At 40.8% G+C, this 57,671-nt stretch carries 49 protein-coding genes and 1 pseudogene (2 of these 50 cut by a window edge); 34 read left to right on the top strand and 16 right to left on the bottom strand.

What is annotated here, in order from left to right; translation table 11 throughout:
* On the top strand, positions 1–279 hold the final stretch of the coding sequence (locus FZC76_RS13170) for an anhydro-N-acetylmuramic acid kinase (protein ID WP_148988644.1). Its footprint begins 903 nt before the window's first position; only the last 279 of its 1,182 coding nucleotides appear in the window; its start codon lies off the left edge, out of view; the stop codon is at positions 277–279.
* A 570-nt stretch (positions 280–849) separates the two neighbouring features.
* Here FZC76_RS13170 and FZC76_RS13165 read toward each other — a convergent pair.
* From FZC76_RS13165 to FZC76_RS13150, 4 genes are all read right to left on the bottom strand, one after another.
* Positions 850–2,190 (bottom strand): (Fe-S)-binding protein, encoded by a 1,341-nt coding sequence (locus tag FZC76_RS13165; protein WP_148988643.1) that lies wholly within the window; start codon positions 2,188–2,190, stop codon positions 850–852.
* Positions 2,187–3,599 (bottom strand): glycolate oxidase subunit GlcD, encoded by a 1,413-nt coding sequence (gene glcD, locus FZC76_RS13160; RefSeq protein WP_148988642.1) that lies wholly within the window; start codon positions 3,597–3,599, stop codon positions 2,187–2,189. The genes FZC76_RS13165 and glcD overlap by 4 nt, the downstream gene beginning before the upstream one ends.
* 96 nt (positions 3,600–3,695) lie before the next feature.
* Positions 3,696–4,814, bottom strand: coding sequence for a CdaR family transcriptional regulator (locus FZC76_RS13155; RefSeq protein ID WP_148988641.1), 1,119 nt, complete (start codon positions 4,812–4,814; stop codon positions 3,696–3,698).
* Between the two features lie 91 nt (positions 4,815–4,905).
* Positions 4,906–5,325 carry a pyridoxamine 5'-phosphate oxidase family protein gene (locus tag FZC76_RS13150; protein WP_148988640.1) on the bottom strand — a complete coding sequence of 140 codons (420 nt, stop codon included), beginning with the start codon at positions 5,323–5,325 and terminating at the stop codon, positions 4,906–4,908.
* 505 nt (positions 5,326–5,830) lie between these two features.
* Between FZC76_RS13150 and FZC76_RS13145 the strand changes: the two genes are divergently transcribed.
* Positions 5,831–6,439 (top strand): YczE/YyaS/YitT family protein, encoded by a 609-nt coding sequence (locus FZC76_RS13145; RefSeq protein ID WP_148988639.1) that lies wholly within the window; start codon positions 5,831–5,833, stop codon positions 6,437–6,439.
* A 187-nt stretch (positions 6,440–6,626) separates the two neighbouring features.
* Here the strand turns inward: FZC76_RS13145 and FZC76_RS13140 are convergent, their stop codons facing one another.
* Positions 6,627–6,932: a TIGR04104 family putative zinc finger protein gene (locus tag FZC76_RS13140; protein WP_148988638.1), complete on the bottom strand. Its 306-nt coding sequence runs from the start codon at positions 6,930–6,932 to the stop codon at positions 6,627–6,629.
* Between the two features lie 135 nt (positions 6,933–7,067).
* Between FZC76_RS13140 and FZC76_RS13135 the strand changes: the two genes are divergently transcribed.
* On the top strand, positions 7,068–7,877 hold the full coding sequence (locus FZC76_RS13135) for a YfkD famly protein (RefSeq protein ID WP_148988637.1): 810 nt from the start codon (positions 7,068–7,070) through the stop codon (positions 7,875–7,877).
* Positions 7,878–8,090: 213 nt separating this feature from the next.
* Positions 8,091–8,414, top strand: coding sequence for a hypothetical protein (locus FZC76_RS13130; protein WP_148988636.1), 324 nt, complete (start codon positions 8,091–8,093; stop codon positions 8,412–8,414).
* A gap of 46 nt (positions 8,415–8,460) precedes the next feature.
* On the opposite strand, the gene yfkAB is transcribed toward FZC76_RS13130, so the two are convergent.
* A complete protein-coding gene (gene yfkAB / locus FZC76_RS13125) occupies positions 8,461–9,585 on the bottom strand; it encodes a radical SAM/CxCxxxxC motif protein YfkAB (RefSeq protein ID WP_148988635.1) in 1,125 nt (374 codons plus the stop codon).
* 148 nt (positions 9,586–9,733) lie between these two features.
* On the opposite strand from yfkAB, the gene FZC76_RS13120 reads away from it, so the two are divergent.
* Positions 9,734–9,916 carry an SE1561 family protein gene (locus FZC76_RS13120; protein WP_148988634.1) on the top strand — a complete coding sequence of 61 codons (183 nt, stop codon included), beginning with the start codon at positions 9,734–9,736 and terminating at the stop codon, positions 9,914–9,916.
* 602 nt (positions 9,917–10,518) lie between these two features.
* Here FZC76_RS13120 and FZC76_RS13115 read toward each other — a convergent pair.
* Entirely contained in the window at positions 10,519–11,424 is a 906-nt protein-coding gene (locus FZC76_RS13115) for a GNAT family N-acetyltransferase (RefSeq protein ID WP_148988633.1), read from the bottom strand.
* A 182-nt stretch (positions 11,425–11,606) separates the two neighbouring features.
* On the opposite strand from FZC76_RS13115, the gene FZC76_RS13110 reads away from it, so the two are divergent.
* From FZC76_RS13110 to FZC76_RS13005, 22 genes are all read left to right on the top strand, one after another.
* On the top strand, positions 11,607–13,148 hold the full coding sequence (locus FZC76_RS13110; RefSeq protein WP_148988632.1) for a fumarate hydratase: 1,542 nt from the start codon (positions 11,607–11,609) through the stop codon (positions 13,146–13,148).
* Positions 13,149–13,676: 528 nt separating this feature from the next.
* Positions 13,677–14,492: a delta-lactam-biosynthetic de-N-acetylase gene (gene pdaA / locus FZC76_RS13105; RefSeq protein WP_148988631.1), complete on the top strand. Its 816-nt coding sequence runs from the start codon at positions 13,677–13,679 to the stop codon at positions 14,490–14,492.
* 117 nt (positions 14,493–14,609) lie between these two features.
* Entirely contained in the window at positions 14,610–15,491 is an 882-nt protein-coding gene (locus FZC76_RS13100; RefSeq protein ID WP_148988630.1) for a DNA-3-methyladenine glycosylase family protein, read from the top strand.
* Positions 15,488–16,891 carry a 23S rRNA (uracil(1939)-C(5))-methyltransferase RlmD gene (gene rlmD, locus FZC76_RS13095; protein WP_148988629.1) on the top strand — a complete coding sequence of 468 codons (1,404 nt, stop codon included), beginning with the start codon at positions 15,488–15,490 and terminating at the stop codon, positions 16,889–16,891. The genes FZC76_RS13100 and rlmD overlap by 4 nt, the downstream gene beginning before the upstream one ends.
* A gap of 217 nt (positions 16,892–17,108) precedes the next feature.
* Positions 17,109–18,692 (top strand): diguanylate cyclase, encoded by a 1,584-nt coding sequence (locus FZC76_RS13090; protein ID WP_187442066.1) that lies wholly within the window; start codon positions 17,109–17,111, stop codon positions 18,690–18,692.
* Between the two features lie 2 nt (positions 18,693–18,694).
* Entirely contained in the window at positions 18,695–19,750 is a 1,056-nt protein-coding gene (locus tag FZC76_RS13085; protein WP_148988627.1) for a HEAT repeat domain-containing protein, read from the top strand.
* 49 nt (positions 19,751–19,799) lie between these two features.
* Positions 19,800–21,149: a glycosyltransferase family 2 protein gene (locus tag FZC76_RS13080; protein WP_148989031.1), complete on the top strand. Its 1,350-nt coding sequence runs from the start codon at positions 19,800–19,802 to the stop codon at positions 21,147–21,149.
* 33 nt (positions 21,150–21,182) lie between these two features.
* On the top strand, positions 21,183–21,560 hold the full coding sequence (locus tag FZC76_RS13075; protein ID WP_148988626.1) for a response regulator transcription factor: 378 nt from the start codon (positions 21,183–21,185) through the stop codon (positions 21,558–21,560).
* Entirely contained in the window at positions 21,544–23,985 is a 2,442-nt protein-coding gene (locus tag FZC76_RS13070) for a HAMP domain-containing sensor histidine kinase (RefSeq protein WP_148988625.1), read from the top strand. Before FZC76_RS13075 ends, FZC76_RS13070 begins: the two co-directional genes overlap by 17 nt.
* A gap of 66 nt (positions 23,986–24,051) precedes the next feature.
* Positions 24,052–24,573 carry a YehS family protein gene (locus FZC76_RS13065; RefSeq protein ID WP_148988624.1) on the top strand — a complete coding sequence of 174 codons (522 nt, stop codon included), beginning with the start codon at positions 24,052–24,054 and terminating at the stop codon, positions 24,571–24,573.
* A gap of 98 nt (positions 24,574–24,671) precedes the next feature.
* A complete protein-coding gene (locus tag FZC76_RS13060; RefSeq protein ID WP_187442065.1) occupies positions 24,672–25,748 on the top strand; it encodes a Gfo/Idh/MocA family protein in 1,077 nt (358 codons plus the stop codon).
* A gap of 1,202 nt (positions 25,749–26,950) precedes the next feature.
* Positions 26,951–28,060 (top strand): sugar ABC transporter substrate-binding protein, encoded by a 1,110-nt coding sequence (locus FZC76_RS13055; RefSeq protein ID WP_148988622.1) that lies wholly within the window; start codon positions 26,951–26,953, stop codon positions 28,058–28,060.
* Between the two features lie 249 nt (positions 28,061–28,309).
* On the top strand, positions 28,310–29,830 hold the full coding sequence (locus FZC76_RS13050) for a sugar ABC transporter ATP-binding protein (protein ID WP_148988621.1): 1,521 nt from the start codon (positions 28,310–28,312) through the stop codon (positions 29,828–29,830).
* Between the two features lie 11 nt (positions 29,831–29,841).
* Positions 29,842–31,014, top strand: a complete 1,173-nt coding sequence (locus FZC76_RS13045; RefSeq protein WP_148988620.1) for a sugar ABC transporter permease — start codon at positions 29,842–29,844, stop codon at positions 31,012–31,014.
* A gap of 119 nt (positions 31,015–31,133) precedes the next feature.
* Complete coding sequence (locus FZC76_RS13040; RefSeq protein WP_148988619.1) at positions 31,134–32,111, top strand: sugar ABC transporter substrate-binding protein; 978 nt, start codon at positions 31,134–31,136, stop codon at positions 32,109–32,111.
* Positions 32,108–33,562 (top strand): sensor histidine kinase, encoded by a 1,455-nt coding sequence (locus FZC76_RS13035; protein WP_148988618.1) that lies wholly within the window; start codon positions 32,108–32,110, stop codon positions 33,560–33,562. Before FZC76_RS13040 ends, FZC76_RS13035 begins: the two co-directional genes overlap by 4 nt.
* Complete coding sequence (locus FZC76_RS13030) at positions 33,559–35,100, top strand: response regulator (protein WP_148988617.1); 1,542 nt, start codon at positions 33,559–33,561, stop codon at positions 35,098–35,100. Before FZC76_RS13035 ends, FZC76_RS13030 begins: the two co-directional genes overlap by 4 nt.
* Positions 35,101–35,121: 21 nt before the next feature.
* Entirely contained in the window at positions 35,122–36,222 is a 1,101-nt protein-coding gene (locus FZC76_RS13025; protein WP_148988616.1) for a sugar ABC transporter substrate-binding protein, read from the top strand.
* Positions 36,223–36,438: 216 nt separating this feature from the next.
* Complete coding sequence (locus FZC76_RS13020) at positions 36,439–37,389, top strand: DMT family transporter (RefSeq protein ID WP_148988615.1); 951 nt, start codon at positions 36,439–36,441, stop codon at positions 37,387–37,389.
* Between the two features lie 231 nt (positions 37,390–37,620).
* Positions 37,621–38,658, top strand: a complete 1,038-nt coding sequence (locus tag FZC76_RS13015) for a fatty acid desaturase (RefSeq protein ID WP_148988614.1) — start codon at positions 37,621–37,623, stop codon at positions 38,656–38,658.
* Between the two features lie 283 nt (positions 38,659–38,941).
* Positions 38,942–39,496 carry a hypothetical protein gene (locus tag FZC76_RS13010; protein ID WP_148988613.1) on the top strand — a complete coding sequence of 185 codons (555 nt, stop codon included), beginning with the start codon at positions 38,942–38,944 and terminating at the stop codon, positions 39,494–39,496.
* A 65-nt stretch (positions 39,497–39,561) separates the two neighbouring features.
* Entirely contained in the window at positions 39,562–40,488 is a 927-nt protein-coding gene (locus FZC76_RS13005; RefSeq protein WP_148988612.1) for an HD domain-containing phosphohydrolase, read from the top strand.
* Between the two features lie 21 nt (positions 40,489–40,509).
* Here the strand turns inward: FZC76_RS13005 and FZC76_RS13000 are convergent, their stop codons facing one another.
* The 3 genes from FZC76_RS13000 to FZC76_RS12990 are packed head-to-tail and all read right to left on the bottom strand — an operon-like array spanning position 40,510 to position 44,833.
* Positions 40,510–40,896: a carboxymuconolactone decarboxylase family protein gene (locus tag FZC76_RS13000; protein WP_262372589.1), complete on the bottom strand. Its 387-nt coding sequence runs from the start codon at positions 40,894–40,896 to the stop codon at positions 40,510–40,512.
* Positions 40,897–40,898: 2 nt separating this feature from the next.
* Positions 40,899–42,566 carry a thiamine pyrophosphate-binding protein gene (locus FZC76_RS12995; RefSeq protein WP_262372588.1) on the bottom strand — a complete coding sequence of 556 codons (1,668 nt, stop codon included), beginning with the start codon at positions 42,564–42,566 and terminating at the stop codon, positions 40,899–40,901.
* A 17-nt stretch (positions 42,567–42,583) separates the two neighbouring features.
* A complete protein-coding gene (locus FZC76_RS12990) occupies positions 42,584–44,833 on the bottom strand; it encodes an EAL domain-containing protein (RefSeq protein ID WP_148988611.1) in 2,250 nt (749 codons plus the stop codon).
* 316 nt (positions 44,834–45,149) lie between these two features.
* On the opposite strand from FZC76_RS12990, the gene FZC76_RS12985 reads away from it, so the two are divergent.
* From FZC76_RS12985 to FZC76_RS23480, 3 genes and pseudogenes are all read left to right on the top strand, one after another.
* Positions 45,150–45,815, top strand: a complete 666-nt coding sequence (locus FZC76_RS12985; RefSeq protein WP_148988610.1) for a type 1 glutamine amidotransferase domain-containing protein — start codon at positions 45,150–45,152, stop codon at positions 45,813–45,815.
* Between the two features lie 47 nt (positions 45,816–45,862).
* On the top strand, positions 45,863–46,150 hold the full coding sequence (locus FZC76_RS12980; RefSeq protein WP_148988609.1) for a putative quinol monooxygenase: 288 nt from the start codon (positions 45,863–45,865) through the stop codon (positions 46,148–46,150).
* 76 nt (positions 46,151–46,226) lie between these two features.
* Positions 46,227–46,463, top strand: a pseudogene (locus FZC76_RS23480) (LysR family transcriptional regulator); the annotation flags it as partial.
* Between the two features lie 435 nt (positions 46,464–46,898).
* Here the strand turns inward: FZC76_RS23480 and FZC76_RS12970 are convergent.
* Entirely contained in the window at positions 46,899–48,599 is a 1,701-nt protein-coding gene (locus tag FZC76_RS12970; RefSeq protein WP_148988607.1) for a transglutaminase-like domain-containing protein, read from the bottom strand.
* 205 nt (positions 48,600–48,804) lie between these two features.
* On the opposite strand from FZC76_RS12970, the gene FZC76_RS12965 reads away from it, so the two are divergent.
* The 3 genes from FZC76_RS12965 (at position 48,805) to FZC76_RS12955 (ending at position 52,083) form a co-directional block, all read left to right on the top strand.
* Positions 48,805–49,806 carry a DUF1835 domain-containing protein gene (locus tag FZC76_RS12965; protein WP_148988606.1) on the top strand — a complete coding sequence of 334 codons (1,002 nt, stop codon included), beginning with the start codon at positions 48,805–48,807 and terminating at the stop codon, positions 49,804–49,806.
* A complete protein-coding gene (locus tag FZC76_RS12960) occupies positions 49,803–50,756 on the top strand; it encodes a DUF4097 family beta strand repeat-containing protein (protein ID WP_148988605.1) in 954 nt (317 codons plus the stop codon). The genes FZC76_RS12965 and FZC76_RS12960 overlap by 4 nt, the downstream gene beginning before the upstream one ends.
* A gap of 133 nt (positions 50,757–50,889) precedes the next feature.
* The gene (locus FZC76_RS12955) at positions 50,890–52,083 is read left to right on the top strand and encodes an aminotransferase-like domain-containing protein (RefSeq protein WP_148988604.1); all 1,194 of its coding nucleotides are present in this window, start codon (positions 50,890–50,892) and stop codon (positions 52,081–52,083) included.
* A gap of 262 nt (positions 52,084–52,345) precedes the next feature.
* On the opposite strand, the gene FZC76_RS12950 is transcribed toward FZC76_RS12955, so the two are convergent.
* From FZC76_RS12950 to FZC76_RS23475, 3 genes are all read right to left on the bottom strand, one after another.
* Positions 52,346–52,876, bottom strand: coding sequence for a DinB family protein (locus FZC76_RS12950; protein ID WP_148988603.1), 531 nt, complete (start codon positions 52,874–52,876; stop codon positions 52,346–52,348).
* A gap of 1 nt (position 52,877) precedes the next feature.
* A complete protein-coding gene (locus FZC76_RS12945) occupies positions 52,878–53,687 on the bottom strand; it encodes an endonuclease/exonuclease/phosphatase family protein (RefSeq protein ID WP_148988602.1) in 810 nt (269 codons plus the stop codon).
* Between the two features lie 140 nt (positions 53,688–53,827).
* The gene (locus FZC76_RS23475; protein ID WP_148988601.1) at positions 53,828–54,037 is read right to left on the bottom strand and encodes a hypothetical protein; all 210 of its coding nucleotides are present in this window, start codon (positions 54,035–54,037) and stop codon (positions 53,828–53,830) included.
* A 160-nt stretch (positions 54,038–54,197) separates the two neighbouring features.
* On the opposite strand from FZC76_RS23475, the gene FZC76_RS12935 reads away from it, so the two are divergent.
* On the top strand, positions 54,198–55,982 hold the full coding sequence (locus FZC76_RS12935; RefSeq protein WP_148988600.1) for a sulfatase-like hydrolase/transferase: 1,785 nt from the start codon (positions 54,198–54,200) through the stop codon (positions 55,980–55,982).
* Between the two features lie 55 nt (positions 55,983–56,037).
* Here FZC76_RS12935 and FZC76_RS12930 read toward each other — a convergent pair whose 3' ends face one another.
* Together FZC76_RS12930 and FZC76_RS12925 are read right to left on the bottom strand one after the other, a co-directional pair.
* Positions 56,038–56,673, bottom strand: a complete 636-nt coding sequence (locus FZC76_RS12930) for a LysE family translocator (protein WP_148988599.1) — start codon at positions 56,671–56,673, stop codon at positions 56,038–56,040.
* Positions 56,674–56,805: 132 nt separating this feature from the next.
* Positions 56,806–57,671 carry the 3' portion of a helix-turn-helix domain-containing protein gene (locus tag FZC76_RS12925; RefSeq protein ID WP_148988598.1) on the bottom strand. Its footprint extends 355 nt past the window's final position, so the window shows 866 of its 1,221 coding nt (coding positions 356–1,221); its start codon lies off the right edge, out of view — the gene reads right to left on this strand; its stop codon occupies positions 56,806–56,808.

The raw sequence follows: 57,671 nt of genomic DNA, 5'->3' as shown, positions 1-57,671 counted from the left end.
TTAACCATTGCAGATCAGACAAAACGATTCTTGCCAGGTAAAATTGATACACTTGTGGTAAGTGGGGGAGGGGCTTATAATTTCACCCTACTTGGTTTCTTGAAGGAGTTAGGTGGCTTTGCCGTGAAAACGCAGGAGGATCTTGGGTTTTCCAGCGAGTCTAAAGAAGCGGTGGCTTTTGCTTTATTGGCAAATGAGACGTTGTTTGGTGTGTCTAATAATGTACCAAGTGCTACTGGTGCGACCAAGCAGGTGGTGCTTGGTAAGTTGACAATTTGAAAAGCTGAGGTGGTGTCTCTATTTTTCTAAAGACTTCTCTCACAAGAAAATTGAAAGGAAGAGATCTTTAATCGGGCTATGAAGACCTCTCTAGCAAGAAAAGGAAGAGGTCTTCATCGGGGTTATGAAGACCTCTCTCGCAAGAAAACTGAAAGGAAGAGGTCTTCATCGGTGTTATGAAGACCTCTCTCGCAAGAAAACCGGAAGGAAGAGGTCTTCATCAGGGCTATGAAGACCTCTCTAGCAAGAAAACCGAAAGGAAGAAGTCTTCATCGGTGTTATGAAGACCTCTCTAGCAAGAAAACCGGAAGGAAGAGGTCTTCATCAGGGCTATGAAGACCTCTCTAGCAAGAAAACCGAAAGGAAGAAGTCTTCATCGGTGTTATGAAGACCTCTCTAGCAAGAAAACCGAAAGGAAGAGGTCTTCATCCGAGTCATGAAGACCAGTCTGTCAGTCCTTTTTACCTTCTTTAAAAAATTTTTTAGGTAAAACCATCCTTGTTGCACGGTGTATCCAGCCGCAATGATGGTACCACCTTCTTGGAGGAGGAAGATTCCCGATTCCCTAAACTATTTGTTGTCCTGTGGATTACCCTCCAACCCCTCAAGTAAAAAGTCCGCTATATGGACTGCTCGAAGAACCCCGGTCAATCCTTCTCGCTCTATCCCAAGCTTCATTTGCAACAGACATCCCGGATTTGCGGTCACAATGGTTGTCGCCATACTTTCTGCTACTTTCACCATTTTATGGTTCAGTATCTGCATGGACATTTCCGACTCTACGATGTTGTAGATTCCCGCCGAGCCGCAGCAACGGTCAGCATCTTTCATTTCATAAAAGTCTGCCCCCACCACTGCCTGCAATAGCATCCTTGGCTGAAGAAAGGTTCCCTGTACATTGCGAAGGTGGCAGGAGTCCTGATAGGTGACTCGTTGCGGTTGCACCGACAAATTTTTCTCATGAAACTTCAATTCTACTAAAATTGCGGACATGTCTTTGATTTTCTTTTTAAAAGCAACTGCCCTCATAAACCACTCAGGATCATCTTTCAACAGATGGTCATAGTCGACAAGGAAGGCCCCGCAGCCACCTGCATTGGTGATGATATAGTCAACATCAAGATCTTCAAATGCAGCAATATTCTGCTTTGCGAGCTCTTTGCCTCTATTTTTTTCCCCGCTATGGCCGTGTAGCGCACCACAACAATTTTGCGAGGTTGGTATGACAATCTCACAACCTGCATGCTGGAGCAGTTTCATGGTGGCATCATTTGTTTTAAGAAACATCGTATCCATTAGGCAACCGGAAAAGAAAGCCACCCGTTTTTTCTGTGTGTCAAGAGCTGGCAGATGAGATGGGCGATTTTTCATTTCTTTCATGGTGGGAGCTTTTGGGAGAACACGCTCCATACTGGCCATGCTTGCAGGTAACATTCTTAGCAATCCTGTATGATGAACTGCGCTTTGAAGTCCAGAACGCTGATAGATTCCGAGAAAGTTTGTCAAAACACGCATGCGACTTTGATGAGGGAATAGCCCGTCAAATGCAGTCTTCCTCAGTACCCTTACCGGAAGTGAGTGCTTTTTATTCTGATTGATGATGTCACGTGCTTCCTCAAGCAGGTGGCCATACTTTACGCCGGAGGGACAAACAGGCTCACAAGCTCTGCAGCCCAGGCACAGATCAAGAGTGCGTTCCACATCTTCATCAGGTTCTATCACACCATCTACGACCGCTTTCATTAAAGCAATTCGTCCACGCGGGGAGTGGGATTCTTTGAAACCTGACTCCACATAGGTAGGACAGGAAGGAAGGCAGAATCCGCAACGCATACAATTTAGCAATTCATCTTCGTCCATACGATTTTTAAATTCCGCTTGAATGACTTGTTTTTCTTTTACGGTAGTCATCTGGACACCACCACCCGTTTTCTGGATTCCTTGGCAAAAACCTTGCCTGGATTCATGATGTTGTTCGGGTCGAATGCCAGTTTAATAGCCTTCATGGCTGCTATACCTGCCTCGCCTAGCTTCCATTCTAGATATGGTGCTTTCATCATTCCAACTCCGTGCTCACCTGTGATGGTTCCGCCAAGTTCTATTGCCTTTGCGAAAATGTCTTCAAATGCTGCTTCGACCCGCTCCATTTCCTCGTGATCCCGAGCGTCTGTTGCTACTGTAGGGTGGAGGTTACCGTCTCCTGCATGCCCGAATGTACAGATCTTTACCTGATGCTTTACGGCAATCTCGTTAATTGCTTTTACCATCTTCGCAATTTCTGAGCGAGGTACTGTTGCGTCCTCGAGTATCGTCGTAGGCTTGAGTCTAGCTAGTGCAGAAAGAGCGGAGCGACGCGCGGTTCGTAATGCTTCTGCTTCCAACTCCGTTTGAGCAACCTGCACCGAAAGAGCTTTCTCCGCCAAACAAATCTCCTGTATTTTTTGCATATCCCTTGTCACCACTTCAAGCGGGCCGTCCTGTTCGATGAGAAGAACAGCCTGCACGTCTGTAGGGAGGCCAATTTTAGCGAATTCCTCCACCACTTCAAGGGTTGGCTGATCCAAAAATTCAAGTGTGGCAGGAATGATCTTCTTGGAAATGATGGTGGAAACCGTTTTGGCTGCCGCCTCGATATCTTGATAGAGGGCAAGCATCGTTTGTTTCGTTTCCGGCATGGGCACAAGTTTCAACGTTGCTTCTGTTATAATGCAAAGCGTTCCCTCTGAACCGACAAATAGTCTAGTAAGGTCATAGCCTGCAACATCCTTCGCAAGTTTGCCACCTGTCCTGATGACATCTCCATTAGGCATGACAGCCTCTAGTGCAAGAACATAGTCTCGCGTTACCCCGTATTTCAATCCGCGTAATCCACCTGAATTCTCATTAATGTTGCCACCTATCGTGGATATTTTCATGGAGCTTGGATCTGGCGGATAAAATAATCCTTTCGCTTCAACAGCTTGAATCAAATCAAGGGTTACAAGACCAGGCTGAACGGTGACAGTTAAATTTTCTTCATCCAACTCGAGAAGCTTGTTCATGTGCGTAAATAGGAGGACGATACCGCCTTCGGTAGGACAGGTCCCTGCACAGAGGTTGGTGCCAGAACCTCTTGGGACAAGCGGAATGCGATGTTCGTTACACAGTTTCACAATTTTAGTGACATCTTCTGTGTTACGGGGAACGATGATAGCATCCGGCATAGCTTGATAGTTTGGTGTGGCATCATAGGAATAAACAAGTTTTTCTGAAGGACTGTCCTGATAGTTATCGGGACCCACAATATTTATAAATCGTTTTTTTAGTTGTTCACTGATCATAAAAAAACCTCCCAGTCTATAAAACATCTTTTCTATATTTTATAAAAAGGAAGGGAGGGACACTATATATGTTTATCTAAAATAAAAGCTAGATATCTAGTGTTTATTTGTAGAAACATCCAACAAGATGCAAGCTAGGTATAAAGTTGTCAGATCATGAGGCTTTTTGAGTTCCAACCCAGTTAAACTCTCCACCTTACGCAATCGATAATGAAGCGTGTTGATATGAATGTGCATAGATTGGGCTGTGTCTTTCAACGATAAATGGTGGCTAAAATATACCTGGATGGTCTCAAACAAGTCCTTTTCGGATAGGACGGGTGAAAGAAGACGTTGTGCATACTCTTTCTTCACTTCATTAGGGATTGCTTGCAAAATCATCTCAAGACGAAGGTCTTCCTCAAATGTAATGGGTACGTCAATAGAACAGGATTTTAACGCTCTTTCGGCTTCTGTGTAAGAGTCTTTTAGCGAGGAAGGTCTGCATGCTTTTCCTATCCCCATATAAACAGGTGCACCAATATAGCTTTGGAGTTGATATTGAACTTTTTTCAGAAGTGTAAGGAGTGACTCTCTGCTTGGGACGGTATTGCTTGCCAACAGTAAAATCATTCTATTTTGTCCCCATTGCACAAGAATATCTTCCTTCTTCCATTCCACATCCAAATCGGATTGATGCCATCTTTTAATTTTCAATAGGTTTTCATTTGTTTGACATTCTATCAAAACTACTTGCCGGTTCACGTCCATATCTACACCTAGTACTTCTGCACGTTTTGTGATGAATGTAGAAGCCCCGTCCTTCAATAGCCAATCAAACACAAATGTCTCAAGCGATCTTGCTTCCCATTCGAACTGATCTTGGTAGTGGTTTTCTTGAATTAGTAGTTCTGTCATTTTCTTGATCAATTCTCCATATGGAAGCACTTTTTCTGGCGTTCCTGTAATGCCGATTACGCCAACAACTTTTTGTTGATGAAATAGGGGGAGGGTGATGCCAGCCTTAACACCTGAAAGTGTGGCTTCATCCTGTTTAGAGATGATACGCATCTGTTTTGCAGAGGCTGCCAGATATGCTCCTTCATGGAAACTTCCTAGTCTATCCTTAGCTGTACTGGCAATGATGATACCCGATGTGTCGACCATAATTAAATCTTCTTCTATAAAATTTTTTACTTCTCGAATGATCTTTTTTGCAAGGGATGTTCGCAGCAAGGTGGGACCTCCTATGGAAAAAGCGGCCTATGAAGAAGGGCCGCTTTCTAGTCGTTATCTTTAAGTTACCATAAGAGCAGGAAGGCTTCTACTACTGTTCTAACACTTCTGCTTCACTACCAGCCTTGTCATAATAACGAATAACAGAAGGCGTTAGTTTTAATAGCAAATATTCTGGGTCATCTGGGCTCTTAATCCATTCTGATAACTTCTCATCCCAGAATTTCTTTTTCAATTCCGCGCTGTCTTCAAAGCTTGCCTGTGCCTCTATTTCCGCGTATGGTTCCTTCCAACTAGTACCTTCCATCCCTAGAAGGATATGTACATGTGGATTGGCTTTAATATCCTCAATTTTGTGAGTGTGCTCGTTCGTTGCACAATACAATACCAAATCTTCATTGAAAAATAACATAAATCGGGAATATGGACGGTCGCCTCTAATGGTGGCCAGTGTGCCGATCTTATGATTGCTGAACATGGAAGTGATCTTGTTCTTTAAATCATTATTCATGGTTAGCCTCTACACCTTTCATTTAAAAAGTACTCACCGTTAATGTGGCATGTTTAGGGAGATTTTAAACACAGATGTTAATTGGGTTATAAGAAGAAGTGGAGGATAAGATAAAAGTAAGGGGAATGGAGGTGCATAAAATGGAGGAATTTCATTTTGGCACGGACTATTTAAATCACGCAAAAAACTCTGTGCGGTAGGCTGCACAGAGTCCCATAGCATGTAGGGCTATCTGATCATTTCTAAGTACCAAGGGGTTTAAAGCTTTGAACTAAGGAATAAAAAGCTTTATATGTGCACTGTGTAGGTGTAAATCACTCCTTCACTCTAAGGTGACTTCGCTTTATTTCCCTCCTTTGTTTTAAGGTATTGTTAGTATATAAGTTGAATGTTGTAAATATTCTGATTTATTTAATCTTTTTTTCTTTTTTTTCATATTTTGATGATTCACGCTTACAATGATAAAGTAGGACAAGTGACAGTAAAATGTAGAGGAGTTATCAGATTGGTTATACGAACATTGTTTTATTTAATTGGACTCTTTGTCTTATCCTTCGGGATCAGTTTGACGATAAAATCGGATTTAGGGGCTGGTGCTTGGGACGCTTTGAACGTAGGGCTTTCTACCACATTTGGGCTGACGGTTGGAAGTTGGGTATTTATTGTTGGGATTATCCTTATAGCAATCAATGCGTGGCTCCATAAAAGTAAACCTGACTATTTGGCGGTCATTACGATATTCCTTGTCGGCGTTTTTATTGATTTTTGGTTGATACAGGTCTTCGGTGCATGGATTCCGGTGGGAATGGTTTACCGTTTCATCGTACTTTTAGCGGGGATGGTCATCATGGCAGTAGGGATCTCTGCATATCTGCAAGCAAAGTTTCCTGTCATTCCAATTGACAACTTGATGCTTGGGATTCAGAATCGTTTTAAGGTGAAGATGATGACTGCAAAAACGATTGGGGAAGTGTTTGCGCTAATTTTTGCTCTAATTTTCAAAGGGCCGATCGGGGTTGGGACATTTATCATCACGTTTGGAATCGGACCATTAATTCAAGTTTTCTATCCGCGTTTGGAAAATCTATATAAAAAGTTAAGACACGAGAGCTGAGGTTAGCTTTCGTGTTTTTTCTTTTTTGAAGAAGTGGTGCTGTCCCATAGCCACCAAATAAAGGCGTAGAAGAATGATAAAACTAACATATCTAGTAACGTTCTATTTTGGAAAAAGGGGTAGGTTAGTAAATTCGCGACAAAAAAGATAATAAAATGAATGACATATTTATTTCTGAAATATTCCTTTACCATAACGATTCCTCCTCGTTGCTCAATTCATAGAGGGCCGGCATACCGATTGCAATTCCGACAAGACATACCACATACATCATTGCCAGATAAAAACCGCTCACACCAAAGGGAAGAAAAGGCACATTCATAAAGGGAATAACTATTGGGAGAAGAGTCAGTTTTTGACGAGCACTCTTCGTTATATACTGTTTCTCTCCACAAAATGGGCATGTTATCGCTTGTTTAAATGTGAAGATCTTTTTCCAGGTCATTTTCCAACTCCACTGGTTATGGCAGTTTGCACAAGTAGGTGTTTTCATCTTAATCAGCCTCCTCTATGTCTTTTTACGTATAAATCAGGCAAAAAGTTTCACCTTTCATGGATAATCTTAAATCCCTTCGAAAAAGATAACAGTACATAGATTTCAAGACGATTGAAAGGAGTAATACACATCATGCGCATTCTTCAAATTGTTATGGCAACCTTTATTGCATTTGGATTCTCACTAAGTAGTGTCCAAGCCGAAGAAACAAAGGTGAAAGCTGAAAATAAAAAACTGGAGGTACCGAATTCTGTTTTAGACATCTCCAAGGACAATACGTATCCAAATCCGTCACAAGATGTGCCATACCTCCAACCTAGTGAGCTATCTCAAGAATTGATTGATTCTTCCAATGTGAAAATTGATAACCCAAAACTTATTAAGATTTTAAATGAGTCGAACATTTCGCCGTCCCCAGTGGCTATCGGTTATCGGGCGACGATCTACCTTGGTCAATGGCCGCTTTCCTACGAATCCACGGAAACGAGCGTTAACTGGGAATACCAAAAAATCAACACCAATTACACAGATAACCGCGGTGGTAAAGCGCCGCAACAACTTCACTATCGTCAGGAAGCACAAAAAAGTGTCAAAGGCGGTCTGACTTCCAAAGTGGAGGCCGCTGATGATGTAAAAGAAATGATGATGTTAAAAGCGATGGATAAAACGAAGCTGCCCTTATCCTTCAAAACCATTGTTGGCGCTGGAACGAAAAAGGATCAGGTATATAACATTCCTGTGAAAAAACTAGGCTATTTGTATGCGTACACCCCAGCTGTCAGTGAGAAAGGAAAAATTACGTACGGAGAGGTTTACCTTGTCTTAAAAGGGAAAGAGATGAAAATCGTTGTGAAGAATGTCACTTCACAAGGAATTGGTGCGTGGATTCCGGTTCAGGACCATGTGAGCTTCATTTTTGCAGCTTCCGACCGCCCGAGATAGTACATTTTCATTACACCAGCCTAATTCGAAAGGCTGGTGTTTTCATGTGGAAAGTTGAGCTTATTTTACCAGTTTTGATTCTTTCATAAGCTGGGTAATAAAAGGTTACAGAACTTTCACTACCTTGTCGAACGAAAAGCCAACCACGGACCGAAACTTTTTCCGCCTACAAGCGTCTTAAAAAGTGAGAATAAAAAGGAGGTCATCAACAAGATGATGCACCTAGTATTATTGGTCTTAGGTTTAACTGTTTTGTTAGTTATTGTTCGGACAATGGTCACAGTTGAATTGAGGCAAAAGCCATCTTATATAGAAAACGAAGATAAACATCATGCCATTTTACTGCTTTGGGGTATAGGGATTATTTTTCTGCTTTTATTCATCCCATATCAAGCATGGCAATTGGCAGGAAGCTCGCGCGGATGGGACGGAGCGTTAATCTTGGGTTCAAGCTTGATGGGAAGCGTGCTGATCAGTTTAGGGTTTTATTGCTCCTTAAAGGGTAGAAGACTTAAAGCGAGAGTGCCGACAACTTAAATGTTTTGCACAAAAAAAGCCTGGGAAAACGTTTCCCAGGCTTTGCTTATTTGGTCAATTTTGTTTCGCGTACGGTGAAATCCATGTTTGGATAGTACGCATTTTTTACTAATATGTTTGGTCCAAGACAAGCAACTGCCGGACAATGGCAGTCTAATTCTTTTGCAATAGAGGTCTCTTTCCATTTTTCATATGCAGTTGGTAAGTCTGTTGTTTGAATGTTGCCAAGGGGAGGCGTATCGCCAAAATCTGTGACGATGATATCTCCGTTAAAAATATTTACATTCAAACGCGAGCGACCGTCGGGGTCATTACGAACCGTCACATTTTTCGCCTCATACACGCGTTTCAGTAATTCACGATCTTCCGGATTATCACTGCAAGGATAAAACGGCAGCGTACCAAACAACATCCACGTGTTTTCATCCCGCATATCCAGCAAACGATGAATGGCATCACGCATTTCATCAAGCGTGAGGACTTCCATGCCGCTAGCAAAATCGCTAGGGTACATAGGGTGCACTTCATGTCTTTGACAGTTCATTTCCTCTACGATTTGCTTATGAATATGCTCAATATGCGGAAGCGTACGTTTATTCAACATCGTTTCAGCAGACACAATCACACCGGCGGCAGTCAAGGCCTTCGAATTTTCAATCATACGCTCAAAATACTTCGCTCGCTGCTCATACGTCGGTTTGCGGTCCATCATCGCAAATCCGCCTTCCACAAAGTCATCCATCGTACCCCAGTTATGAGAAATATGTAGCACATCCAGGTAAGGAATGATTTTTTCGTATCTGGCTAAATCTAATGTTAAGTTCGAATTAATCTGCGTTCGCACACCACGTTCATGCGCATATTTTAGTAGCGGGACGACGTATTCATTCACTGACTTCATGCTCATCATTGGCTCTCCGCCAGTAATACTGATGGAGCGAAGTCGTGGAATTTCTTCCAAACGTTGAATTAACAACTCTATTGGTAGAGCTTGCGGATCCTTTGGTTGTAACGTGTATCCGACGGCACAGTGCTCACAGCGCATGTTACAAAGCGTGGTGGTGGTGAATTCTACGTTTGTCAGTTCCATCTGGCCGTATTCTTTTACATCTAAATAAGCTTCCCATGGATCATAGGAAGGGGTAATTGGTGGTAGTATAGTTGTTTTCATCGTAAACTCCTTTATAAAAAACCTTACCCTTCATTGTATCATGATTCATGGTATTACAGACCGGAAAATTCTTCGAAGGTTGCTTGATGTGCTTTAGTGCGGTAGTATAAAGAAAAACTTACAGGAATGGCAGAAAGGTGCGATCATTATGGGCAAAGCAACAGACAACAAAGACTCCCAAGTCGATTACTTGAAAAATAGATTGAATATGTTTTTGGAGGTCGTGGATTCATTAGATCCGGAATCAACAGATGTGGAGGACATTGATCGTTTGATTCAGATGCTTGATGATTTGGAAGGGAAATATAATCAGTTTAAGAAGGATTGGTAAGAAGAGGATCATCCATGAAGAGATGAAGACCTCATTAAGGTGTGAAAGCTATGACAGAGCTCTTCATAGAGGTTATGAAGACCTCTTTAAGGTGTGAAAGCAGTGACAGAGGTCTTCATAGAGGTTATGAAGACCTCATTAAGGTGTGAAAGCTATGACAGAGGTCTTCATAGAGGTTAAGACCTCTTTAAGGTGTAAAAGCAGTGACAGAGGTCTTGATAGAGGTTATGAAGACCTCTTTAAGGTGTAAAAGCTATGACAGAGGTCTTCATAGAGGTTATGAAGACCTCTTTAAGGTGTAAAAGCAGTGAAAGAGGTCTTCATAGAGGTTATGAAGACCTCTTTAAGGTGTGAAAGCAGTGACAGAGGTCTTCATAGAGGTTATGAAGACCTCATTAAGGTGTGAAAGCTATGACAGAGGTCTTCATAGAGGTTATGAAGACCTCATTAAGGTGTGAAAGCAGTGACAGAGGTCTTCATAGAGGTTATGAAGACTTCTTTAAGGTTTAAAAGCTATGACAGAGGTCTTCATAGAGGTTAGAAAACAACAAAAAGAATGTGAATGTCTCTTCATACAAACGCATAGTTACACAATTGAAGCTTTACACTTTCTTCTTAATCTCCATTCTATAAACCTCCAACAACTCTTCCACCGACACCCCATCAATCTTCATTCCGGAAATGTCGCAAGCGTTAATCTCGACATCAACCATCTTACAATTGGTAAACCTCGTTCCCATCAACTCACAGCGTTCAAAACTTACTGGAGCATCTTCAATAGTTGTATCCTTAAACTCGACACCACTCATGTCAACGTGTTTCACTCTACTACCCGAAAGGTTCAAGTCAGCAAGCAGGGTAGAACGGAAATTTATGTTCTGGAACTTTGCTCCTCTTAAATTGATATTGCTAAAATGTGCCCCAGCTAACGTGCTATTGCTGAAAGCACTGTTTGCTAAATTCGCCTGATAAAAGGTCGCATCTTCTAAATTGCAGGATTCAAATGCATTTTCTGAAACTGCCATTCCATTGCGAATGCGTTTGATGTAACAAACCTCATCTTCCGTTTCAAATGTGCGCTCAAAGCCCATCTTTTCATAAAAGTGAAGGTTGCCTTTTTGTCTTGGAGAGGTTTCCAAGTCCCAAGTTGTCACAGAAGGATATGCCTTTTCTACTAAACGGATCACTTCAGAGCCTACGCCTTGCCCTTGATAAGCAGGATCTATAAATATTCGATCAATCCTGCCAAACCTTTTACCCGTTATGGTAAGAATAACCCCGCCTACTAGTTGCTCCTCCAACATTATCTTGTAATAGGTAAGCTCTTCTATCATATAGCGGGTAGTATATACGGAATCATAGCCCGGTGGTTGAATGTTATAGTCCACGATATGAGAATCTACCGTACCAAGCCAGTGGAGAGCTTCTTCATCAAAAGTCTTTTTCATCATACTAGTCAATTGCTCTGCATCATCTAGTCTAGCTTGTAAAAGTGTAATCTGTGCCATGTTTGTCCCTCCCGCTTCTTATGTATCTAAATCCCACTTTACCACAAAAATCCAACATGTATTAGGCTTTTGATGGAATCGTTTACAAAGTGCTTTATCCTTCTAATTAGAACAAGTATAATGAAGGATGTATAAAAAAACGTAGATAACTTTTCAACTGGGGATAGGAGAGGGAGTTAAAGATGAATAAATTATATGAGAGCATGTATGACTTGATCGTAGAAACCTCTACAAAGCTGCCTAAAGATGTACGTCGTGCGATTGCTAAAGCAAAGCTTAGCGAGAGTGCAGGAACACGTGCAGCAATGTCACTTGCTACAATTACAAATAATATTTCAATGGCGGATGAAAATGTGTCTCCGATCTGTCAGGACACAGGTCTGCCTACATTTAAAATAAAAACACCTGTTGGAGTAAACCAGCTGGAAATTAAAAAGGTAATTAAAGAAGCAATTGTACAGGCTACAAAGGATGGAAAGTTGCGTCCAAATTCAGTGGACTCCTTAACAGGTGCAAACAGCGGGGACAACCTTGGTGATGGAGTTCCTGTCATTAAATTCGAACAGTGGGAAAAGGATTATATTGACGCGCGTCTTATTTTAAAAGGTGGAGGCTGTGAGAACAAAAATATCCAGTACAGCTTGCCATGCGAACTTGAAGGTCTTGGCCGCGCAGGTCGTGACCTCGATGGTATCCGCAAATGTGTGATGCATTCTGTTTACCAGGCACAAGGACAGGGCTGTAGCGCCGGTGTTATCGGTGTTGGGATTGGTGGCGATCGCACTTCCGGTTATGAGCTTGCAAAAGAACAGCTTTTCCGTAGCCTGGATGATGAGAACACGGTACCTGAGTTAAAAGAACTTGAAGAGTATGTAATGGAAAATGCCAATAAGCTTGGTATCGGAACAATGGGCTTTGGTGGAGAAACAACATTGCTTGGCTGTAAGGTTGGTGTTGCACACCGTATTCCAGCTAGCTTTTTCGTATCAGTTGCTTACAACTGCTGGGCGTATCGCCGTTTAGGTGTGAAAATCAGTCCGGAAACTGGAGAGATTAACGAGTGGTTGTATCAGGAAGGCGAAATGATTGATTTTTCAAAAGAGTTGGCAGAGCAAGAGGAAGTAGCAGCAACTTCTGAAGCGAGTGAAATTGTTCTAGAGGCGCCGATTACGGAAGAGAAAATTCGTTCGTTAAAAGTGGGCGATGTGGTTCGCATTAATGGCAGAATGTACACTGGCCGCGACGCGATCCATAAGCACTTGAGTGACAATGATGCCCCAGTTGATTTAGACGGACAAATCATTTATCACTGTGGCCCGGTTATGTTGAAAGATGAAGAAGGAAACTGGCATGTAAAAGCAGCAGGACCAACGACAAGTATTCGCGAGGAACCTTACCAAGGGGATATTATGAAAAAGTTTGGTATACGTGCGGTAATGGGGAAAGGTGGAATGGGTGCAAAAACATTGAAAGCCTTGGAAGAGCACGGAGGCGTTTACTTAAATGCCATCGGCGGAGCGGCACAATATTATGCCGACTGTATTAAAGGTGTCGATGGAGTAGATTTGATGGAGTTTGGTATTCCGGAAGCAATGTGGCACTTGAATGTAGAAGGCTTTACAGCGGTAGTGACAATGGATTCGCATGGCAACAGCTTGCATGCGGATGTAGAGAAGTCTTCTTTAGAAAAACTTGCCCAGTTTAAGGATAGAGTGTTTAACTGATAAATATAGTTAGCGGTTCGGTGACCTAGGTGGTTGCCGAATTTTTTTTATTATTGGATCTGTTAAACACCGCAGATGTTTTCCGCACTAGGCTTCGCTTTCCTTGGGGCATTTGGGGAGCCTCCTCGGAAAAGCGCCTGCGGGGTCTTCCCTAAACGCTTATCTCCCTCAGGAGTCTGCGCCTAATGCTCCAATCAACAGCTAGGTTGCTGCAAAAATCAACAGTATGCTTTAACAGAGCCTTATTATTAGAGGGACGGTAATCTATTAAAGGTAGTCGTGTCATTATTTCCCGGAAAAAGTCGATTGGCTTGCATTGCGTTTGTTTCGGACTGTGTTTGGCTTACTTTGGCTTGTATTTTACGAATTTACGCTTGTATTTGCCTGCATTTGGACAGTATTTCCTAATTTTCCGACAGTAAGTAAAGTGAAGTCACCAATTGGAAAACAATACACCGTATCAATCCTTAATTCCAAACGAAACATAATAGTAGCTAGAGATCATGGAAGGGAGGAAACATCATCATCATGCGAAAATTACTTAATATCCTAATCATAAGTGTTGTTGCACTATTCTTCATTCCGCATTTAAGCCAAGCGGACACCTATTCCACTACCACCCTACATTGGGGATTTAAAAAGAGTCAAAACCATGAGCCACCAGATGCAGGTCAAAAATACAATGAACTTTTAAAGAAACATGACGCTTTTTACCTTGGTGATACAACCAAAAAAGAAATATACCTCACCTTTGATAATGGCTATGAGAATGGATACACCGAAAAAGTATTGGACGTACTTAAAAAGAAAAAAGTACCTGCAGCTTTTTTCGTAACAGGGTATTACCTCAAAGACCAGCCTGATCTTGTAAAAAGAATGGTTAATGAAGGTCATATCGTTGGTAATCATAGCTGGCATCATCCTGATATGACACAAGTAAACGATGTTCGCTTTAAAAAAGAACTCGACATGATTAAAGAAGAGTACAAAAATATAACAGGTCTTGATAATATGACCTATTTGAGGCCGCCCCGCGGAACGTTCAGTGACCGAACACTGGCACTTGCCAACCAAATGGGTTATCAACACGTCTTCTGGTCCCTGGCTTATGTTGATTGGCATACCGACCAGCAAAAAGGCTGGAAATATTCTTATGATAATATCATGGCTCAAATACATCCTGGTGCGATACTTTTGCTTCACACTGTTTCCAAAGACAATGCTGAAGCGATGGAAAAGGTCATAGACGATCTTCGTAAACAAGGATATGAATTCAAAAGCCTGGATGAAATCGCTGCACAACATACTATTCCCAATCCAATTTTGCTTATACAGGAAAACTGACTCCTTCGCCGACCAGCAAAGGAGTTTTTCTGATTGTACCTCTTTCCACCCCCCTTGTTTGGCAACTCACCAGAAAGCCGTTATAATTGGGAAAGTATATAAAGGACGGTGGGGAAATTGGTTAGGATAAAGATAAATGGACCATATGATTTTGACAGAGTATTGCAGCGGCTTTCCATTGATCCGTTAATGGTCGTCGATCAAAAGGCGCGTTCTGTAAAAGTACCGATGTATCAGGGAGAAACTCCAATAGTGATAGAAGTGCAGGCGACAGGGACGAAACAAAGCCCGAGTTTTCAATTATTTAGTTCAGCAACGCTGACAGATATGGAAATACAGCACATAAAGTCTATTTTCCAATGGGACAGGCCGCTTCAAGACATCGCCAATCATTTTACCAAAACAGATCTCGCAGCTATTTTCCAAGAGCACGAAGGGACGCCGCTCGTACTTGATTTTGACCTCTACCACTGTCTAATGAAATGCATTATCCATCAACAGGTCAATATGAAATTCGCACATACGTTGACGCAACGTTTTGTCCATACATTCGGTTTTGAAAAAGAAGGAGTTTGGTTTTATCCAAAGCCGGAAGAAGTTGCTAAGTTTGATTACGAGCAAATTACTGAACTGAAAATGAGCCGCAGAAAAGCGGAATATTTAATAGATACTTCCAAACTGATTGCAACTGGCGACTTGCCACTTTACAATTTGGACCAAAAAACGGATGAAGAAATCCTGAAGGACCTTGTAAAAGTAAGAGGAATCGGCCCATGGACTGTCCAAAACCTGCTTCTATTTGGACTCGGGAGGCCAAATCTATTCCCAATCGCAGATATTGGCATCCAGAATGCCTTGAAAAAATTAAAAGGACTCGACCAAAAGCCTACTGTTCTGCAAATGCAGGAGTGGGCCAAGGACTGGGAACCATATTTAAGCTATGCGTCCCTTTACCTTTGGAGAAGCATCGAACCGCAAGCTGAGGAGTTAGTAAAATGAAAACGAAGAAACCATATAACAAGCAGCAACAATCAAATGTCGATATGAAAGTGGGTCAAACTTTTCCGCTAACGATTAAGCGCTTGGGGATCAACGGAGAAGGTGTGGGTTATTTTAAAAAGCAAGTGGTGTTTGTTCCTGGTGCACTGCCTGAAGAAGTAGTCGTGGCGGAAGTGACAGACGTTAAGAACAAGTTTGCCGAAGCGAAAATTAAAAAGATTCGTAGCAAATCCCCACATCGAACTACACCGCCTTGCCCCATTTATGAGCAGTGCGGAGGCTGTCAGCTCCAGCATTTAAAATACGACCAACAGTTAACTTTGAAACGCGATATCGTCATTCAGTCACTAGAACGCCATACAAAGCTAAATGTCAATAATCTCGATATTAAACCGACCATCGGTATGGAAGACCCGTGGTATTACCGCAATAAGAGTCAGTTCCAGGTTGGCAAGCAGAAGGAAAAAGTAATTGCTGGCCTTTACGGTGCCAATTCGCACAAGCTAATTGATATTGTTAATTGTATCGTCCAGCACAGTGCCACAACGGAAGTAACCAACACAGTTAAAAAGATTCTGCAAGACTTCAACATACCTGTTCAAAATGAGAAAAAGGGACAACCATCCGTTCGCACCATCATGACAAGGGTCGGTTTTTCCACTGGGGAAATTCAAGTAGTTCTGATTACGACCGATGAAAAATTGCCGCGCAAACAGTTAGTAGTTGAAGAAATTCAAAAGCGTTTGCCAAAAGTGAAGAGTATTATGCAAAACGTAAACGGCAAAAAAACATCCCTTATTTTCGGGGAAGAAACCATTCATTTAAGCGGAGAAAAAGTGATTCAGGAAACACTTGGAGACGTATCGTTTGAATTGAGCGCACGGGCATTCTTCCAGCTTAACCCGGTCCAGACGGTCAAGCTTTATGATTTGGTAAAAGAAGCAGCACAATTGACGGGCAAAGAAAAAGTCGTTGATGCTTACTGTGGTGTAGGAACCATCGGCCTTTGGCTGGCAGAAGGTGCAGGTGAGGTTCGGGGTATGGACACCATTGCAGAATCTATTGATGATGCAAAGGAAAACGCTAAACGTCATGGCTATACGAACATGAAATATGTAGCAGGGAAAGCAGAGAAATGGTTGCCAAGATGGGTAAAAGAAGGCTGGAGACCAGATACGATCGTTGTGGATCCTCCTCGTACAGGCCTGGACGAAACTTTCATGAAGACCGTCCTTGACGTAGAACCAAAGAATTTCGTTTATGTTTCCTGTAATCCATCCACACTTGCAAAAGATATTCAGTTCTTAAGTAGGAAGTATAAAGTGGATTGGATCCAACCTGTGGATATGTTTCCTCAAACGGCTCATGTGGAAAGTGTTGTCAGGTTCATACGTAAATAAAGATATTGAAATCACACTTAAAAGGCGCCACTCTTCTGATGGAGTGGTGTTTTCTTTTCCTTCAATTGGTACAAAGAGGGCTAAATGTATATTTATGGTGTTGATCATGAAAATATATCCATGACATCACAATCAATCCTCTTTATAATTGTAATATAATATGGAATTTAGAGGCTATTCATCTCGGTTGTCTCATCGGAAGGTAGGTTGTGCTGTATTGGATAAATATAAAACGAAATTAATTGCTACTATTTTAAATCAAATAGATCAGTGGAAAGATAGCGCTAGCGATGTTCCCCATGAAGAAGTATATCGGTTTGTTCACTCTATAAAAGGAACTGCTAGGACAGTAGGGCTGGATGAGCTTGGAGATATAACAGAAGCACTATATGAAAAGATAAGCGTTGCTGAAAAGAGAGCGTGGCAGTTGGAGGAATGCCAATCCTTTTTGCAAGAAGTAATCGTTTTTTGTAAAAAGATAGGAACGATTCCTGAACAAACAAAAGATCATCCAAGGATCCTCATCGCAGATCGTGATCCGGCTTTACTTGTTGAGTGGAAAGAGTATCTGGAGAGCAAGTCTTTCCATGTATTAGTCAGTACAGACATGGAAAAGACCATTGATACTTTCTATGATGTGAAACCAGATTGTCTGATAATAGACGAAGGGTTGAAAGATGAAAAAGGGCTTTCATTGTTAGAGAGACTTCAAGCAAGCGGTCAGCAAATGTTGACACCAATTATGGTGATTGGTGACAATTCAAACAGGGAAATTCGATTAAACGCTTACCGTAAGGGAGCAGATGATTTTATTTCCAAACCTTTGGATCTAGAGGAGTTTGAAGTAAGGGTCTCGAGACAAGTGAGCAGAAAAAAGCAATATGACGATTTGTTGTTGATGGATGAGCTCACAAAGGCGTATAACAGGAAGTACTTTCAGTCGTTTTTTGCGAAACAGCAGTCAATTCTTACAAGAGTTAAAGAGCCGTTTAGTGTAGGAGTCATTGATCTCGATTATTTTAAACAAGTAAATGATACTTACGGGCATGTGGTTGGTGACGAGGTGTTGAAGCAGCTAGCATCATACATGAAGCAAAATATGCGCTCAGGTGATGTATTTGCCAGATATGGTGGCGAAGAGTTTGCTATGTTGCTGCCGAATACCGTTATAGAACAAGCAAAAAAGCTGGTTGAACGACTTCTGAATGGTTTTATGAAATTGAATTTCCAAGCAGATCAAGTATCTTTCACTTGTTCCTTTTCTGGAGGAGTTGTACAGGTAACAGAGGGTGGCTTGGCATTGGAAAGAGTAATGGAGCGTGCAGACAAGGCTCTCTATGAAGCGAAAAAGAATGGAAAGGCAAGAGTGGAGGTATATGAAGGAGGCCAGGAGGTTGTTACACAGAAAGTTAAGGTAGCTATTGTCGATGATGATGAGATTGTAAGAATGATGCTTTCTGAAGTGATAGGAAAGCTGTCTCTTCCTGCGAATAGAATCATTGATATAGAAACATTCCCTGACGGAAAAAGCTTTTTGCAATCGGAGTGGCTACATAGTCAGGATCGCTATGTGGTCATTCTTGATGGAATGATGCCGAAAATGGACGGACTGGAAGTGTTACAAAGACTTCGTTCGGAAAGACGCCATGACCAGTTTAGAGTTATGATGTTAACTTCTAGGAAAAGCGAAAGGGACATACAAAAAGCGTTACAGCTTGGAGCGGATGACTATGTAACAAAGCCTTTTAAGCTCCTTGAGGTGGAAGCAAGACTTCAGCACCTGATAAAGCGGGGGATGTGACATTGATTAGTAGTGTTGTTTCAATCGTACTCGTTATCATTCTTTCTTTTTTTATATTGCTATCGATTTTGTTTATCTATATGCTTGTCACTAAATTGATGCAGAACAGCCTACGTCAAAAAATTGACCAACATAAAGAAGAATTAAGGGCTAAAGTTTTTGAATACTTATACAGGCAAAACCAGGACATTCTTGAACAGGAATGGAGCGGGAATCAGTGGAAAGCAATGGAAGAACTGTTTAGCGATTTTGCAGATGTCGTCCAAGGGGATGAAGTGCAGGAGCGGATCACACATTTTGCAAACACTCATTTTATGGAGAAATATAAGCGGAACCTTCTTCATCGTCGTTGGAGCATTAGGATGAATAGTTTGTATGCAATTGAGGATTTTCAATTGAAAAGCATGGTGCCTTACCTTCTTAATACTTATGAAAAGAGAACTCTGTCTCAGGAAGAAAGAAGACAATTATTAAAAATCCTAGTGCGGTTTCAAACAAATCACTGGGAGGAATTAGTGATAGAACCAAATTGGCGTCTTTCAGAATTTATGTATAGATCCTTATTGGGTGTGATGACAGAAAGACAGTTTCAGGCGATGGTTACAAATTTTGATGCCTTCCCTGAATACATTCAGCTTCCAGTGCTGGATATGATAGGGATTGAGGGGAAAAGGGAGTTTTTGCCCTTTCTTGAGGACCTTCTGAGGATTTCTTCAGGAGAAAAGAAAATAAGAATTCTAAAAGCACTGAATGAATTAGGGTATTCAAAGGTCCTGGAATGGATGGGGCATGTAGATCTCAAAGAGAGCTCATGGGAAGAGCGATTAATGCTTAGTAAATTACTTGGAAGAACCAACCGTAAGGAGAGCCTTCTTATTTTGACAGAGTTTCTAAGTGACACAAATTATGATGTCAGAAATAACGCTGCGAAATCCATCTTATCCATTGAAGGAGGGGCATACCATCTCCATCAGGTCCTTGAAACTTCATCAGACCGCTTTGCAAGAGATATGGCGGAAGAATGGTTGCAGAAAGGAGGGCAAATCCGTGGAAGGTAATTTTGTTTATTTGCTATTACAGGGAATTGGTTGGTTTGTTATCGCTTATATGGGATTTGTCATTCTTTTTTACCTGTTTATGTTGCTTGTTTCCTTGTTCCAAGTTAGGAAGAATTATCAGCTGGACAATACAGAGCCATATGAGGACTTATTGGATGTAAGTTATTCTAAACCGTTATCTATATTGGTGCCGGCCTACAATGAATCACTTGGGATTATTCCATCTGTTCGTTCTCTACTTAGCATAGAATATCCGCAGTATGAAATCATTGTAATTAATGATGGTTCAAAAGATGATACGATGGAAAAGCTCATCGAAGAATTTCAATTGAAAAAAATAAAGAAAATAGTAAAACAAAAGTTGAAGACAAAAGAAGTAAAAGGTATCTACCAGTCTTCTATTTATGATTATTTATTTGTGATAGATAAAGAGAATGGTGGGAAGTCGGATGCACTAAACGTTGGAATCAACGTATGCACCTATCCCTATTTCTGTTCAGTGGACGGCGATTCTATTCTGGAGAGGGACGCTTTCTTAAAAGTAATGAAGCCTATCATAGATTCTGATGGAGACGTTATTGCCACAGGTGGAAGTGTAAGAATCGCAAACGGTTCTGCTATCGAAAACGGATCCATCATGAAGGTGGGCCTTTCCTCCAATCCACTAGTCATCATGCAGGTTATTGAATATTTACGCGCATTTTTAGTGGGGAGAATCGGGTTAAGCAGGCACAATCTTTTATTGATTGTATCAGGTGCCTTTGGGGTTTTCTCTAAAAAGTGGGTAATGGATGCAGGGGGCTATTCTCATACCGTTGGAGAGGATATGGAATTGGTCGTAAGGCTGCACCGGTTTATAAAGGAAAAGAAGTCCAACAAGAAAATTGTCTATGTTGCAGATCCTGTGTGCTGGACAGAAGCTCCGGAAGAAATGACCTTTTTAAAAAGACAGCGGAATCGATGGCACAGGGGGCTATTTGAAAGTTTGTGGATGCACCGCTCAATGGCGTTCAATCCTAAATATGGATCCATTGGTATGGTATCCATGCCATATTTTATCTTTATAGAGTTTTTGGGGCCAGTGGTGGAATTAACAGGTTATTTATATATAATCCTCTCTTTTTTTCTTGGTGGTATGAATGAAGAAATAGCGTTACTCCTATTCTTGCTTTTTGTCATCTATGGTTCTATCTATTCCATGTTGGCTGTTTTGATGGAAGAGTGGAGTCTCAAACGATACCCTAAAGCAAGGCATATTGTTGTTTTATTCTTCTATTCTCTTACAGAAACCTTCTGGTACAGACCTTTAACCATAATCTGGAGATGTCAAGGGATCTTGGATGTATTAAGGAAGAAGAGAGGTTGGGGAGAAATGCAACGAAAAGGAGTATCCCAATAATCTGGAAACAATTGATAAATGGAGGAGTCAAAAATGGCAAATATATTACTTGCTGAGGACGAGAGTGTTCTTCGCATGCTCATAACAGATACACTAGAAGATGAAGGACACCAGATAGTGGAGGCAAGTAGCGGAAAAGAAGCGGTGGATATTTTGGAAGCGGGAAATACTTTTGATCTGGTCATCCTCGATTATATGATGCCTGTATACACAGGATTAGAGGTGCTAACAAAAATGAAAACGATGGGGTTGAATCATGTTCCTCCAGTCCTTATCCTTACAGCTAAAAGTCAGCAATCAGTTCGTGACGAGGTCCTTGCTTCGGGAGCTTCAGGATTTATGTCCAAGCCGTTCAGTCCGATGGAGCTTGCAGAAAAAGTAGAGGCAATGCTAAATGAAGTGGAAAAATAGTATATCTAAGAAATTTTTAACAATAAATGGAATATTTTTTGTTGTTTTAGTCACTGGGATTATAACACTGTTGGTGTATGAGTTCTCACTATCTGAAGAGTTCAAGGAAAGGAATGGAGCGCTCGAAGATAAGGAAAAGCTAATACAAACCATTGATGATGACATAAATAGTTCGTTCCTGAAGTATCGTGGATATGTCGCATTTTCCAACCAAGAGATGTTAAAAGAAGCAAAAGGATTTGAACGTGACATCAGAAATAATATTGAAGGTCTTACGGAAATGGCGGAAACCGAGAACGACAAACAGTTTGTGGATAAAGTAACAGATTTTCATACCTTCTATTTTTCTATCTACCTTCCCAAAGTGGAGGATCTATATGAACGAGGAAATATGAATGAGCTTGAGGACTATTTGTTCAACCAGGGTACATCCGATGATATCTTTGATTTTATGGATTATATGAAAGAATACCGGTATGAAGTAGATCGGGAGATAGAAAACAATGTAGATTTGATGTCAGATAAAACCCAAGCCAGTCAGCTTTTATTTTCCTTGTATTTTCTGCTTGTGATCTCCCTACTGTTCATCATAACTTGGGTGCTTATTAAACAGGTGGGAAGACCGTTGCGTGAATTATCAGAGGCTGCAGATAATATTACGAATGGAAAAATAACAGTATTGCCCTCTTATCAGAACAGCTCAGATGAGATAGGTGTATTAACCAACGCACTCCATACAATGGTTAATACCTTACAATACAAAGAAGAAGAGTTGATAGCGCAAAATGAAGAACTACTTGCACAGCAGGACGAACTTCATGCACAACAAGACGAACTTCAAGCACAACAAGTGCAATTAGAAGATAATATCTCAATAATTGAAGAGAGTAATGAACAACTTGAGGTAAGGAACAAGTTTATTCATGATATGGCAGAGACGTTAAGCAGAGAACGACTGTTAGAAAATGTTGTCCGAAATATGGGGAAAGTATTAGGGGCTAATGTTGGCATCATGATGATGCTTAATGATAAAAAAACAGCTGCTTCTATTGGTCTGCCAAAGAGGGCGGTAGAGCAATTAAAGTCAGAAGAGAATAATGTATTCCTCCAACAATTATTGGATGTCCAAAAAGCATTTAAAGTGGATAGAAAATGCAGTCGGATGGAGGCAACCTACCATTCGGAAGATATGGCAGCCTTTGATTTATTCATACCCGTCCTTACATCTAATGATATAATAGCAGCTTACATGCAGTTCACAAGATATGATGCGCCTTTTACTGAAAGAGAAATTGAAACAGGGGAAGCACTGGCCATGCAGGTCAGTATGGCTTTGGAAAAAGTTGATTTGTACGAGGATTCGGAAGAGAATCGACTCTTTTACCAGGACATTCTAAACACCATACAGGAGGGTGTCCTATTAGTGGATGAAAGAGGTAGTGTACTTCAGGCCAACACCAAAATGAGTTCCTTAATGAACTTTCCAACCCCTAATCGGCTCTTGCAATTATCGTTTGAAGAATGGACAACGGTCCTGGTTGAAATGGCAGTCGATAAAGAAAAGCTGCGCACAGATCTACTCTCTACTTTTAGTGAGAAAGAGTTTGCTGATGATGCCTTAATATTTGAGTTGTATCAAAGGCATGATAGGTGTGTCTTTAAAATGTATAAGGAAAAAGTATCACGACAAGACCTTTCTTACGGCTATATCTTGGTATTCCGTGATATGACAAAAGAGTATGAAGTGGATAGGATGAAATCGGAATTTGTTAGTACCGTAAGCCACGAACTACGTACGCCATTAGCTAGTGTTCTAGGGTTTACAGAAAGAATGATCTACAAAGAGTTAACCGAAGAACGTAAAAAAACCTACTTGAAAACAATCTACCAGGAAGCAAAGCGTCTGACAGCATTAATTAATGACTTTTTGGATGTCCAGAAAATGGAAGCGGGAAAACAAGTTTATCGCAAAAAACCGGAAAATATAGTGGAGATTATTCAGGAAGCAAGTGATATTTTCCAACACAACGCCAATACGCATCCAATACTTCTTGAAGTAATGACGGAACAGACGAAAGTGGAAGCGGACAGGGAGAAACTTTCACAGGTAATGGCTAATTTGCTGAGCAATGCGATTAAATATTCTCCTGATGGTGGAAAAATTCATATAGCAGTCATTTCTAAGGCTGAGATGTTACAGGTTACAATTAGGGACCATGGTATTGGAATTCCGAAAGAAGCGATTCCACATCTCTTTACTAAGTTTTATCGGGTTGATAATTCCGACCTGAGAAAAATTGGGGGAACAGGACTCGGCTTATCCATTGTGAAAGAAATTATCCATGCACACGATGGAGATATAAGAATAACATCACAGATGGAGGAAGGAACGGTTGTCACAATAGAAATTCCCTTGGCAAAATAAATGCTAAATTTTTCAGTAAATGGTAATAAATATAGGAAATGAGCAATACAAAAAAGGAGTTTATACATGACGAACAACGATATACTAATTAGACTAAGATACGCACTAGACATTAAGGACAACGATATGGTCGAGATCTTTAAACTTGGTGATATTGATGTAACGAGAGAAGAAGTACAAATGATGCTTACTAAAGAGGTAGATAGCTATGACTATGATACCGAGGAAGAATACGAGCAGGCACTTGAGGAGGAAGAAATCCTTCCTATCAACAATAACAAGCTGGAGTCGTTCCTAAACGGCTTGATTATTTTCAAAAGAGGCAGACAGGAACCAAGACCGGGCCAACCAGCAAAACCGCCATATTCAAATGAACCGGCAAACAATATTCTTTTGAAAAAAGTAAAGATTGCCCTTGCGTTAACAACAGAAGATATTATCGACATTATTGGAGAAGCTGGTGTAACCATATCAAAGGGTGAATTGGGAGCTTTTTTACGAAAGAAAGGGCACAAGAACTATAAAACATGCATGGATAAATACGCGAGGAATTTCTTAAAAGGTTTGGCTCTTAAATACCGTCATTAATAAACAATGTAAAACAGCACTTTCCTAAATAAAAGAGGAGAGTGCTGTTTTTTGTCGAAATGAAGAGAAAGACCATTTACATAAAAGGGGATTTTAAGATGAAGAAAATAAGAGTAGGAATTATTGGAACAGGATTTGGCGCAAAAGTTCATGCACCTGTAATGCAAAGTCATCAAGGGTTTGAGATAGTATCTATTGCGAGTGTATCCCGCGGAAGGCTGGTCGAAATTAAAGAGGAAACAGGCATTGAGAAAGTTTATGGAAACTGGGAGGAAATGCTGGAGTCAGAAGAGATAGATTTGGTTTCTGTCGCCTCTGCACCATTGTTACATCATGACATGGTGGTAAAGGCATTTTCTAGCGGCAAACATGTTCTATGTGAGAAACCTATGGCTTTTGATGCAGATGAGGCAGAGAAGATGATTCAGGCAAGAGATGCGGCTGGTAAAATGGGTTGGATTAATTTTGAGTATCGCTTTTTGCCAGCGAGGCAAAAGATTAAAGAGATTATTTCGAGTGGGAAAATTGGCAAGGTGTTGCATGTGAATTTCTCTTTGAACATTGCAGGGTACGAGAGATACGCCACAAGTAAACGCGGTTGGCTGAGTCAAAAAGATCAAGCAGGCGGGATGCTTGGAGCAGTGGGTTCTCATTTGATTGATTCTCTATTGTGGTGGACAGATGCGAAGGTAGAATTTGTTTCGGGCCAGCTGACCACTCATGTACCGGAGTTCACTGATGAAAACGGTGAGAAGGAAGTCCGAACAGCAGATGATGCTTTCCAAGCGATGGGTAATTTCTTAGGCGGGGGAACCTTTAACATCGGTTCCAACATTGCCGTTCGTCATGCAGAAGGATGGGAGCTAGAGGTATACGGAACAGAAGGTACGATCAAAATGTCACAGGACAACATAGTGCTTGTAGGAATTGGAAATGATCCTTTGGAAGAAGTGGAGCTAGAGGAAGCTTTGTCGATACCAGACGGGATGAATCCGGTTGCTGCTGGTTATTTCAATGCTTTTTATCGCTCGTTGGATGAGGTGTATAAAGCACTGTCCGGAGAGGGAGTTAATCCTCATTTACCTGTATTGGAGGATGGCCATGGGGTGCAGGTCGTGATGGATGCAATTCGTCGATCGCATGAGGAGAAAAGAATGGTGATAGTGGAATATTAATAGTTAATATTGTGTGGGTGCAGTTGCTAAGGAGCGGCTGCACTTTTTAATTTTTCAGGATTAATAAGACGGTGAAGGCTGTTTTGGAGGAGGTTCGGTCGAATAGAAGTGTTCTATTAGACAAAAGAGGTTGCTCGGTAGGAGGTTCGGTCGAATAGAAGCGTTCTATAGGACAAAAGAGGTTGCTCGGTAGGAGGTTCGGTCSAATAGAAGTGTTCTATTAGACAAAAGAGGCTGCTCGGTAGGAGGTTCGGTCGAATAGAAGCGTTCTATAGGACAAAAGAGGTTGCTCGGTAGGAGGTTCGGTCGAATAGAAGTGTTCTATTAGACAAAAGAGGTTGCTCGGTAGGAGGTTCGGTCGAATAGAAGCGTTCTATTAGACAAAAGAGGTTGCTCGGTAGGAGGTTCGGTCGAATAGAAGTGTTCTATAGGACAAAAGAGGYTGCTCGGTAGGAGGTTCGGTCGAATAGAAGCGTTCTATAGGACAAAAGAGGTTGCTCGGTAGGAGGTTCGGTCGAATAGAAGCGTTCTATAGGACAAAAGAGGTTGCTCGGTAGGAGGTTCGGTCGAATAGAAGCGTTCTATAGGACAAAAGAGGTTGCTCGNTCTATAGGACAAAAGAGGTTGCTCGGTAGGAGGTTCGGTCGAATAGAAGCGTTCTATAGGACAAAAGAGGTTGCTCGGTAGGAGGTTCGGTCGAATAGAAGTGTTCTATTAGACAAAAGAGGTTGTTCGGTAGGAGGTTCGGTCGAATAGAAGCGTTCTATTAGACAAAAGAGGCTGCTCGGTAGGAGGTTCGGTCGAATAGAAGTGTTCTATAGGACAAAAGAGGTTGCTCGGTAGGAGGTTCGGTCGAATAGAAGCGTTCTATAGGACAAAAGAGGTTGCTCGGTAGGAGGTTCGGTCGAATAGAAGTGTTCTATTAGACAAAAGAGGTTGCTCGGGAGGAGGTTCGGTCTAATAGAAGCGTTCTATTAGACAAAAGAGGCTACTGAGGAGGAGGTTCGGTCGAATAGAAGTGTTCTATTAGACAAAAGAAGCTGTTAAAGACATATTTCTAGGAAGTATTCCCAATTATTAAAAAAGTACAGACAATACCAAAAGAGTGCTAGTGATAGCGCTTACAACCCTTTTACCCCCTGCCATATAATTAAGGTGTAATCAAATTAACGAAACAAGCCAAAACAAAGGGGGAGCAACAAATGAAGAAGACTTGGAAAGCTACGTCATTATTACTGGTTTTAATGCTTTTTACAGCTATGCTTGCGGCATGTAACAGCAGTACAGGGGGAAGCGGCAGTGTAAGTGTGGGAATTGTTTTGCCAACAAAGGATGAGCCAAGATGGGTGCAGGACGAGCAACGATTCAAGGATGCATTGAAAGATTCTGACTATACAACAGAAATCCTCTTTAGCCAAGGTTCTTCCGCTAAGGAAAAAGAGAACGTTGAAACATTGATCAACAAAGGAATTGAAGTGCTGATTATCACTCCTCAAGATGGAGATGCAGCAGCTGCAGCAGTAGAAGCGGCAAAAAAAGAAGGTATCACGGTTATCTCTTATGACCGTTTAATTACAAACACAGATGCAGTGGATTACTATGTGACATTTGACAGTGTGGCAGTTGGTGCTGCTCAAGGTCAATACCTAATTGATAATGTTCAAGGATCTGGCGTTCCGCTTTACTTATATGCGGGTGCAGCTTCTGACAACAACGCTTTCCTTTTCTTTGAGGGAGCTTGGAAAACATTACAACCAAAAATTGCAGACGGAACGTTCAAGATTGCAAACTCCAGTGAAGCGGAAGCATTAAAAGACACAGCTGAACTAACACGTGACCAAATGAGTAAAATTCTAGGACAAGTAACAACTAACTGGGATCCAAACGAAGCGAAGAACAAAGCTCAAACACACTTAACTGCAGTGGGTGCAGATATGAAGGGTGACGTGGCGGTTCTTGCTCCAAACGACGGTACAGCGCGTTCTATCGCAGACGTGTTCGCAACGGATGGGGAAGTATCTAGCTACTTAGTAACAGGTCAGGATGCAGAAAAAGCTTCCATCCAATATATCATTGATGGCAAGCAATCCATGACAGTTTTCAAAGACGTACGTACATTAGTGACGGATGCTATGGGTATTGCGGTAGAAATTCTAGACGGCAAAACTCCAGAAACAACTGGTTCTTACGATAACGGAGAAGTAGAAGTTAAAGCAAAACAAACAGATGTCATCGTAGTGGACGAAGAAAACGTACAACAAGAACTAATTGACTCTGAATACTACGAAGCAAGCGAATTTACAGGATTATAAGTAAAGTTAAGCTTTGTGCACAAAATAAATTTCCCTGTAGATTGGAGTGCAAGGTGTGAGACTCCAGCGGGAGGTAGCGATAGGTTGAGACCCCTGAAGCGTTGTGAGGGAGGCTCAAGCATCGCCCCGCGGAAAGCGAACACCTGGAACGGAAATCTACAGGAGTTAAATTAGAAACCTAGCGAAATAGTGATGGCAACTTTATCACTATTTCGCCATTGTCATTGCTTTTGTTAAGGGGGGAAAAGGATGGGCAACTATATACTGGAGATGAACGATATCTCTAAAGAATTTACAGGAGTCAAAGCGCTGAGTAACGTGAATTTCAAAGTGGAAAAAGGCGAAATTCACTGCTTGATCGGGGAGAATGGAGCAGGAAAATCCACACTGATGAAGGTGCTGAGCGGAGTATATCCTTTTGGAACATACGATGGAGACATCGTATTTGAAGGGAATGTTCAGCAATTTAACAAAATCAGTGACAGTGTAAATACCGGCATCGCCATCATCTACCAAGAACTCGCATTGTTTCCAGATTTATCGGTATATGAAAACATTTTTGCAGGAAACGAAATGAAGTTTGGTGGAGTGATTGATTGGAACAGAACGATTGTCGAAGCAAAAAGGTTATTACGGAAAGTTAAGCTCGATGTTAACCCTGATACACTTGTAAAAGATTTAAGTGTCGGAAAACGCCAACTTGTAGAAATAGCTAAAGCTTTAAGTAAAGAAGTTAAGCTTCTCATTTTGGATGAACCGACGGCAGCACTTAACGAAGACGATAGTGAAAACTTGCTTGAACTATTAAAAGAACTAAAAAATCAAGGGATAACATGCATTATGATTTCCCATAAGCTGAAAGAAGTAATTAGCATCGCAGACAAAGCAACCGTCATTCGTGATGGCAAGACAATCTGTACGCTTGATGCAAAGGAAGAGGATATTACCGAAAGTGTCATTATCAAGAACATGGTAGGTAGAGAAATTGAAGATATTTACCCCAAAAGGACGAAGGAAGTAGCAGGAGAGAACATACTGGAACTTCATAACTGGTCGGCTTATGATCCGCAACTTGGAAGGCAGGTAATCAAAAACGTTAATCTTCACGTGAAGAAAGGAGAAATCGTAGGTATCGCTGGTCTTATGGGATCAGGTAGAACAGAGCTTGCCCTCAGTATTTTCGGAAATGCCAAATCCTACAAAATTCAAGGCGATATGATGTGGAATAACACTCCTACTACACTTAAGCATACTAGTGATGCAATCAAGGCAGGAATTGCTTATGTCACAGAGGATAGAAAAGATGATGGACTTTTCCTTTTACAGGATATAAAAAGCAATATCTCTGCGGCGAACTTAAAAGGAATAGCCTCTCAAGGTGTGATAAATGACAATGAGGAAATTAAGGTTGCAGAACAGTACAAACAATCTCTTCATATTAAAGCCTCCTCTTTAGAACAGCTTGTTGGAAACCTTAGTGGTGGCAACCAACAAAAGGTGTCTATTGGGAAGTGGCTATTTGTCGGACCCAAACTACTTATATTAGATGAACCAACACGCGGAATCGATGTTGGGGCGAAATTTGAAATTTATACCGTGATGAACAAGCTTATTGAGGAAGGCCTAAGTATCGTGATGATCTCATCCGAGCTTGGTGAGGTACTTGGCATGAGCGATAGAGTCTACGTCATGGCCCAAGGGGAAATAAAAGGGGAATTGGAAATAGAAGAAGCAGACCAAGAAAAAATTATGGAGCTTGCTACGCAATAGGGGGTATTACAATGAATGTTATACAAGAAGCCAGAACGCTTATACATGAAAACATCCGAGATTATGGGATGTATATCGCATTATTTGTTATTATATTAACTTTTACTTTTATGACAGAAGGATTGTTCATGTCATCCCGTAACATTAGTAATCTACTGGACTCCGCAGGTTATATTGCTGTGTTGGCAGTAGGGATGACGCTCGTTATCGTTATTCGCCATATCGATCTTTCTGTAGGATATGCGGCAGGATTCCTTGGGGCAATTGCAGCTATCTTGCTTACACAAGCAGGAGTATCTGTATGGGTAACGATTCCGGTTATTTTGCTATTGGGAGTTGCTGTTGGTCTATTTAACGGGGTACTTATTGCTCAGATTGGCATTCCATCTTTCGTTGCCACTCTTGCAGGAATGCTTATTTTCCGAGGTGCTTTGCTGCAAGTGACAGAGAAGACTGGTACCATCATCATTCAAGACGATACCTTTAACGCGATTGGTAATGGCTATATCCCTTCTCTAGTGGAATGGAATGGTTTGCACCTACTATCCCTTTTAGTTGGTTTGGTTGGTATTTTACTTTACATCTACAGTGAGATTTCGACCAGACGAAATAAAATCAAGTATGATTTTGAAGTCGTCTCTAAGCCGATTTTTGCACTGAAGTTATTCTTTGTTTCCGCCATAATAGGTTATATAACTTGGATTCTAGCAGGCTATAACGGATTTTCCTGGACCGTCATTATTATATTATTAGTAGTCGTTGTTTATCATTTCCTGACTACCAAAACAGTGCTTGGACGTCATATCTATGCTGTCGGGAGTAACCCGGAAGCTGCCCATTTGAGCGGGATTAATGTGAAAAAAATTACCTATATTGTTTTTGGATCCATGGGAATGCTGGCAGCTCTTTCTGGTATTCTATTTACAGCACGTTTGCAATCTGCAACAACAACTGCAGGTACTCTTTTTGAACTTGATGCCATTGCGGCTGCTTATGTGGGCGGTGTATCTTCTGCCGGAGGTGTTGGAAAAGTGACAGGCGCCATAATCGGTGCGGTTGTAATGGCTTCCCTGTCCAACGGAATGAATCTACTTGGCGTGGGTATCTCCTACCAATACATGATTCGTGGAGGAGTTCTTGCCGGAGCGGTAATCTTTGATGTCATGACACGTAAAAAAAGATAATGAAAATATAAATAACTGACAATCCCTGTTGAATCTGTTATTCAACAGGGATTGTACTATTTTCATTAGGTGCTATGATGAAATTAGCATACCTCAATTGAGGGAGGGGGATATCATTCTTGCGGAGAACAGGAATTCTAGCAATTTGTATCATTATCATTCTATTATGTCATCTTACTTTTTTATCCGCACAAAAAATCTTCCAATCCGATTGGCAACTACCTCAAGCACTAAGTTCTAGCAGAGAGGAACATCGTATAGTTCTTATTACGCAAGATATGGAGACGCCTTTCTGGGATAAAGTAAGTGAAGGTGCTAGAAAGCAGGCTGAACAAAGTGATGTGAGCCTTGAAGTATGGGGGAGCTATGGGAAGAATCGAGAAGACTTCCTAAAAGACATAGAAATTGCCATTCAGTCCAAAATGGATGGAATCATCATACAGGGGTTGGATTCAGAGGAATTCAAGGAATTGACGAAAGTGAAGGCCGGCTTCCATGGTATTCCGATTATTACGGTGGCAAATGATGTGCCAATGGAGGAAAGTATTCGACGGACTTATGTCGGTTCCGATCAGTATGAAGCAGGGAAAATGATTGCAAGACAGATATTGATCGATATGGGAAGAGTGGGGAATGTCGTCCTCATGTATGATCAGAACCAGGAATATTATCAAAAGCGACGCATGGAAGGAATTCAGGAAATTCTAAAATTTTATGATACTATCCATATGATTCATGCGATTACTGATGACACAAGAGAACAAGTCATTACCACCACACAAGATGTAATGAACAAAGAGCCAGATATTGACGCGTTCATCGCCATTAATGCCAATGTTGTCGGTGCGATGATTGGGGAGATAAGTAAGCGCTCCCAGGTAGAACCGTACCATATCTATTCTTTTGACGATGGAGCTGAGACATTGACCTTGTTAGCGGATGGAAAATTGGATGGGGTCATTGAACAATCACCAGAAGAAATGGGAAGAAAAAGTGTAAAGCTAATGAAGGAATGGTTGACCGGGGAAACTGTGCCGCTTAATAAAGATGGTTATTTGACAGATATCAGAATTAGGAAAGCAGCGGATATACAATGACGAGTATCCAAAAGAAAATTCTAGCCCTTACTACGGTAGTATTGGTGATTATGTCGACAATTTGGATAGCGCTTACATACTACAATCATAAAACCCATAAACAATATAACGATATTTTGCAACGATACTTGAGCATGAATGAAGTGACAAAAGCGAGTCAACAGCTTGTGACGGATTTGAACAACTATACCATTGATCCAACACAAGACAGCCTGGACAAGCTTGCGGCCAGCAAGGAACAGGTACAGCAAGCAAAATACGGCGTATATCATTTAAGAAACACAGAAAACGACTTTACCCTAACCAACTATATGAACCTGATTGATAGCTTAGTGGAAGCAACCGACAGGTCTATCCTGTTTCAGTCGGAAAATGATACCGAGGCGTCCGCACAGGAATTTGCAGAGGCCACTCGAATCACCACCTATATTTCCGAAATGACCCTAACGTTAATAGATACAGAATTGAATACATTTGATAGATTTTACAGGGGAATCATTGAACAATCCGGTGAAGTTATTAAGCTAGGAATTTGGAGCCTGCTGCTGATTACCTGTCTATTGCTTCTTGTCACCTACTGGTTCTCCCTTACGATCACACGTCCTGTCTTTCAACTGACAAAAGCGGCAAATGAATTATCTAAAGGGAATTTTGACCAGCAGGTAAAAATAGAAACCAATGATGAAATCGCCTTTTTGGCAAGGACTTTCGATCGAATGCGTATCAATATTAACAACCTGATATCGGAGATTAAGCAGAAGGCAGCGCTTGAGCGGGAGCTTCAGGAAAGTAGGCTTCTTTTACAAGAAAGCCAGTTTAGAAGCCTACAGAGTCAGATCAACCCGCACTTTCTTTTCAACACCTTAAATACCCTTTCGAAAAAAGCCTATTTAGAAGGATCAGAAGAGACGAGTGATCTTTTGGTGAGCGTTGCGGGAATTCTGCGTTACAACTTAAAACGGCAAGATCGCTCCGTAACACTTCATGATGAAATTCAAGTATTAAAACAATATATGGACATACAGAAGGCGCGCTTTACAGACCGGTTACAGTTGCATTGGGATATCGATGAATCATGCTTAGAATTGAAAATCCCAGCCCTGACTCTCCAGCCAATCATAGAGAATGCCGTCATTCATGCGGTGGAACCGAAGGAAGATGGAGGAAACATTTGGTTCCGAGTCAAAGTGGACGGTAGCCAGGTAGTAATAGAAATTGAGGATGATGGAATGGGGATGCCGGAACAAAAAATCCTTCAAATTTTGAACGAAGAATCACCTCTACCTACTGAAGGCCATTCAACAGGTATCGGCTTCAGTAATGTCGTAAAACGACTGCGACTGTTCTACGGCTATGACGATGTCATTGATATAAAAGGAATCCAAGGGAAAGGAACAAAGGTTATTTTGAAAATAAAACACTCAAATAATGAAAGGAGTCAAACTGGATGATCAAACTCCTCATTGTAGATGACGAACAAATTGAACGCGAAGGCATGCAAACCATTCTCGAAAGAAACTTCCCTGACTTACTAATCAAACAGGCCAAAAATGGAAAAATGGCAGTAGAAATGGCGGACGATTACACCCCTGACTTAATTCTGATGGACATCAAGATGCCTGGATTGAATGGGCTAGAAGCTGTCGAACAAATCAGCGCCAGGCATCCAAAAACAAAATTCATCATGGTCACCGCTTATGATACATTCGGATATGTCAAAGCGGCCATCAAACTTGGTGTCAAAGATTATATACTGAAGCCTAGTAAAATCAGCGAAATAAAATTGACAGTCGAAAAAGTACTGAAGCTGATCGAACAGGAGAAAATTCAGCAAACCAATAACATGCTCCAGGAAGCAGCCCTACAAAGGACATTGACTCTTGTTGAGACGGATGTCGTAACACAGCTGTTGTTCGACCACGTGCATGAAGTACATGTGGATATGTTAATGGAGATGCTTGATATACCTTCAACGAATGAGATGTTTGCCATGATCGTCCTATTGCCATCAGGATCTGAATCCAACTATTCCTTGATTAAAGAGAAAGTCAGGCAAAACAAAAGCGGATGGGTAGGAGCACTATATGGGAATCAACTACCAATAATCGTGTTCCGTCAGCCAGATAAGACCTTTCGTTCCCAAGCTAGTACACTTGCGCGAGATATTTTAGCTATTCCTAAAACAGGACAGCATACCGATTGGATTATTGGGATAGGGGAGGTTTGCAGCTCTCTTGATCAGGTTCGACAATCTTATCAGGACGCCCTCATGGCTACATTAGATACTAAAGCTATTACGAACTACCGTTTTTATGCTGATATCCATACAAATGTGGATGTCCGTTATAGTCATTTGAACAAAAGTGAGCAAAAGGAATTTGCTGATTTAATTCGACTTGGGCATTGGAATGATGTTCAAATGTATGTTATGAACATCCTCCAACGATATGAAAAAGAAGCGGCAAATTTATTGCATTCTCAGCAACGGATGCTAGAGATTCTTTGGATTACTTCGCGTGTACTAAATGAAATTGGAGTGGAAACTACCACGCCACTCTATTCGGTACAAACAACGCATTATCGTCAGCTTCGTTCCGAAACAAAGCAGCTCTTAGCAAAGATGAAACAATCTTATGATGACCACTACAACAACTTGGAGGCAGACACCATTCAGCAGATTAAGCAATACATCATGGACCATTCCCATCAAGATATATCGCTCGATACACTTGCTCAGAAAGTGGGTTTGAGCCCAATATATATTAGTAAAATGTTCAAGGAAAAGCAGGGCATCAATTATATCGACTTTCTTACAGAATGCAGGATGGAGAAAGCGAAACGGCTCATGAATGATTTGGAGAAGAGTATTAAAGAAATTACTTTTGAAGTTGGCTACCATGACCCTAATTACTTCAGCAAGGTATTTAAAAAAATGACCAATGTTTCACCGAAAGAGTATCGTAAAACATTGCTCCGAAATAAGGCTTAGAAAGCAGAGAGGATGGAGAAAATGGAGCTCGGAATACGTAGATTACTACCAATGTTTGTTACGCTGGCTCTGTTTTTTGTAGCCTCGGGATGTGAAAAGGCAGATAGGTCCCTTCCGCAGGACGTGGGAACGGTACAAAATATTTCCCTCATGCAGGACAAAGGGGTAACTTCTGAAGTGGAAAAAATAAAAATTGGTTTTTCTATGGACACCTTAGAAGAAGAAAGGTGGCTGAGAGACCGTGCTCTATTTAAGTCAGCAGTAGAAAGCCTAGGAGCGGAAGTGGAGATACTAGCAGCAAACGGAGATGACGCACTGCAGGTGTTACAGGCGGAAACCCTAATAAGCAATGGTGTCGATCTTCTTGTAATAGTCCCGCATAACGCAGAAGCAACAGCAACGATTGTTAAGAAAGCACACCTCGCTGGGATTAAGGTTCTTTCTTACGACAGACTAATAAAAAATGCAGAAATTGACCTTTACGTTTCTTTTGACAACGAACGGGTCGGGGAGCTGCAGGCAGAGGCAATTACAAAAATTGTCCCTAAAGGCAAATATGTTTATATTGGCGGAGCGGATACGGACAATAATGCTCACCTGTTTAAAAAGGGGGTCTTCAATGTCCTTCAGCCATTAATAGATAAAGGAGAAATCACCGTCGTTTATGACCAGTGGACCAAAAACTGGCTTCCGAGCAATGCTTACGCCAACATGAAGGAGGCGCTTATTGCAAATGGCGGGAAAGTAGACGCGGTGATAGCAGCAAACGATGCGACAGCGGGAATGTCAATTGAAGCTCTTGAGGAAGCGGGACTTGCTGGAAGCATTCCTGTAGCAGGACAGGATGCAGAGCTTTCAGCGGCTCAGCGGATTGTGGAAGGCACTCAAACGATGACGGTGTATAAACCGATACCCACTCTCGCCGAAGAAGCGGCGAGACTAGCAGTTGCTATGGCAAAAGGAGAGTTTATTGATACAGATCGCAAAGTTAACAATGGGAAAGTGGAAGTGCCATCTGTGTTGCTTCCTCCAATTGCCGTGAATAGGGCTAATATCGATGAAACGGTCATTGCAGATGGATTTCATTTGAAAGAAGATGTGTATCGGAATAAAAGGGAGTAATGAACAATAAAGGATTCGTCCCTCCATGCTTGATTAACCAGGATGGAAGGACGTAAGCTTTATTAAGTACTGATTTAAGAAGTCACTATAGATACAACAGGTGGAGGGCTGGGATGTTGTATTTATAACAATTTGTCTATTACGCATTGTCAAAGCTAAGAAAAGTATATAATGTACAAAAATATCTTTCATCGAAAGTCAGGTGCATTTCATTCAATGAAAGCAATTCTAATCGGGGTAGTAGCCTCTATGTTCTTTGCTGTCACTTTTATATTGAATCGTTCTATGGAGCTTTCAGGTGGAAGCTGGCTCTGGAGTTCTTCTCTGCGTTTCTTTTTTATGGTGCCTTTTTTGTTGTTGATTGTTTGGTTGAGGGGGAATCTTGGACCGCTATTCCTTGAAATGAGAAAGGCGCCATTTGCTTGGCTTCTTTGGAGTTTTACTGGTTTTGTCCTTTTCTACGGACCTATTACCTTTGCAGCTGCATATGGTCCGGGTTGGCTGGTTGCTGGAACGTGGCAACTCACCATCATCGCTGGTGTTCTTTTAGGACCTTTCTTCTATAAAATAGTCGAAGGTGTTAAGGTACGCGAACGTATTCCTATGCGGGGACTTTTCATTTCTATGGTTATTTTTGCTGGTGTCCTATTGATTCAGACACAACAAGGTAGTGGACTATCTGCATCTATGATTATCTATGGTATTCTTCCTGTTACAATTGCAGCTTTTGCCTATCCGCTTGGAAATAGGAAGATGATGGAGGTATGCGGAGGTAGGGTGGATACATTTCAACGAGTACTGGGTATGACTTTGGCTACAATCCCGGTCTGGTTAGTTGTTGCAGTAAGGGGATATATGACAGTTGGTTTACCTTCTGAGGAACAGGTTCTCCAGACATTTATTGTGGCCATCAGTTCAGGTGTTATCGCAACAACCCTGTTTTTTATCTCAACTGACATGGTGAGAGGCAGTCAGGAAAAACTAGCCGCAGTGGAGGCAACTCAATCGACGCAAGTTTTGTTTGTGTTGATTGGAGAGGTATTTCTTTTATCAACGTCAATGCCCAATGGGGTTGGACTGCTTGGGTTATTCATCATAATCATTGGAATGCTCTTGCATAGCTTCTATACGAAGAAAAGTTTAAAACCAAAACAACTTGCTGCTTGAAGAGTGATTTTCTAGATGGAATCACTCTTTTTTAATTTTTTTTATAAAATTTTTTCCATTTTTAAAAGGTGAAATCTCAAGTGTCCCAACGTATTTATAAGAGGTCTGACAATCCTTTACAAAATCTATATGACATTTGTCATACTCTACATATGACACCTGCTACTAACTAATTTTTTTATATTGGATATAATAAATTTTATCAAGTCAACAACGAAGGGATTTAATAAAATGTCAATTCAAAATGAGATGAAAAACCTTAAAAAACAAGTTGCTCCTTTCGAAAAATCACAAACTAAAAAGAGTATCTGGCAGTTGATCAATACGCTAACGCCATTTTTTCTGTTATGGTATCTCACTTATATAAGCCTATCCGTATCCTATTGGTTGGCGTTGGTACCAGCTATCTTTGCTGCAGGGTTCATGACACGTATTTTCATTATTTTCCATGATTGCACCCACCACTCTTTCTTCAAAAATCGAAAGTGGAACCGTGCAGTAGGGACCTTAACGGGAGTACTGACATTATTCCCATTTGATCAATGGGGACATGATCACTCCGTACACCATGCTACAAGTGGAAACTTGGACAAGCGCGGAGTTGGTGATATCTGGACACTGACTGTGGAAGAATATAAAGCAGCATCTTTTAAGACTCGGTTGTCTTATCGCCTATATCGGAATCCTTTGGTAATGTTCGGATTAGGACCAATTTACACCTTTCTGATTAGAAACCGTTTCAACCGAAAAGAAGCAAGACAAAAAGAACGCAATAACTTATATCTAACAAACGTACTAATTGTTGCAGTAGCAGTATTATTAAGCTTAGCAATTGGTTGGCAATCCTTTTTGATTGTACACGGCACCATCTTTATGATTGCGGGAAGTGTAGGAATATGGTTGTTTTATGTACAGCATACGTTTGAAGATTCCTATTTTGAAATGGATAAAGATTGGGAATATGTATTAGCAGCAGTTGAAGGAAGTTCTTACTACAAGCTGCCAAAAGTATTACAATTCTTAACAGGTAATATTGGTTACCACCATATTCACCATCTAAGTCCAAGAGTACCAAACTATGAATTGGAAAAGTGCCATCACAGCACACCACCACTTCAACATGTACCGACGATTACGCTGGCAACAAGTTTAAAATCATTGAAATTCCGTTTATGGGATGAAAAGAGCAAGAATTTTGTAACCTTCAGAGAAGCGAAAAAGATGGTACACAACACAGTATCTAGAACAGAGATGAAGCCAGAAGTTTAAAACATAGAAAACCAATCCCAGTTTATTGAAGGGATTGGTTTTTTTCATTCAAAAGCAATAAAGAGAGAGAAGGGTCCTATATAAAAATCTTTGTTAACCGATATAATGAGTAGGACATGTAAGAAAAAACAAAATATTACAAAAAAATATAGATTTAAGTATGTGTAACTTGTATAATTATGGTGATATATAGGAAAAAAGCACGAAATTACATAACGTTACTTCAGGAGAAAGTCACAGATCACACCGAGAGAATTATATTAAAATTTTGAGGGGGATTACAGTGAAGAGATTAGGTATGTTTGTTTTCTTTACCATTTTGTTTTTAGGAGTATCGTTAGGGTTATCATCAAATGCACAAGCAGCAAGTGATGCAGATGTGGAAAAAGCACTAGAAATAATTGAAGCAGCAAATATTGAGATGGATTTAATTATTGAAACGGGTGTACAAGATGCGGACGCTCTATGGGCTGTGTACCTGGAAGAATTAGCAGTATTAGAAGGCGAATTAACAGAGTTAAACACTGAATTAGAAGAGCTAGAGACAGCATTGGTAAACTCCACAGACAGCGTGCAGCAAGCTGAACTTGGAGAAGCACTTGCAGCTCTGCAAGCAGAAAAAGGATTATTAGAGGAGCATATCGCTCAAAGAACGACTCAATTCGACCAAGAGGTTGATGCAATTATCAGCTACGTATTTGATATTACATTGCAAATGACACAGGATACCATTGATGAAGTGGCAGAATACGGTGTCGTAGCGGAGTGCTTCTGGAAGTATGTTAGATTTGCTGACCGTTGGGCTTGGATTGATCCTGTGCGAGTTGTAGAGGTTTAAGGTGGTAAAACAGGAGAGCGAATCAGAATTAGACTCGTTCTTATAAGGTGAAGGTGAGTGAGGAAATGGCTTTTAAGATTGGCAAGAAAGGTACTAGCTTAGAAAAAGTTACATTCGATAACTATGACATGAGCCTTCTTGCTAAGGGAAATGGTGCAGAGGTTATATTGCAAACTATTGAGAGGGGCAATATCTTCTACGTCTATCCGAGCGAAAATGAAGGTGTAATGGAATTCTTTTATATTCTTGAAGGAGAAATTCTGTGCGAGGTAGATGGTCAGAAAATTAATTTAGGTCCCAAAGATTACTTTACTGCTACTGATATTGAAGTTCCCATCCATTTTACAGCTTTGTCAGAAGTAACTTATATTTGGGTAATCACAGAAGCAATATTCCATGAATTAAGTACAAGTGTTAAAGCTTTGAAAGAAGTAGTACATAAAGTAGAAAGTAGAGATGTATATACTTTTGATCATAGCAAAAGAGTTGCAAAATATTCAGTGAAAATAGCCAAAAAGCTTAAGCTATCTACAGATAGACTCGAGAATCTTTTTGTAGCTTCTATTCTTCATGATATTGGAAAGATAAACATCCCATCCGAAGTTTTAAACAAACCTGCTAAACTTACGGAACAGGAATTTTCCTTAATAAAAAAGCATCCTGAAGACGGAGCAGAAATGGTAAAAGACTTGTACTATGGTGAGACTATAGCAACCATCATCGAACAGCACCATGAACGTTTAAACGGCAGAGGATATCCAAAAGGCTTACAAGGAGAAGAGATAGTACTAGAAGCACGCATCATTGCAGTCAGTGATACCTTTGATGCAATGACAGAAGATCGCGCATATCGTGGTGCTTTCACTCCTGAATATGCCGTAGACGAACTCCAAAGGCTCTCTCCATCCCAATATGATTCAGAAGTAGTTAATGCCCTTATTGAAGTTCTTCAAGAAGAAGGAAAACTAAAAGAAACAAGCCCTAAAGCATAATCTCGTGCTTTAGGGCTTTTCTTATTTATTTGCTTTCTCGGCTTCGTCGGCAAATATGACACTTGCTACTTTCATTGCTTGTACAGCTTTTGGGAAACCTGCATATCCAGAGCATTGAATGATGACTTCTTTTATTTGCTGTTCTGTTAGACCTACACGCAGCGAGGCTCTGATATGCACATCCAGCTGTTCGAACGCTCCTTGTGTAATCAGAGAACTTAGTGTGACCAGTTCTCTTTCAGCCAAGTTGAGTCCTTCGCGAGGGTAAAGCTCTCCGTATCCGAATCCAACAATCATTTCCCAAAAGTCAGGGGAAATTTCTTTCATTTTCTTCATTCCTTCTAGTGCTTCAGCAGGGAACATTTTTTCAAGTGTTTCTATTCCTAGTTCAAATCGATTCTTTTCCAATTTTACTGCCTCCCCATGGTAGGTGGTATTTCATCAGGGTCAACGATGACTTCGATGACGACTGGCGTTTTTTTAGTTTCTACAATTTTTAAACCTAGTACAATGGCGTTTTTTAAATCTAGCGGATTGTAGCATTTATATGATTCAAGGCCCATTGAATTTGCAAAGGCCGCAACGTCGAGTGGAGAGCTGTAGATAGCTCCGATTGATTTTCCGTTCATTTTCTTCATGCCTTTTTCCACCATATCCAGCCTACCATTATTCAATACAATAAATAGGACAGGAGATTGGTAGTTTAATGCAGTGGAAATTTCCGTTCCATGCATGAACATGCATCCGTCTCCCACAAGACACACAATTGGCTTGTTCGGGGCAGCTATTTTTGCTCCAATTGAATAGCCAATTCCATGACCCATAGCACCGAATATATCATCAAAAATAAAACTGCCTGGCTGAAAAATGTCAAAATGCTTGATTCCGTAAAAGGTGTGGCTACCATCGTCTCCAAATACGATACTGTCTTCAGGAAGTTCATTGCGCATTACTTTTATCGCTGATTCAGCAGACATGTATTCAGAAGCTTTATTAAATGGTACATCATTAAGTTGCTTTGGTTGCATAAACTGCGAGCTATCGGTGGTTTTCACTCCTGCAAGACCTAATAAATGTTGAAGATTGGAACGGATATCCCCCATCACCGGTGTAGTTGGCACCTTAATGCTTTTTCCGATGAAAGTGGAATCATAGTCAAAATGTATCAAATGGTTAGGATACATATCCGGTGTAAATCCTGCAGTGGACATATCGCTTAATTTCGATCCAATAACGATGAGTAAATCTATACCGGAACGCAGGTAGTCGGATGCTCCTTTTGTTCCTCCCAATCCAAAAGCTCCAAGTGATAGGCTATGGTTGGAAATAAACGCACCTTTTCCTCCCGGGGTAGTCATAACGGGTATTTTCCAATGTTCAGCTAAGAGCTGGATTTCCCGATATGCTTTGCTAGAATGAACCCCTTTTCCTAAGAAGAGCAAAGGTCTTGTTGCATGTTGAAGTTCCATCTTCACTCTATCGAGGTTGGTGGAAATCATTTCTATAGGATTTGGTAAGTCTAGTTCAAACGGTTCCATCTCTTCAAGCAAAATATCAAAAGGAATGGACAGGTGTACTGGGCCTTTTACGCCTGAGAATGCCTTTTCTAAAGCATGTTGGAGTAATGGTTGTAGCATATCCCCACGTTCCACTCTGGCACTGAACTTAGTGACATGCCGGAACATTTCAACAAGATCAGTGCCAAATATAGACGAATCCTGTCCCATTCCTTTGCCAGTGTCCTTCATGGAAGGATGTCCAGTAATAATTAATACAGGAATATGTGATGCTTTTGCTTGTCCAGCAGCCGTTAATAGATTCGTTCCTCCAGGTCCGGAAGTCCCAATAGCAACCCCTATTTTTCCGCTCATAAAAGAGTAGCCTGCAGCTGCAAAGCCCGCTCCTGTTTCATGCTTACATAATACAAATTCAATACCTTCTTTATCAGATGCGTAAATGATGGGTGATATAGCCTTTCCTGGAATTCCAAATATATGTTGGACTTCCCACTTTTTAAATAGTTTCGCCAAGATGGCAGCAGCAGTATCCATTTTCAACATTGTAGCAGAAGTATTCATTTGTAATTTCGATCCCCTTATACGTATATTTTCTCTATCTCTTTTAATAGCATCGGGTGTAATTGTTCGAATTGTTCTACTGAGATTGGCTTACTAAAAAGATAGCCTTGAATGGTGTCGCAATCATATTTCTTTAAAAAGTCTAGTTGATCAATCGTCTCGACGCCCTCGGCAATAACGCGCAAACCAAGGTTGTGAGCGAGCGTAATAATGGCTTTTACGATATTTACATCATGATTATCCTTCAATACATCCCTTACAAAGGAACGGTCAATTTTCAGATAGTCAATTGGAAAACTTTTGAGATAGCTTAAAGAACTGTAGCCTGTCCCAAAGTCATCAATACTGATATAAACACCCAGGTCCTTTAATTGCTGAAGCACTTTCAAAGAATAATCAAAATCCATTGCCATAGATTCAGTGATTTCTACTACTAAATATTGCGGATCAAGGCCTGTACGGTCTAGTACACCTTGCACATGGCTTACAAGGTTTACTTTGAAAAATTGTTGGGTGGAGAGATTAACAGCCACTTTAAATGGGGTCATGCCGGCATCTATCCATTTTTTGTTCTGTGCGCAAGCTGCTTCAATTACCCATTCCCCAATATTAGTGATTAGTCCAGTTTCTTCGGCTAGGTCAATAAACTTATCTGGATAGATTAAACCAAGGGTAGGATGATTCCATCTGATTAATGCTTCTACACCTATCATATCTCCAGTTTTGTTGCAGATTTGTGGCTGGTAATGAAGGACAAACTCATTTCGTTCCAACGCTTTACGTAAATCGGTTTCCAGTTGTAATTCTTCTATTGAATTATGCAACATGTCAGACGCATACATTACATAGCGGTTCTTTCCTTGTGATTTTGCTTTATACATTGCATTATCGGCATAAACCATGAAATCTTCAAGTGTAATGGAATTGTTTGGGTAAATTGCCACACCAATACTGACAGTGGTATGAAACTCATGGGAGTTCACGGTAAATGGCTCCTTAAATTGCTCTAATACATTATTTGCCATTTTCGTAACATATTGTTCAGACTCAAAATCTCGCAATAAGAAAATAAATTCATCTCCACCCATACGTGCAAGCGTATCCTTTTCACCGAGGCACCCAACCAAACGGTTTGTCACCTCAGCTAGCAAGAGGTCACCATTGGAATGACCGAACGTATCGTTAATGATCTTAAATCGATCTAGGTCAAGGAAAAGAATGGCCATCTTTGTCTCTTTTCCTAATCGATTGTCTTGGATAAGAGATTCAATTTCCTTTTGTATGTAGCGTCTGTTTGGAAGATCTGTCAGGTCATCATGGTATGCCAGATAGTTAAATTTTTCTTCTATAAAATAACGATCCGTAATATCACGGAATTGACCGAAGGCACCGACCAATTTCTCTTCTTCATAAATTGGTTGTGCGTCAAAAAGACAGACTACCGGGTCTCCATTTGGGTTATTAAACTTTATCTCAACATTCTCGTATTTTTTCTGATTTTCAATCACTTCTTTAAAATATTTACCTGTCAGTTCAGACTCGAAGATGGTCCGTCCAATCACAGACTCCCTTGTGCGATTGGATATTTTTTGAGCAAACTCATTGAATTCCGTTGTGACGCCTTTTTCATCTGTAATTACAATTCCATTTCTCGTCCTACTCAACATAATTTGGTTCATGATATTTAGTTTTCTATTTTGTTTTCTTAGCAAAAGCTCGCGTTCGATAGAATCCACCACTTGAGACAGCATCGTTAAGAAGAGTGGGTTCTCAAATTGAATTGGCATCATTATACACACGCTGCCAAGTAAATCATCATCATCTGTATAATGTAATGCCGCACCGTAACAGGCAATCTGATGGAAAGCTTTGTGATAATGATGATCTCCAATCAGACTGATGGGATGATTTTGTTGCAAAGCTAAGCTAATCACATTAGTACCAGTATCTTCTTGAGTAAATTGACTTCCCTTTTTAATACCAAACCGTTCAATTGTGGATCTAATCATTTCGTCCCCGTCAATCTCCAGTAAGAATCCCTCAGCATCAGAGATTACGACAAGGATTGGTGTTCCTTTTAACGAATTTAGTAATTTATTAGAAAAAAAACTAACAACAGATAAAATTTCTCCATAAGCCCGTCGCTTTTCTGTCAACTCTTCCCTTGTCATAAATTTTTTCGGACTTGGAATCTCTTCTGGGTCCATACCGCTCTCCAAACACCTTCTTTTAGAAGTAGCAATAAAGTACGGTTCTTTTTCACTCATTTTCCAACACCTCAAATAATTAACAGTTACGTATAATTTCATATTAAGTGTATTAAGGATAGATAGCAAAGGATAATTTACACAAATCGACATAAATTGTCGACTAGGTATTTAGAATTAGGTATTTGAGACTAGTATTCTAGTGATGAGACGAAGAGTGTAAATAATATAAATGGGTAATGTAAAAAGGAGAGGAGAGTGTAAAACTATAAATATATTTATATATGAATTAAAATTATCTAATTTGTATTATAGATAATCAGGGACTACAATGAAAACTGTAAGAAATGAAAACAACTTTTAGGAGGAATAATAAATGACTAAACATATATTAATGGTAGTAACTACTGCAGATAAAATGAAAGACGGACACGAAACAGGCCTATGGCTTTCTGAATTCGGCGAGGCGTATGTGGAGTTTGCTAATAAAGGTTACGAGTTAACAGTTGCAAGTCCACTAGGGGGGAAAGCTCCTGTGGATGCTAGAAGTTTAGAAGGTGGAGAAACACCTCAAGAAATTTTAGATACAGCTCAATATCTAGAAAATACGATTAAATTAGAGGACATTACGGATATTTCAAAATTTGATGCCATCTTCTTACCTGGTGGTCATGGTACGATGTTTGACTTGCCTGATAACGAGAAATTACACCAAGTAATCCGCGACCTTTATGAAGCGGACAAACTGGTTGCAGCTGTGTGCCATGGTCCAGCAGGGCTTGTGGGAGTGAAATTAACAGATGGAACTCCACTTGTAGCAGGTAAAACAGTAACAGCTTTCACGGACGATGAGGAAAGAGAAACAACATTGGACAAGTACATGCCATTCCTATTGGAAGCACGCTTACGCGAATTAGGAGCGGAAGTTATTGTAGCAGATAACTGGACAGATCACATGCAAGCGGACGGAAACCTAATTACAGGTCAAAACCCGCAGTCCACGATCAGCGTGGCTAAAGAAGTAGTAAAACAACTAGGCTAAACACTTTTATTCTGCAGCATGCACTATAATTTGGAAGAGGTGTTTGTATGAAACCTATTACAATAAACGCTATTATGACGGCCAAACCAGGTAAAGAAGATGACCTGTTTCAAGAGATGCAAAGAATGGTGGCGCCATCGCGTGCAGAAAAAGGCTGCGAGGAATACTCCTTGCACCAATCCGTCGAGCAAGAAGGTGTATTTGTTTTCTATGAAACTTGGCAGGATGAAGAGGCTTTGAAGGAACATATTGAAACAGAACATTATCAAAACTACCGTAGTAAAATAGAAAGTTTAGTGGAAAAACGGGAAGTATATAGACTAACAAAGGTCTAAAATTATATATAAAAAAGCACCGTGCTTCTTAGTGTGAAGTGCGGTGCTTATTTATATGACGAGGGATGCAAATAGTGTGAGTGATTTTGAAAGGTATCGCAGTTTTATTAGTGTATACAAACATGGGTCATTATCTGCAGCAACCAAGGCGAGAATTCTTACCCATCCGGCAATGAGCCAGCACTTTGCTGCATTGGAAGCGGAGCTGGAAGAGCCTCTTTTTGTCCGTGCCCCTAGAAAAATGATTCCCACAGAAAAAGGGAAAGAGCTGTATACAAAAATTGTTCTGTTGAATGAGAAACTAGAGAGTACCAAGGTGTCTCAATACCCGAAGCTCAGTAAAAAAGCGTTCAACAGTCTAATAGAAGCCGTCTATACGACCGAAGGGTCAACATCAAGCGTTCAACAGTCTAATAGAAGCCGTCTATACGACCGAAGGGTCAACATCAAGCGTTCAACAGTCTAATAGAAGCCGTCTATACGACCGAAGGGTCAACATCAAGCGTTCAACAGTCTAATAGAAGCCGTCTATACGACCGAAGGGTCAACATCAAGCAKTCAACAGTCTAATAGAAGCCGTCTATACGACCGAAGCCTCATCATCAGGGCTTCCTAAGTCCAATAGATACCATATTATACTAAATAAAGATCTCATCTAGCATTAGGGCATCCTAAAAATCCCGATACAAAAAAACGGTCACATAGATTTCCTCTATGTGACCACCTAAAAAAAATAATCCGAAAGCTATTAATACCTAACCCCAGTCCGCGTATGCGTCTTCTGAAACTCTTCCGGATTCGGGTCAAAATAGTCCTCATTATAAGCAGCTACAAATTTATCATCACGATTGATATAACCAGAACCCCATGTAGGGTCCATTTCCACCCACTCGCCGTCCAACTTCGCCTCGACCCATGCATGGTTCCCCGGCCATGGAGAGCCAGCACGTCCTTCTACATACCTAGCCTCGACCCCGCTTGCTCGCAATATAGCAATTGCAAGGTAAGCATAATCTTGGCACACGCCTGTCATGGAATCCAAGGTTTTTAGTGCACTATCGTCCCACTTGAATTCATTGTTTCTATACTTTTGCACATCATAGCTAACGTTCTTTGCGACATATTCATAAACAGCTTTTGCCTTGTCGCGATCAGAATCCTTACCGGCGGTCAGCTCTTCAGCAAGCTTGATAATCTCAGGCGCAACAGACTGGACACCTCGGGAAGGCAATAGATCCCGTTTATCTTCAGCGGAAGCGGTCACTTGAAATTTAGCAAAACCATAATAACGGAAAAAATCACTATTTTCCTCTTTGATTTCTGGCACACTTAGTGTTACTTCATACTCACCTGGCCCGAAACGCAAATAGAAGGAACCGTCAAACTCATAGTTTTCCACAGGGATTACATCAAGTGCCTCATCTCCGCCTTTTTTCGTACTAACGTAAATGTGAGTCGTCTCGGGTCCAAACTCGGCTTCTGGATCAATTTTACCTTTTACTGAATAGGTACCTTCCGTCTCGTCCCCTCCAAATTGGGGAGATTCGAGTGTCACACCGCGCTCCTTATAAGCAGAATAATATTCTAAAGGCTGCATCACTCGTTCAGAGGCATTGTCTATATATAGGGTAGAAGCAAGTTGATAGTAGTCTTCCCGTTCACCGTCTGGTACTAAGACTTCCAATTGGTACATTCCTTTTCCATAGAAAAGTGGAATATCTGTGGAAAACTGTCCATTTTCAATAGTCACCATATGCTTCCAGATATCAGAGTCCTTTTTCAACTGAAGCATTATAGTTTCTTTGTCAGAGAGTGCAGATGCTTTTCCCCCGAAAGAGAATAACTCGTTTTCCTTTAAGTAACCTGATTCTACATCGAATTGAAGGCCCGCCTCATGCCCAAAAGGAGTTAAGGAAATATCATAGGTTGATTCCGAATTGACATTATGGACGGTGAAACTTGCAGTATCGTAGTAATAATTTTCTCTTTCAGTGTCTGGAAGCTGAACGGTGACCTTATATTCACCCTCGCCATTAAAAAAAGAAATATTCTCTTTAAACTCCCCATCTTTCATTGGTGTGTAATATTCGACCTGATTACCAGTAGGACCTTCCCCGACAGAGCGCACCTTAATCCAAACGTACTCGCCTTTTAGATCAGCATGCTTTTCAACGGTACCGATAATCTCTATTTGGCCGTTTGCACTGAATTCCTTATACTCAGGTGCATGGAAAGTTGCATTCACTTCTTCGGCAAAAGAAGATAGCTCAAGTTTTTCAAGCTCCAACCCCGCATTCTTTTTATCCACAAGTTGTTCATACTTGCCTTTCTGTACTTCTTGCTCAGCAGGCTGATTTTCCTCCACACTTGTATCTTTATCCGAACAGGCAGAGAGAATTAAACTGCCGCTCACTAACAATGCGGTCATGTATCGGCTTTTAACTGCCATTGTATCCTCCTCGGGACGGGTTTTTCTCGTCCAGTTAAGTTGTATCTTATACATACGTATGTACAAACTATAAAGTTTCTGATGCTATCTTACTATTAAAGTGGAAAACTTTGAATAAAAATTGCAGAACAATGAAGTGGTAGAATTAGCCATTTGAAGATGGTATAGTTAGGCTATAGGTAAAATATTCCTTGGGGGTCGGACTATGCTAGAAGATTTAAAAAAAAATATACATCAACTTTCCGAAAAAGATGCAAAAACTTGTCTCTACTTAACCTTGCTTCGTTTGAATCAATTAACAAAAATTGATTTTCCAAAAGAAGAAATTTTAGAAGAGATTCAAAATATAGTAGAAACAATTGATCACCAGCCTCCTCCTCGAACAGATTATAACACCATACATATTGCAGGGAGCGAATCTACTGCAGGATCCCTTAGGGTCGGCTTAGAGGGGAACCATAAGGTGATCGGTTTCTGGGAAATGTTCGATATTGGCCCGTTATGGAATCCGTCTGCCAGACAAGAGTGGCTCCAAGATCATATAAATATTTTTGATGAATTGTTAGAGGATGAGTTTAGTAGAAAATTTAAACAAGCGACCGAAGAATTAAACCAAATTCCCCCACATATTCCTGTAGTTCTGTGGACAGCTGATAACGCCCATGAACAAATTTTTCATCGATACATTCTTCACCACTTGCGTAATAGTGAAAATGAAGTGGTTCTTATCAATGCAACCAAAGTGTATCAACATCTTTCTTTTTCCAACCGATTCAAGCCTGCTTATTCCGGTGAGATCATGCCGGAAATGTTGAAAGATATATATGAAAAAGAACGGAGAAACCCTTTGTCATCAAATGCTAGAAATCGATTATCAGAAGAGTGGCTTCATTTAAAACAAACAAAGCACCTGCTTCGTATTTGGAAGAACGGGGAGATCCTAGGGGTTCGTGAAGATTATATAGATGAAGAATTACTTTATTGTGCACAAAAGGTCCAAAAGGATTTTTCCGAAAGTGAATTTGTGAAGGCAGCACGTATTATCGGGGAAATTTACGGCCAGTTAGAAGGGAGATTCAATACTGCATTTTTAGAATATCGTCTTCGAACTCTAGTCTATCAAGGGTTTTTCACATTAAAAGGAATTCCGAAATCTATGCGTCATTATAGTGTTAGGGTGAAAAATAGGGAGGGGGAAAATGCATGAAAAAAGTATTATCGTTTTTGTTTGTGCTCATTCTTTTAGCGATTGGAGCTACAGTAGTTTTTGGTCAATTTAAAGAAACGTTTAGTTTTAATTTTAATACTACTTCTATTGAACAAGAAGAAACAGTGAGCGGCAGTGAAGCAAAAAATATAGAAATCCGTACCACATCCGCGGATATCAAGGTGGTTTCTGTGGATAGGGAAGACATTTATGCAAAGTTAGCAGGAGATGTTAGTGAAAAAAATAAGGACAAATATAAATTAAAAGTAAAGGAAGTCGATGGAAACATACATATTGAAGTACAACAACCTAAAATGGAATTTCAATTTGGTACTAACATCTCCAGACTGAAACTTGAAGTGGAAGTGCCGGAAAAAACATATACAGAGTTATCCACTTATTCCACATCAAGTGATATTCAAATTTCAGGTATGCAAGTGGGTTCTTTAAAAACAGAACTAACTTCGGGGGATATATTAGTAGAAGGCGTTAAGATAACAGATAGCTATTCTATTGAATTGACGAGTGGTGATGTGCGCATCGAGAACACCGAAGCTAAGGCGATAGCCATTGCTGGAACAAGCGGTGACATCACCTTCAAGGAAGTTCTTGCGGATGTTCAAGTGGATACCACATCCGGTGATATTAATGTTTGGGGTGTACAAGGAAATGTCGACGTCGAGACTACATCAGGAGACATCGATATAGAAAATAAAAAGGTAACAGGTAATATCGAGGTAGAGGTAACGAGCGGAGATGTAAGAGTCAAGTACGACGAAACACCTACCTCTCTAGCAGTTGACTTCAAAGGGCAATCAGGAAAAGGGACTGTATATTTAGAGGGAATGCAATATGAGGAGAAAAGTGAGAAGGAAATAGCCGGAAAGATTGGAGAAGGAGAATATGTACTTAAGGTGCGCACGACTTCTGGTGATTTTAGATTAAATTAAAAAAACGACAATATGAGCGGGAAAAATTATGGTATCATTCTTACTAATCGAATAGGATTTGCTCTATTGTTTGCCAACTAAGTGTAGGTTTAAAATAGAAGGAACTCATATATTAGAAAGGTGTCTGGTATGAATGAACAAGGAATCCTTTTTTCCAAAAAACATCAAAGCAGCCTTACAAAATAATCCGCCCGGCGAATGGTTCCCATCCGTACCCGCTAACGCCATTCGTTTGCATTCCGGATATCCGGCACCTCACCTTGTTCCGAGTAAAGAATTAAAAAAAGCAGTAGCTCAATTGCTCGAAGAAGAAAACGACCTTCCACTTCATTACATAGGAAGTCCAAGAATTGATAAGTTGAAAGAATGGGTGAGGATAAGGCAGGAAGAGCGTGGTATGCCCGCAAAGGATGACGAGCTATTAATTACATCCGGTGCATGCCAGGCGATCGATTTGATTGCACGTATTTTTCTGGATGAAGAAGCTGTCGTGATAGTCGAGTCACCAACATACATGGAGGCGCTCGAGATTTTTCATAACTACACAGATAGGATAATAACAGTTCCGATTGATAAGGACGGACTCCAAACAGAACTATTAGCGGAGATGCTTGCGGAGAGAAAGCAAAAAGGGATGACGAAACCAACCTTGTTATACACTATACCAACGTTTCACAACCCAACTGGGACAACAATGTCCAATGAGCGGAGACGTCATGTTATAGATCTTGCAGAGGAATACGACTTCCTGGTATTAGAAGACGATGCATATGGTGAACTAGGTTTTACTAATAAACCTAAGACAATCAAGTCCATGGATACAGAAGACAGGGTTCTCTATGTCGGGTCTTTGTCAAAAGTGGTGGCCCCTGGGATGAGAATTGGGTGGGTACATGCTACAGAAAGATTCATCCAAGCTTTGTTCTGGTTTAAAAAAGATTTGGAGCATCCTTTCTCACAAGCGACCATGGCCACACTTTTGGAGAATACAGATTTTACATCGCGTTTGCAGACTTTAAGTAAGACCTATCAGAAAAAATGCCGTGTTATGCTGACAGCCCTTGAAAAGTACCTACCAGAAAATACGTCATGGTTTGTACCAGAAGGCGGTTATTTTGTATGGGTGAAGATTCCGGAAGTAGATACAGAGAAACTCCTATCAAAAGCAACCGATGGCGGGGTATCTTTTCTTCCAGGCAAATACTTTTTCCTCGACCAGACAAAAGGGGCCGAATATCTCCGTCTGTCATTCAGTTATGAGAGTGAGGAGAATATTGAGATAGGTATTCAGAGATTAGGAGATGTCGTTACATCCTTGTCTAGATAAATTAAAGGGACGGCTCTATTGCTATGGAAGCGATAGAGCCGTCCTTTATTTATAAAAAAACCTAAGGTTGAAAAGAATGAAGACAATACTACAGGATAAATCCATGCAAAAATGTCTTCATAACGGGGATGAAGACACTTTCAACCTGTAATTCGTCGCGAAAATGTCTTCATGGTAGAGATGAAGACATTTTCAACAAGAAAAACACTCCAAAAAGGTCTTCAGAGCAAAGTACAAGCTGTTATTAACAGATTATAACTCTCTATTTGTCTTCCAAATTTCGAATCTCCCTCAACAACTGAAAAATCTGTCCCCGATGGTGTGCTTCATGCTCAGTAAGGTGGTAAATTACCCACTCAGGAGTTACATCATATTCCTCAAACACCCTAGCCCTGTGCCAATCTTCTAAACTTAAAGAACGAAAATGGGAAAGCAAGGTCTCTCTCACTTTTTTTAAACGGTGAAGATGCGTTTCAATAGTGTCTCCATCTATATGTACCAGTTTCCCGTCAGGCCATCCATCCAATGGGAAAAGTTCTTCTATTTCTGAGTCCCACGCGTCTTTTTCCATTACTTCCCCAAATAGCCAACCAGCTTCTACATAAGCAATATGGTACAACAAAGATCCGATGGAATGTCTAGATTCTATTTTTCTATCAAGCTCACTTTGCCTGATTCCTATTATTTTCTTAGTAAGGTTGCGGCGTACATCTTCTAAACACCATAGAGCACGGCCAATTTCTTGTTCGTAGCCTGATAAAGATGTGATCTGTAATATTGTTTTGGTGGTCATGTTAATCCACTCCTTGTTTATTTAATTTGCTGAGCTTAACCGTTGCCAAAACCGGATAATGATCGGACGGATACCCACCATCAAAACTGTCTCTGATAATGGTGGCTGTAAGAAACTCTACCCCGTTAGCACCAAAAATGTAATCAATCGGCCTGCCTTTTATTCCGCCCTCATAAGCATGAAAAGTAAGGCTGTTTTCCATTTCTACTTCAGTAAAACAAGAATAGCAGCTATTCATGGATGATACTTCCGCTAATGCCTCACTCTCAGGTACATCATTAAAATCCCCGGTTAAAATAACAGGTAAACTATGCGCGTTATCTTTACTACGAATCACGTCAAGAACTAGTTTCAATCCTTCCTTCCTTGCAAGTTTCCCCATATGATCAAGATGCGTATTGAAAAAGCGTAAAGCGGGTTCTGTATTATCCTTTGGAACAAGCTCCACCCAAGAACAAATTCTTTCGCAGTGTGCATCCCAGCCCATACTTCCGATATTATTTGGAGTTTCTGATAGCATAAAGGATCCTTTTGAATCTATAGTAAAACTGGACTTTTTAACAAATACAGCACTGAATTCTCCAACCTCTGTGGAGACGGTGCGATTGACTGCGTATACTTCATAGGACTCTTTGAATCTATCTGTTAGCCATTCGAGCATGGGAATGGTTGCTTCCTGTGTTCCAATAATGTCAGGGGTGTAGGTATTAATAGTTTCTGCAATCCAATGTTTACGGTCATCCCAGGAAAAAGGATCGGTCGGTACAATAACTCGGAGATTAAAGGACATGACGGTATATGTAGGAAACATAGCTCATTCCTCCTTAAAAGTATTCGATAACAACTATTTCGATAAAACCGTTAGAGTTCCTGCCACCGAAAGGTTTTATAAACATATAGAAGACAAAACAAAAAAGTGCCAAACTCAATTGGCACTTTTAACAGTATCTATTAACGTGAAGCCTTTGGTGGCTGACACACGTCACATTTGCGTTGGTTGTTATTCTTAAATTTTGTAAAAGTCTTTTCAAAGTTGCTGCCACAAGCACATTTAAACAGTAACTTCTGAGAGAATCCGTGGTATTCAGTCGATAACAGTTTACTATCTGAATTCTTTTCCACAAATTCATTTATTTTACCTATAGTCCATCGTTTATTCATTTCCTAACACCTCACATCTGGTCCTATTATAACACTGTAGTGGGGAAAAGAGATAGGCAATTCGAACGGCAAAGGGTCAAGGTCCTGTCCCAGAAATAAGCTAATAACACTGCGCATATAGTTAAGAAGAGACATAAAGAACAGTAAAGGTGGGACAACGATGGCTAAAGAACCACGGACAATCAAGAAACCAAACTTTCTTATCCTTATGGTAGATCAGCAGCGTTACCCAAGCATATATGAAAACGAAGAACTTAGAAAATGGCAACGGGAAAACTTGCAAACTCAAGAGGTCTTAAAGAAGAACGGCTTTGAGTTTACTAAACACTATGTCGGAAGCACTGCCTGCTCTCCAAGCAGAACTACTTTATATACTGGGCAATATCCATCCCTTCATGGGGTGACACAAACGAGTGGTGCAGCGAAAACCTCGTTTGACCCTGATATGTTTTGGCTTGATCCTAATACTGTTCCGACGATGGGCGAATATTTCCGGGCAGCAGGTTACAAAACCTATTGGAAGGGAAAATGGCATGCCTCGGAGGAGGATATTCTCATACCAGGAACCAAAAACTCTCTGCCAAGCTATACCTCTACAGGCAGACCGGACAAGAGCAATGTAGAAAAATACCTTGCTTCAAACCGCCTTGATGGTTACGGATTTGATGGTTGGGTGGGACCGGAACCGCACGGCTCATCTCCTAGGAATTCAGCTAGCTCAGCAGCCATTGGATTGAGCGGAAGGGACGTCATCTATGCACAGGAAACAGTAGAACTCCTTCAGTCGTTAGAACAGGATTGCGATAGAGATTCCCCTCCATGGTTTGTCATGTGCTCGCTTGTCAACCCGCATGACATTGCTATCTATGGTATTTACACAGAACTAAGTCCATTGTTCAATTTTGAAGTTGATCCATCCGTGCCTTTCATTCCGCCACCGCCGACTGCCAATGAATCTTTAAGTACCAAACCATCCGCCCAAGAAAGCTACAAGGAAATCTATCCAAAGGCACTCCAGCCAATCAGGGATAACGTTTCATACAGGCAGCTCTATTATTCCTTGCAAAAGAAAGCAGACCAAGAGATGGGGAGGGTTTTTAGGACCTTACAAGATTCCACTTCTTACGAAAATACTATTGTCATTTTTCTGTCTGATCACGGAGAACTGCTTGGTGCACATGGAGGCCTTTATCAGAAATGGTATAACACTTATGAGGAATCTATCCATGTGCCATTGATTATCCATAGTCCAAAACTCTTTTCTGGAAAAGAAACCACTGATATGTTAACAAGCCATGTTGATGTATTGCCGACCTTGTTAGGACTCGCAGACATTGACGTAGAAGTGATTCAAAAAAAACTCAAACGTGATCACACAGAAGTTCACCCTTTAGTTGGTCGTGACCTAACACCGCTGCTCAAGGGGAAAAACAAATTTTATCGTGCCGATGAACCACTTTATTTTATGAGTGATGACGATGTCACCCAAGGTCTCAATCAAGTGTCTGCAACCGGGGAACCCTATCACTCTGTCATTCAACCAAACCACACCGAAGCTATTATCACGAAACTCTCCACAGGTGAGAATGGGACAAAAGAAATATGGAAACTTACACGTTATTACGACAACCCACAATTTTGGAGTGATCCGGGAGTCGAGAACGTCACAACTACTCAAGTCTCACAAACATCCACCGGTGACCATGTTGATTGTGCATTATGTATCACTACTACTAAAACGAGACCAGTCCCAGACCAATATGAATTATATAACTTGACTAGTGATCCCTTTGAAGAAACCAATCTTGCTTATCCATCCAATCGAACACCTGAGACAATAGCGATCCAGAAACTCCTGATGGTTGGCCTCGAGGAACAGTGTAAGCAAAAGAGGTTGGAGCCATCAAGCGGGGAAGTACCTGGAATGCCTTCATGTAAAAACTAAAAAAAGCCAAACGGCCTAATCACATAGGTTGTTTGGCTTATTATTATTTTGACTTTTAATACTGTGAGCCCTTCTCCAATGCCAACTTCACCCCAAAACCAATCAACACGATACCTGTAATCGATTCAATCACTGTAGTTGTCCGTGGCCTTTTCATGAATGCACTAATTTGATCAACTAGATAGATATAAAGGGCAAACCAAATGGCTGTCAGGATGGCGTAGGTAACTCCCATCAGAAGGAATGGTCCAATTGTGTTCGTTCCTGGGTCAACGAATTGCGGCAGGAAGGTCAGGAAGAAGACCGCAACTTTTGGATTAAGCATATTAGTTAGGAAGCCTTGTTTAAAGTGGGATTGATTTTTAAATTTATTAGCAACATTGCTGTCCATTGGAATTTCCGTTTTCTTGTGGCGAAGTGCCCAGATTGTTTTAACCCCTAAATAGACAAGATAAACAGCACCAACATATTTGAAGACAGAGAACAGAAATGCAGATTTAACTATGATGGCAGATAGACCAACTACGGCTGCAATGGTATGAATGAGGATGGCGCAAAAGGTACCTGAAACGGTTTTGAATCCGCCCATTCTGCCGGCAGATAAAGTGTTTTTCGTGGCGATCGCAGTGTCCGGACCAGGCAGAATGATAAGTAAGATACTCATTAAGACAAATAGAAAAAAGTTCTCCATTGTGAAAACCCCATTCTTCGTGAAATTTATTAAGATTTATTCTAACAGGTATCAGAAAATTTTAAAGAGTATTTTTTGAGGTTTTAGGGGACAAGCACGGCGATCCCTAGTGGGGCGTCGTGCCTGTCTCTGTTACCCATTCACTTGCTTTAACACTTTCATACTGAAATCTTTTATTTTTGAATCTAGGAGGGGCTCGAAGTTTTCGACGGCTTTTTGTGCAGCAGTCAAGGCTTCCTCTGTCCTACCAAGCTCCATCAAAATGAGAGCCTGGTAGGATTCTTTTAGATAGAAATTGGAAAGGTCAATCGGGTGGTGGATGTCGGGAATAACCACCTTATTAATACATCGGAGTGCCTCCTCAAACCTGCCAAGATAGTAGAGTGCTTTTGCTTTTTCTAGATTGAACCACGGTGTATAAAAATCCATTAATTCCCCAGACGAGAGGCATTCTTCAACTTTTTCAAGTGCTTTTGTATATTCTTGCCTATCCGAAATCAATTCAATTATTTCAAACAGTTCACAAAAGTAGATGGAGGAAATATGGTCAGCGAATTCTCCGTATTGCTTCAACTTCAACAGGTAGTAATCCTTTTCTTTTTTATTTCCTTCCATTAATGCATGTGCAGCTGCAAGGCGATATAGGTCATCAATCAGGTAGAAAATGCGTTTTTCCTTGGAATAGGCAAGGGCTTTTTCCATAGTTTCGATGGCCGCCTTTGAGTTCCCTACTGCATATAACAAGATTGCTTCACTGTAATCAAGGTCCAGTCGGGCCATTGGTTCAATGTATGCATGTTTTGCTTCAATTTCATTCCGTTCGGCCATTAAGATTTTGAGCGCTGCATGATAATTGTGTTCAAAAAAAGCGATATTGGAACGAAAAATTCCAATAGCAGTCCGATTAGAAGAGATATTCATTTGGTCGAACATATCAGCGGCTATATCTAGAAGGCTTTCCCAACCTGGCTTTTTCTCGATTTGAAGCGCGTAGCTGT

Source organism: Sutcliffiella horikoshii (assembly GCF_008180725.1).
Lineage (GTDB): Bacteria > Bacillota > Bacilli > Bacillales > Bacillaceae_I > Sutcliffiella_A > Sutcliffiella_A horikoshii_B.
The sequence above is the reverse complement of the archived record's forward strand: the minus strand, read 5'-3'. Positions and strand labels throughout refer to the sequence as shown.

What these genes read in the sequence shown, in the direction of transcription:
- FZC76_RS13165 (WP_148988643.1), bottom strand. Translation starts at nt 2,190, where the DNA reads ATGACTACCGTAAAAGAAAAACAAGTCATTCAAGCGGAATTTAAAAAT.
- glcD (WP_148988642.1), bottom strand. Translation starts at nt 3,599, where the DNA reads ATGATCAGTGAACAACTAAAAAAACGATTTATAAATATTGTGGGTCCC.
- FZC76_RS13150 (WP_148988640.1), bottom strand. Translation starts at nt 5,325, where the DNA reads ATGAATAATGATTTAAAGAACAAGATCACTTCCATGTTCAGCAATCAT.
- FZC76_RS13140 (WP_148988638.1), bottom strand. Translation starts at nt 6,932, where the DNA reads ATGAAAACACCTACTTGTGCAAACTGCCATAACCAGTGGAGTTGGAAA.
- FZC76_RS13135 (WP_148988637.1), top strand. Translation starts at nt 7,068, where the DNA reads ATGCGCATTCTTCAAATTGTTATGGCAACCTTTATTGCATTTGGATTC.
- FZC76_RS13130 (WP_148988636.1), top strand. Translation starts at nt 8,091, where the DNA reads ATGATGCACCTAGTATTATTGGTCTTAGGTTTAACTGTTTTGTTAGTT.
- yfkAB (WP_148988635.1), bottom strand. Translation starts at nt 9,585, where the DNA reads ATGAAAACAACTATACTACCACCAATTACCCCTTCCTATGATCCATGG.
- FZC76_RS13120 (WP_148988634.1), top strand. Translation starts at nt 9,734, where the DNA reads ATGGGCAAAGCAACAGACAACAAAGACTCCCAAGTCGATTACTTGAAA.
- FZC76_RS13115 (WP_148988633.1), bottom strand. Translation starts at nt 11,424, where the DNA reads ATGGCACAGATTACACTTTTACAAGCTAGACTAGATGATGCAGAGCAA.
- FZC76_RS13110 (WP_148988632.1), top strand. Translation starts at nt 11,607, where the DNA reads ATGAATAAATTATATGAGAGCATGTATGACTTGATCGTAGAAACCTCT.
- pdaA (WP_148988631.1), top strand. Translation starts at nt 13,677, where the DNA reads ATGCGAAAATTACTTAATATCCTAATCATAAGTGTTGTTGCACTATTC.
- rlmD (WP_148988629.1), top strand. Translation starts at nt 15,488, where the DNA reads ATGAAAACGAAGAAACCATATAACAAGCAGCAACAATCAAATGTCGAT.
- FZC76_RS13080 (WP_148989031.1), top strand. Translation starts at nt 19,800, where the DNA reads ATGGGATTTGTCATTCTTTTTTACCTGTTTATGTTGCTTGTTTCCTTG.
- FZC76_RS13075 (WP_148988626.1), top strand. Translation starts at nt 21,183, where the DNA reads ATGGCAAATATATTACTTGCTGAGGACGAGAGTGTTCTTCGCATGCTC.
- FZC76_RS13070 (WP_148988625.1), top strand. Translation starts at nt 21,544, where the DNA reads ATGAAGTGGAAAAATAGTATATCTAAGAAATTTTTAACAATAAATGGA.
- FZC76_RS13065 (WP_148988624.1), top strand. Translation starts at nt 24,052, where the DNA reads ATGACGAACAACGATATACTAATTAGACTAAGATACGCACTAGACATT.
- FZC76_RS13060 (WP_187442065.1), top strand. Translation starts at nt 24,672, where the DNA reads ATGAAGAAAATAAGAGTAGGAATTATTGGAACAGGATTTGGCGCAAAA.
- FZC76_RS13055 (WP_148988622.1), top strand. Translation starts at nt 26,951, where the DNA reads ATGAAGAAGACTTGGAAAGCTACGTCATTATTACTGGTTTTAATGCTT.
- FZC76_RS13050 (WP_148988621.1), top strand. Translation starts at nt 28,310, where the DNA reads ATGGGCAACTATATACTGGAGATGAACGATATCTCTAAAGAATTTACA.
- FZC76_RS13045 (WP_148988620.1), top strand. Translation starts at nt 29,842, where the DNA reads ATGAATGTTATACAAGAAGCCAGAACGCTTATACATGAAAACATCCGA.
- FZC76_RS13035 (WP_148988618.1), top strand. Translation starts at nt 32,108, where the DNA reads ATGACGAGTATCCAAAAGAAAATTCTAGCCCTTACTACGGTAGTATTG.
- FZC76_RS13030 (WP_148988617.1), top strand. Translation starts at nt 33,559, where the DNA reads ATGATCAAACTCCTCATTGTAGATGACGAACAAATTGAACGCGAAGGC.
- FZC76_RS13025 (WP_148988616.1), top strand. Translation starts at nt 35,122, where the DNA reads ATGGAGCTCGGAATACGTAGATTACTACCAATGTTTGTTACGCTGGCT.
- FZC76_RS13020 (WP_148988615.1), top strand. Translation starts at nt 36,439, where the DNA reads ATGAAAGCAATTCTAATCGGGGTAGTAGCCTCTATGTTCTTTGCTGTC.
- FZC76_RS13015 (WP_148988614.1), top strand. Translation starts at nt 37,621, where the DNA reads ATGTCAATTCAAAATGAGATGAAAAACCTTAAAAAACAAGTTGCTCCT.
- FZC76_RS13005 (WP_148988612.1), top strand. Translation starts at nt 39,562, where the DNA reads ATGGCTTTTAAGATTGGCAAGAAAGGTACTAGCTTAGAAAAAGTTACA.
- FZC76_RS12995 (WP_262372588.1), bottom strand. Translation starts at nt 42,566, where the DNA reads ATGAATACTTCTGCTACAATGTTGAAAATGGATACTGCTGCTGCCATC.
- FZC76_RS12990 (WP_148988611.1), bottom strand. Translation starts at nt 44,833, where the DNA reads ATGAGTGAAAAAGAACCGTACTTTATTGCTACTTCTAAAAGAAGGTGT.
- FZC76_RS12985 (WP_148988610.1), top strand. Translation starts at nt 45,150, where the DNA reads ATGACTAAACATATATTAATGGTAGTAACTACTGCAGATAAAATGAAA.
- FZC76_RS12980 (WP_148988609.1), top strand. Translation starts at nt 45,863, where the DNA reads ATGAAACCTATTACAATAAACGCTATTATGACGGCCAAACCAGGTAAA.
- FZC76_RS12970 (WP_148988607.1), bottom strand. Translation starts at nt 48,599, where the DNA reads ATGGCAGTTAAAAGCCGATACATGACCGCATTGTTAGTGAGCGGCAGT.
- FZC76_RS12965 (WP_148988606.1), top strand. Translation starts at nt 48,805, where the DNA reads ATGCTAGAAGATTTAAAAAAAAATATACATCAACTTTCCGAAAAAGAT.
- FZC76_RS12960 (WP_148988605.1), top strand. Translation starts at nt 49,803, where the DNA reads ATGAAAAAAGTATTATCGTTTTTGTTTGTGCTCATTCTTTTAGCGATT.
- FZC76_RS12955 (WP_148988604.1), top strand. Translation starts at nt 50,890, where the DNA reads ATGAACAAGGAATCCTTTTTTCCAAAAAACATCAAAGCAGCCTTACAA.
- FZC76_RS12950 (WP_148988603.1), bottom strand. Translation starts at nt 52,876, where the DNA reads ATGACCACCAAAACAATATTACAGATCACATCTTTATCAGGCTACGAA.
- FZC76_RS12945 (WP_148988602.1), bottom strand. Translation starts at nt 53,687, where the DNA reads ATGTTTCCTACATATACCGTCATGTCCTTTAATCTCCGAGTTATTGTA.
- FZC76_RS23475 (WP_148988601.1), bottom strand. Translation starts at nt 54,037, where the DNA reads ATGAATAAACGATGGACTATAGGTAAAATAAATGAATTTGTGGAAAAG.
- FZC76_RS12935 (WP_148988600.1), top strand. Translation starts at nt 54,198, where the DNA reads ATGGCTAAAGAACCACGGACAATCAAGAAACCAAACTTTCTTATCCTT.
- FZC76_RS12930 (WP_148988599.1), bottom strand. Translation starts at nt 56,673, where the DNA reads ATGGAGAACTTTTTTCTATTTGTCTTAATGAGTATCTTACTTATCATT.